This is a genomic window from Bacillus sp. FSL M7-0307 (genome assembly GCF_038627835.1).
Classification (GTDB): Bacteria; Bacillota; Bacilli; order Bacillales; family Bacillaceae; genus Bacillus; species Bacillus altitudinis.
Map to the genome: position 1 here is coordinate 1,979,191 of NZ_CP152023.1, position 57,671 is coordinate 2,036,861.

At 40.7% G+C, this 57,671-nt stretch carries 61 protein-coding genes, 1 other RNA gene and 1 riboswitch (2 of these 63 only partly in view); of the genes, 12 read left to right on the forward strand and 50 right to left on the reverse strand.

The genetic code is table 11. The annotated features are described in order from the left end of the window. From MHI41_RS09980 to MHI41_RS10010, 7 genes are all read right to left on the reverse strand, one after another. Nucleotides 1-91, reverse strand: partial view of a class I SAM-dependent methyltransferase gene (locus MHI41_RS09980; RefSeq protein WP_282833904.1) — the 5' end (the start) only. The gene continues 707 nt to the left of window position 1, outside the view; 91 of the gene's 798 nt are visible here — the first part of the coding sequence; it begins with the start codon at nt 89-91; its stop codon lies beyond the left edge, outside the window. 65 nt (nt 92-156) lie between these two features. Further along, a complete protein-coding gene (locus MHI41_RS09985; RefSeq protein ID WP_008346384.1) occupies nt 157-591 on the reverse strand; it encodes a BrxA/BrxB family bacilliredoxin in 435 nt (144 codons plus the stop codon). An 81-nt stretch (nt 592-672) separates the two neighbouring features. After that, nucleotides 673-2,349 (reverse strand): dihydroxy-acid dehydratase, encoded by a 1,677-nt coding sequence (ilvD, locus tag MHI41_RS09990; RefSeq protein WP_007500822.1) that lies wholly within the window; start codon nt 2,347-2,349, stop codon nt 673-675. 310 nt (nt 2,350-2,659) lie between these two features. Then, on the reverse strand, nt 2,660-3,799 hold the full coding sequence (locus MHI41_RS09995) for a conserved virulence factor C family protein (protein WP_282833903.1): 1,140 nt from the start codon (nt 3,797-3,799) through the stop codon (nt 2,660-2,662). Between the two features lie 30 nt (nt 3,800-3,829). Continuing rightward, nucleotides 3,830-4,453, reverse strand: coding sequence for an HD domain-containing protein (locus MHI41_RS10000; protein WP_039165605.1), 624 nt, complete (start codon nt 4,451-4,453; stop codon nt 3,830-3,832). Between the two features lie 2 nt (nt 4,454-4,455). Continuing rightward, nucleotides 4,456-4,938, reverse strand: a complete 483-nt coding sequence (locus MHI41_RS10005) for a glutathione peroxidase (RefSeq protein ID WP_007500827.1) — start codon at nt 4,936-4,938, stop codon at nt 4,456-4,458. A 74-nt stretch (nt 4,939-5,012) separates the two neighbouring features. Beyond that, nucleotides 5,013-6,695, reverse strand: a complete 1,683-nt coding sequence (locus MHI41_RS10010) for a formate--tetrahydrofolate ligase (RefSeq protein WP_017359707.1) — start codon at nt 6,693-6,695, stop codon at nt 5,013-5,015. Between the two features lie 138 nt (nt 6,696-6,833). Here MHI41_RS10010 and metA point away from each other — a divergent pair, with 138 nt between their 5' ends. Together metA and MHI41_RS10020 are read left to right on the forward strand one after the other, a co-directional pair. After that, nucleotides 6,834-7,742 (forward strand): homoserine O-succinyltransferase, encoded by a 909-nt coding sequence (gene metA, locus MHI41_RS10015; RefSeq protein ID WP_008346374.1) that lies wholly within the window; start codon nt 6,834-6,836, stop codon nt 7,740-7,742. Nucleotides 7,743-7,970: 228 nt separating this feature from the next. Then, nucleotides 7,971-9,122, forward strand: coding sequence for a diglucosyl diacylglycerol synthase (locus tag MHI41_RS10020; RefSeq protein ID WP_007500831.1), 1,152 nt, complete (start codon nt 7,971-7,973; stop codon nt 9,120-9,122). A 35-nt stretch (nt 9,123-9,157) separates the two neighbouring features. Here the strand turns inward: MHI41_RS10020 and MHI41_RS10025 are convergent, their stop codons facing one another. Then, a complete protein-coding gene (locus tag MHI41_RS10025; RefSeq protein ID WP_017359709.1) occupies nt 9,158-9,859 on the reverse strand; it encodes an AIM24 family protein in 702 nt (233 codons plus the stop codon). A 267-nt stretch (nt 9,860-10,126) separates the two neighbouring features. Between MHI41_RS10025 and cspD the strand changes: the two genes are divergently transcribed. Next, nucleotides 10,127-10,327: a cold-shock protein CspD gene (gene cspD / locus MHI41_RS10030; protein ID WP_003215784.1), complete on the forward strand. Its 201-nt coding sequence runs from the start codon at nt 10,127-10,129 to the stop codon at nt 10,325-10,327. 51 nt (nt 10,328-10,378) lie between these two features. Here cspD and MHI41_RS10035 read toward each other — a convergent pair whose 3' ends face one another. The 3 genes from MHI41_RS10035 to MHI41_RS10045 form a co-directional block, all read right to left on the reverse strand. Then, on the reverse strand, nt 10,379-10,561 hold the full coding sequence (locus MHI41_RS10035; protein ID WP_008346368.1) for a hypothetical protein: 183 nt from the start codon (nt 10,559-10,561) through the stop codon (nt 10,379-10,381). A 171-nt stretch (nt 10,562-10,732) separates the two neighbouring features. Further along, a complete protein-coding gene (locus MHI41_RS10040; protein WP_008346366.1) occupies nt 10,733-10,915 on the reverse strand; it encodes a zinc-finger domain-containing protein in 183 nt (60 codons plus the stop codon). 1 nt (nt 10,916) lies between these two features. Continuing rightward, on the reverse strand, nt 10,917-11,588 hold the full coding sequence (locus MHI41_RS10045) for a ribonuclease H family protein (protein ID WP_017367474.1): 672 nt from the start codon (nt 11,586-11,588) through the stop codon (nt 10,917-10,919). 94 nt (nt 11,589-11,682) lie between these two features. Here MHI41_RS10045 and MHI41_RS10050 point away from each other — a divergent pair, with 94 nt between their 5' ends. Genes MHI41_RS10050 through MHI41_RS10060 form a run of 3 tightly spaced genes read left to right on the forward strand, consistent with a single transcriptional unit; the run spans nt 11,683 to nt 12,938 of the window. Continuing rightward, on the forward strand, nt 11,683-12,372 hold the full coding sequence (locus MHI41_RS10050) for a queuosine precursor transporter (protein ID WP_342494170.1): 690 nt from the start codon (nt 11,683-11,685) through the stop codon (nt 12,370-12,372). 1 nt (nt 12,373) lies between these two features. Then, nucleotides 12,374-12,769, forward strand: coding sequence for a reverse transcriptase-like protein (locus tag MHI41_RS10055; RefSeq protein ID WP_008346359.1), 396 nt, complete (start codon nt 12,374-12,376; stop codon nt 12,767-12,769). A 43-nt stretch (nt 12,770-12,812) separates the two neighbouring features. Continuing rightward, nucleotides 12,813-12,938: a hypothetical protein gene (locus MHI41_RS10060; protein ID WP_008346357.1), complete on the forward strand. Its 126-nt coding sequence runs from the start codon at nt 12,813-12,815 to the stop codon at nt 12,936-12,938. A gap of 40 nt (nt 12,939-12,978) precedes the next feature. Here the strand turns inward: MHI41_RS10060 and MHI41_RS10065 are convergent, their stop codons facing one another. The 7 genes from MHI41_RS10065 to MHI41_RS10095 form a co-directional block, all read right to left on the reverse strand. Further along, the gene (locus MHI41_RS10065; protein ID WP_317327517.1) at nt 12,979-13,866 is read right to left on the reverse strand and encodes a 5'-3' exonuclease; all 888 of its coding nucleotides are present in this window, start codon (nt 13,864-13,866) and stop codon (nt 12,979-12,981) included. 275 nt (nt 13,867-14,141) lie between these two features. Then, entirely contained in the window at nt 14,142-14,405 is a 264-nt protein-coding gene (locus MHI41_RS10070) for a YpbS family protein (protein WP_008346351.1), read from the reverse strand. Nucleotides 14,406-14,446: 41 nt separating this feature from the next. Next, the gene (locus MHI41_RS10075; RefSeq protein ID WP_342494171.1) at nt 14,447-18,040 is read right to left on the reverse strand and encodes a dynamin family protein; all 3,594 of its coding nucleotides are present in this window, start codon (nt 18,038-18,040) and stop codon (nt 14,447-14,449) included. Between the two features lie 132 nt (nt 18,041-18,172). After that, a complete protein-coding gene (fbpC, locus tag MHI41_RS10080) occupies nt 18,173-18,280 on the reverse strand; it encodes a Fur-regulated basic protein FbpC (RefSeq protein ID WP_306172627.1) in 108 nt (35 codons plus the stop codon). A 64-nt stretch (nt 18,281-18,344) separates the two neighbouring features. Continuing rightward, nucleotides 18,345-18,854, reverse strand: coding sequence for an isoprenylcysteine carboxylmethyltransferase family protein (locus MHI41_RS10085; protein WP_017367476.1), 510 nt, complete (start codon nt 18,852-18,854; stop codon nt 18,345-18,347). Then, nucleotides 18,854-19,951, reverse strand: coding sequence for a 3-oxoacyl-[acyl-carrier-protein] synthase III C-terminal domain-containing protein (locus MHI41_RS10090; protein ID WP_342494172.1), 1,098 nt, complete (start codon nt 19,949-19,951; stop codon nt 18,854-18,856). Before MHI41_RS10090 ends, MHI41_RS10085 begins: the two co-directional genes overlap by 1 nt. A gap of 319 nt (nt 19,952-20,270) precedes the next feature. Next, nucleotides 20,271-20,777: a GrpB family protein gene (locus tag MHI41_RS10095; RefSeq protein WP_272511649.1), complete on the reverse strand. Its 507-nt coding sequence runs from the start codon at nt 20,775-20,777 to the stop codon at nt 20,271-20,273. An 803-nt stretch (nt 20,778-21,580) separates the two neighbouring features. On the opposite strand from MHI41_RS10095, the gene MHI41_RS10100 reads away from it, so the two are divergent. Beyond that, the gene (locus tag MHI41_RS10100) at nt 21,581-22,435 is read left to right on the forward strand and encodes a polysaccharide deacetylase family protein (protein WP_342494173.1); all 855 of its coding nucleotides are present in this window, start codon (nt 21,581-21,583) and stop codon (nt 22,433-22,435) included. A 65-nt stretch (nt 22,436-22,500) separates the two neighbouring features. On the opposite strand, the gene pbuX is transcribed toward MHI41_RS10100, so the two are convergent. From pbuX to MHI41_RS10160, 12 genes are all read right to left on the reverse strand, one after another. Further along, the gene (gene pbuX / locus MHI41_RS10105) at nt 22,501-23,820 is read right to left on the reverse strand and encodes a xanthine permease PbuX (protein WP_007500846.1); all 1,320 of its coding nucleotides are present in this window, start codon (nt 23,818-23,820) and stop codon (nt 22,501-22,503) included. Continuing rightward, nucleotides 23,817-24,401, reverse strand: coding sequence for a xanthine phosphoribosyltransferase (gene xpt / locus MHI41_RS10110; RefSeq protein ID WP_008346333.1), 585 nt, complete (start codon nt 24,399-24,401; stop codon nt 23,817-23,819). The genes pbuX and xpt overlap by 4 nt, the downstream gene beginning before the upstream one ends. A 118-nt stretch (nt 24,402-24,519) precedes the next feature. Then, a riboswitch (purine riboswitch) is annotated at nt 24,520-24,619 on the reverse strand. Between the two features lie 340 nt (nt 24,620-24,959). After that, entirely contained in the window at nt 24,960-26,465 is a 1,506-nt protein-coding gene (locus MHI41_RS10115; RefSeq protein ID WP_065460604.1) for a carboxypeptidase M32, read from the reverse strand. A 127-nt stretch (nt 26,466-26,592) separates the two neighbouring features. Next, a complete protein-coding gene (locus MHI41_RS10120; RefSeq protein ID WP_272511651.1) occupies nt 26,593-28,530 on the reverse strand; it encodes an ATP-dependent DNA helicase in 1,938 nt (645 codons plus the stop codon). A 75-nt stretch (nt 28,531-28,605) separates the two neighbouring features. After that, nucleotides 28,606-28,803 carry a hypothetical protein gene (locus tag MHI41_RS10125; RefSeq protein WP_017359721.1) on the reverse strand — a complete coding sequence of 66 codons (198 nt, stop codon included), beginning with the start codon at nt 28,801-28,803 and terminating at the stop codon, nt 28,606-28,608. A gap of 105 nt (nt 28,804-28,908) precedes the next feature. Further along, the gene (locus tag MHI41_RS10130) at nt 28,909-30,063 is read right to left on the reverse strand and encodes a class I SAM-dependent RNA methyltransferase (protein WP_206115520.1); all 1,155 of its coding nucleotides are present in this window, start codon (nt 30,061-30,063) and stop codon (nt 28,909-28,911) included. Between the two features lie 109 nt (nt 30,064-30,172). After that, an RNA gene (rnpB, locus tag MHI41_RS10135) (RNase P RNA component class B) lies at nt 30,173-30,554 on the reverse strand. A 60-nt stretch (nt 30,555-30,614) separates the two neighbouring features. Continuing rightward, entirely contained in the window at nt 30,615-30,920 is a 306-nt protein-coding gene (gene gpsB, locus MHI41_RS10140) for a cell division regulator GpsB (protein WP_008344631.1), read from the reverse strand. Nucleotides 30,921-30,995: 75 nt separating this feature from the next. After that, a complete protein-coding gene (locus MHI41_RS10145; RefSeq protein ID WP_285850555.1) occupies nt 30,996-31,538 on the reverse strand; it encodes a DUF1273 domain-containing protein in 543 nt (180 codons plus the stop codon). A gap of 49 nt (nt 31,539-31,587) precedes the next feature. Beyond that, nucleotides 31,588-31,824: a spore coat protein CotD gene (gene cotD, locus MHI41_RS10150; RefSeq protein ID WP_072368252.1), complete on the reverse strand. Its 237-nt coding sequence runs from the start codon at nt 31,822-31,824 to the stop codon at nt 31,588-31,590. A gap of 314 nt (nt 31,825-32,138) precedes the next feature. Then, nucleotides 32,139-33,386 (reverse strand): ribonuclease H-like domain-containing protein, encoded by a 1,248-nt coding sequence (locus MHI41_RS10155; protein ID WP_342494174.1) that lies wholly within the window; start codon nt 33,384-33,386, stop codon nt 32,139-32,141. A 24-nt stretch (nt 33,387-33,410) separates the two neighbouring features. Further along, nucleotides 33,411-35,657 carry a DEAD/DEAH box helicase gene (locus MHI41_RS10160; protein ID WP_250026373.1) on the reverse strand — a complete coding sequence of 749 codons (2,247 nt, stop codon included), beginning with the start codon at nt 35,655-35,657 and terminating at the stop codon, nt 33,411-33,413. 160 nt (nt 35,658-35,817) lie between these two features. Here MHI41_RS10160 and MHI41_RS10165 point away from each other — a divergent pair, with 160 nt between their 5' ends. Beyond that, complete coding sequence (locus MHI41_RS10165; protein WP_231131592.1) at nt 35,818-36,936, forward strand: NADH-dependent flavin oxidoreductase; 1,119 nt, start codon at nt 35,818-35,820, stop codon at nt 36,934-36,936. Between the two features lie 49 nt (nt 36,937-36,985). On the opposite strand, the gene MHI41_RS10170 is transcribed toward MHI41_RS10165, so the two are convergent. Continuing rightward, complete coding sequence (locus MHI41_RS10170) at nt 36,986-37,492, reverse strand: PTS glucose transporter subunit IIA (protein WP_065460619.1); 507 nt, start codon at nt 37,490-37,492, stop codon at nt 36,986-36,988. Nucleotides 37,493-37,662: 170 nt separating this feature from the next. On the opposite strand from MHI41_RS10170, the gene MHI41_RS10175 reads away from it, so the two are divergent. Further along, nucleotides 37,663-38,082, forward strand: a complete 420-nt coding sequence (locus MHI41_RS10175; protein WP_073414769.1) for an Hsp20/alpha crystallin family protein — start codon at nt 37,663-37,665, stop codon at nt 38,080-38,082. A 21-nt stretch (nt 38,083-38,103) separates the two neighbouring features. Here MHI41_RS10175 and MHI41_RS10180 read toward each other — a convergent pair whose 3' ends face one another. The 3 genes from MHI41_RS10180 to MHI41_RS10190 all read right to left on the reverse strand — a co-directional run bounded on the left by MHI41_RS10180 (nt 38,104) and on the right by MHI41_RS10190 (nt 39,328). Next, nucleotides 38,104-38,556 (reverse strand): YppG family protein, encoded by a 453-nt coding sequence (locus MHI41_RS10180; protein WP_017359729.1) that lies wholly within the window; start codon nt 38,554-38,556, stop codon nt 38,104-38,106. Nucleotides 38,557-38,664: 108 nt separating this feature from the next. Further along, on the reverse strand, nt 38,665-39,036 hold the full coding sequence (locus MHI41_RS10185) for a YppE family protein (protein WP_017359730.1): 372 nt from the start codon (nt 39,034-39,036) through the stop codon (nt 38,665-38,667). 58 nt (nt 39,037-39,094) lie between these two features. Then, nucleotides 39,095-39,328, reverse strand: a complete 234-nt coding sequence (locus MHI41_RS10190; RefSeq protein ID WP_234717153.1) for a DUF5446 family protein — start codon at nt 39,326-39,328, stop codon at nt 39,095-39,097. A gap of 196 nt (nt 39,329-39,524) precedes the next feature. On the opposite strand from MHI41_RS10190, the gene sspM reads away from it, so the two are divergent. Continuing rightward, complete coding sequence (gene sspM, locus MHI41_RS10195) at nt 39,525-39,629, forward strand: acid-soluble spore protein SspM (protein ID WP_017359731.1); 105 nt, start codon at nt 39,525-39,527, stop codon at nt 39,627-39,629. 23 nt (nt 39,630-39,652) lie between these two features. On the opposite strand, the gene MHI41_RS10200 is transcribed toward sspM, so the two are convergent. Next, the gene (locus MHI41_RS10200; RefSeq protein ID WP_035391684.1) at nt 39,653-40,609 is read right to left on the reverse strand and encodes a DUF2515 domain-containing protein; all 957 of its coding nucleotides are present in this window, start codon (nt 40,607-40,609) and stop codon (nt 39,653-39,655) included. Between the two features lie 46 nt (nt 40,610-40,655). Between MHI41_RS10200 and recU the strand changes: the two genes are divergently transcribed. Further along, the gene (gene recU / locus MHI41_RS10205) at nt 40,656-41,291 is read left to right on the forward strand and encodes a Holliday junction resolvase RecU (RefSeq protein ID WP_035391682.1); all 636 of its coding nucleotides are present in this window, start codon (nt 40,656-40,658) and stop codon (nt 41,289-41,291) included. Between the two features lie 19 nt (nt 41,292-41,310). Next, entirely contained in the window at nt 41,311-44,001 is a 2,691-nt protein-coding gene (locus tag MHI41_RS10210) for a PBP1A family penicillin-binding protein (protein ID WP_342494175.1), read from the forward strand. A gap of 35 nt (nt 44,002-44,036) precedes the next feature. Here the strand turns inward: MHI41_RS10210 and MHI41_RS10215 are convergent, their stop codons facing one another. The 15 genes from MHI41_RS10215 to mgsA form a co-directional block, all read right to left on the reverse strand. Then, entirely contained in the window at nt 44,037-44,546 is a 510-nt protein-coding gene (locus tag MHI41_RS10215) for a YpoC family protein (RefSeq protein ID WP_342494176.1), read from the reverse strand. Next, entirely contained in the window at nt 44,543-45,205 is a 663-nt protein-coding gene (nth, locus tag MHI41_RS10220) for an endonuclease III (RefSeq protein WP_008344602.1), read from the reverse strand. Before nth ends, MHI41_RS10215 begins: the two co-directional genes overlap by 4 nt. A 17-nt stretch (nt 45,206-45,222) precedes the next feature. Next, nucleotides 45,223-45,927 (reverse strand): DnaD domain-containing protein, encoded by a 705-nt coding sequence (locus tag MHI41_RS10225; protein ID WP_017367489.1) that lies wholly within the window; start codon nt 45,925-45,927, stop codon nt 45,223-45,225. Between the two features lie 97 nt (nt 45,928-46,024). Beyond that, nucleotides 46,025-47,317 carry an asparagine--tRNA ligase gene (gene asnS / locus MHI41_RS10230; RefSeq protein ID WP_024718525.1) on the reverse strand — a complete coding sequence of 431 codons (1,293 nt, stop codon included), beginning with the start codon at nt 47,315-47,317 and terminating at the stop codon, nt 46,025-46,027. A 116-nt stretch (nt 47,318-47,433) separates the two neighbouring features. Then, nucleotides 47,434-47,919 (reverse strand): cell wall elongation/penicillin-binding protein regulator TseB, encoded by a 486-nt coding sequence (tseB, locus tag MHI41_RS10235; RefSeq protein ID WP_008344597.1) that lies wholly within the window; start codon nt 47,917-47,919, stop codon nt 47,434-47,436. A 12-nt stretch (nt 47,920-47,931) separates the two neighbouring features. Beyond that, nucleotides 47,932-48,102, reverse strand: a complete 171-nt coding sequence (locus tag MHI41_RS10240; protein ID WP_008344594.1) for a YpmA family protein — start codon at nt 48,100-48,102, stop codon at nt 47,932-47,934. 132 nt (nt 48,103-48,234) lie between these two features. After that, on the reverse strand, nt 48,235-51,027 hold the full coding sequence (gene dinG / locus MHI41_RS10245) for an ATP-dependent DNA helicase DinG (RefSeq protein WP_250026369.1): 2,793 nt from the start codon (nt 51,025-51,027) through the stop codon (nt 48,235-48,237). A 115-nt stretch (nt 51,028-51,142) separates the two neighbouring features. Next, complete coding sequence (panD, locus tag MHI41_RS10250; RefSeq protein ID WP_017359738.1) at nt 51,143-51,526, reverse strand: aspartate 1-decarboxylase; 384 nt, start codon at nt 51,524-51,526, stop codon at nt 51,143-51,145. Continuing rightward, nucleotides 51,519-52,385 (reverse strand): pantoate--beta-alanine ligase, encoded by an 867-nt coding sequence (gene panC / locus MHI41_RS10255; RefSeq protein ID WP_342494177.1) that lies wholly within the window; start codon nt 52,383-52,385, stop codon nt 51,519-51,521. Before panC ends, panD begins: the two co-directional genes overlap by 8 nt. Further along, a complete protein-coding gene (gene panB, locus MHI41_RS10260) occupies nt 52,382-53,221 on the reverse strand; it encodes a 3-methyl-2-oxobutanoate hydroxymethyltransferase (protein WP_254000623.1) in 840 nt (279 codons plus the stop codon). The genes panC and panB overlap by 4 nt, the downstream gene beginning before the upstream one ends. A 199-nt stretch (nt 53,222-53,420) precedes the next feature. Next, nucleotides 53,421-54,404, reverse strand: a complete 984-nt coding sequence (locus tag MHI41_RS10265; RefSeq protein WP_342494178.1) for a biotin--[acetyl-CoA-carboxylase] ligase — start codon at nt 54,402-54,404, stop codon at nt 53,421-53,423. After that, entirely contained in the window at nt 54,377-55,579 is a 1,203-nt protein-coding gene (locus MHI41_RS10270; RefSeq protein WP_146271202.1) for a CCA tRNA nucleotidyltransferase, read from the reverse strand. The genes MHI41_RS10265 and MHI41_RS10270 overlap by 28 nt, the downstream gene beginning before the upstream one ends. After that, a complete protein-coding gene (bshA, locus tag MHI41_RS10275) occupies nt 55,572-56,717 on the reverse strand; it encodes an N-acetyl-alpha-D-glucosaminyl L-malate synthase BshA (protein WP_146271200.1) in 1,146 nt (381 codons plus the stop codon). Before bshA ends, MHI41_RS10270 begins: the two co-directional genes overlap by 8 nt. A 2-nt stretch (nt 56,718-56,719) precedes the next feature. Further along, nucleotides 56,720-57,424, reverse strand: coding sequence for a bacillithiol biosynthesis deacetylase BshB1 (gene bshB1, locus MHI41_RS10280; RefSeq protein WP_025207539.1), 705 nt, complete (start codon nt 57,422-57,424; stop codon nt 56,720-56,722). After that, nucleotides 57,411-57,671: the 3' portion of a methylglyoxal synthase gene (gene mgsA, locus MHI41_RS10285; protein WP_048001888.1), read on the reverse strand. It continues 159 nt past the right edge of the window; the window shows 261 of its 420 coding nt (coding positions 160-420); its start codon lies off the right edge, out of view — the gene reads right to left on this strand; the stop codon is at nt 57,411-57,413. Before mgsA ends, bshB1 begins: the two co-directional genes overlap by 14 nt.

Consider the following 57,671-nt stretch of genomic DNA (forward strand, 5'->3'; position numbering starts at 1 on the left):
GCTCGATATACTCACCATGCAAGTCCTTTGCGAGGGCCTTTGCCGTTTCAATTGTTTGTTCATTTGCTCTAAAGCTTGTTGTAATGAGCATGACGTTCCTCCATCATAATCAAGAAAAAATGCCCTGATGGATCACAGGACATTTCAATATTTGTATTAGCAATGTTTTTCAAATGCAGATAAGACGTTCTTCATAATATCTTCCATTTCATGACCTTCAATTTCGTCACGCGGGATAAAGTGAACGAGTTCATTTCCTTTTAAAAGTGCCATAGATGGAGAAGATGGCTCCTCACCTGTGAAGTATTCTCTCATTTTAGCCGTTGCTTCCCGGTCCTGACCAGCAAAGACCGTCACCATTCGATCTGGTGCTTTTTCTGCTTTCATGACAGCTTGAGTAGCAGCAGGGCGTGCTAAACCAGCAGCACATCCGCATACGGAATTGACGACAACAAATGTTGTTCCTTCTGCTTCCTGCATCGTTTTTTCTACTTCTTCTTCAGTCGTCAACTCTTGAAACCCTGCACTAGTTAGTTCTTGGCGCATTGGTACGACGAGCTGACGCATATATTCTTCATATGCCATTGACATAAAAAAGCCCCCTCTATAATCCTTATGTTGTGAATAAAGGATACTATAGAGAGAGCCAATTTTCAAATGTTCAATTTCAGATTAAATTTTCATGATTCCGCCTGTATTGGCTGATGTCACAAGTTTTGAGTATCTGGCAAGGTAACCTGTTTTTACTTTTGGCTCAAAGCCTTTCCAGTTTGCTTTTCTTTTTTCCCATTCTTCTTCCGGGACATCTACGCTTAAAATGCGTTTTTCGATATCGACAACGACATGATCACCATTTTCAACAAAGGCAAGCGGGCCGCCTTCTGCTGCCTCTGGAGAGACGTGTCCAATAGACAATCCGCGAGAAGCACCGGAGAATCGTCCGTCTGTAATTAAAGCAACCTTTGGACCAAGTCCCATTCCAACAATTTGTGAAGTTGGTGCTAGCATTTCAGGCATACCTGGACCGCCTTTAGGTCCTTCATAACGAATAATGACAACATGTCCTGCTTCTACTTTTCGATTAATGATTCCTTCAAGTGCTTCCTCTTGGGATTCAAATACGATCGCAGGTCCTTCATGACGTGTGATGCCGTCTTGTACACCGCCTGTTTTAATGATTGCTCCATCTGGCGCAAGGTTTCCAAATAAAACGGCTAAGCCGCCCTTTTCAGTAAATGGCTTGTCAATTGGATAAATGACGTTATAATCTTTTACCTCATGACCTGCAATGTTCTCGCCTAACGTTTTCGCTGTGACGGTCATGGTATCTAAATGAAGAGCCCCCTCTTTTTTGGACAATTCATTTAGTGCAGCGGTCACTCCGCCTGCTTCATGTAAATCTTCAATATATACATCTGAAGCTGGAGCGAGTTTGGATAAATGCGGCACTCGTTCTGCTACTTCATTAATACGCTCAAGTGAATATTCAACGCCCGCTTCGTTTGCAATCGCCAATGTATGAAGAACTGTATTGGTTGAACCACCAAGTGCCATATCTAAAGCAAATGCGTTATCGATCGCTTTTTCCGTGACAATATCACGTGGTTTAATGTCTTTTTTGATTAGCTCCATCAATTGTTTTGCTGACTTCTTCGCAAATTCTCTTCGTTCTGGTGAAGTCGCCAAAATGGTTCCATTTCCAGGAAGAGCAATCCCTAGCGCCTCTGCTAAACAGTTCATTGAGTTTGCTGTAAACATACCAGAGCAAGATCCGCATGTAGGACAGCCAAATTGCTCTAATTCGTTTAATTCCTCTTCATTAATTTTCCCTGATTGGTATGCGCCTACGCCTTCAAAGACAGAAGAAAGCGAAATTTTTCTGCCATCACTTGTTCTCCCAGCTTCCATCGGTCCACCACTGACAAATACAGTTGGGATATTCACACGCATGGCAGCCATCATCATACCTGGCGTGATTTTATCACAGTTAGGAATACACACCATGCCATCAAACCAGTGTGCAGACACTACGGTCTCTACTGAATCAGCAATGATTTCACGGCTTGGCAATGAATATCTCATCCCAATATGCCCCATCGCAATACCATCATCTACCCCGATTGTATTAAATTCAAATGGAACACCGCCAGCTTCACGAATGGCTTCTTTCACAATTTTTCCGAATTCCTGAAGATGGACATGCCCTGGGACAATATCAATATAGGAATTACATACGGCAATAAACGGCTTGCCAAAATCCTCATCTTTTACCCCAGCTGCTCTTAGTAAGCTTCGGTGAGGTGCTCTGTCAATTCCTTGTTTAATCATATTACTGCGAAGTTCTGCCATCTGTTTAAAAAGCCTCCTATACTACTAGTCTTGTTGACTGTATGATTTTGAGTTCATTTTATTTTACAAATTTTCTGTTTATTTAGCCACCTATAATAGATAGTGACTGATTTCTCTGCTGAAGCAAGTGCTCAGCAAGGATTGTGTCATAAAATCTGACCTCCAATATTCTATATTGCTACTACTATATAGAGTTTTTTCTCATATTTCAACAATATTCAAAATAATTTTTCTAAAAAAATTTTTCTGCCAATAAAAAAGCCATTTTCAGAAAACAAGCTGCCTTTTATTGGCAGCCCGCTCGTCTTTCTTATGATTCTGATACATTTTTTCTACTTTCTGTCATTTGCTTCCACACAGAGCCTTTTGCTTCTTCTCCGTGCTCAATTCGTTCGATGGCCATTTTCACTTGAAGACTGACTTCAAATTCAGGGTCCTGCTCCGCTTCTTTTAAAGCTTCTAGTGCTGTTTCGTCACCTTCTTCATAAAGGAACATGGCCGCACGCCAGCGGACAAGCTTACTTGGGTCCTTTAAGGCTTGAATCATCGCTTCAATCGCACTAGAATCACCAAGATCCGAAATACAATCTCCAGCAGTTCTTCTAACTGTCACTGTTTTATCTTCAAGCCCTTTATACAAAATAGGCAAAATGTCTGGATCTTCAATCATGCCAGCATTCACAACAGCTTGTCTGCGAATCGATGTTTTTGGATCCTCCATCGCTTTCATTAAAACAGGTATATCTTTTTTCTCTGGCTGCATTTGCTCTAAATGAGCAAAACGTTTCTTCCAATCTTCATCACGCAGCATCTCTTCTGTCACATCATATGCTTTTCGGTTCACTTGTTTATCTACAGCCTCTTGACCTTCCTTCACTGCCTCTGTTAAACGGGATAAACGCTCGTCGTCATATGCAGCTTGCAGCTCTTCTGTGACTTCTTGACCGATATCAGCAAATTCTCCAAAACGTACGCCATGTTCTTTCCACACACGTTCAAATACAACATTATCTGAACTGCTTCTTAGCTTTAAAATCGCTGCCTGGAAACGTTCAGGCATTCCAAATCGTTCTTCTCTTTCACCGTCTGTCAGCTTCACCTGCATCGGAATCCCATTAAACATTTGAACATGCACTTTGACTTCTCCAAATGTGTCATCACCTGACTGCGATTCTCCCTGAAGACCTTCAGTTTCTTGTCCAAAGGCTTCTCTGACTTGCTGTAAAATACCTTGCCAATCAAATTTCGCATTACGCTCAACCGCTAAGAAATCGGCTACATGGTAAACACCTTTTACACCTTCAATGGTTAAAATGCGCTTGATCATCTCTGGCGCTTCGTCTTTTTGATCTTTTTTGTAGTTATTGCTTTTACCGCCTGCAAGCGCTTCTGTCAAAATGACTTTCATTGTATTCGGGCTTGGCGTTGGTTCTATGGCAGTTATTTTCATCTATACATCCTCCTTACACACATAAAGACCCTACTCATCAGTAAGGCCGCATTCTTCTTTCCATGTCTTGATAAATAGACACATAAACTCATGCCGCTCATGAGCCAGCTGCTTTCCAGCACGTGTGTTCATCAAGTCTTTTAATTGAAGCAGCTTTTCTTGCATATGCAAAAGTACTGTGCCTTGGTGAGCACCCTCTGTATAGTGAGGCTCCCCTTTTGCACCTGCATATGTAAACACCCTTGCAATCCCAGTTGCACCTATCGCATCTAGCCGATCTGCATCTTGAACAATGGCCCCTTCTAATGTCACTGGCTTATGCTGCATATGCCGGTGACGAAAAGACATCGTTGTAATAATATCCATGATATAGCGAATATCTCGCGTGTCCACTTCCCACAAAAGGAGCTGCTGCTTGAGATCATGCGGTGAAAGCTTCCATTCACTAGACAGCTTGTCATCAATGACATCATGGACAATCGCTGCCATTTCAATGACAAAAAGCGACCCGCCCTCCTGTTGTGCAATATGGACGGCAAGCTGGCGCACACGATTGATATGAGCTTCATCGTGTCCAGTCGGTTCATTCTTTAGCTGTTTTGAAACAAAGGAGGCAGCTGCCTCCAATTGTTCTTGCTGCTTACTCGAATACATGCTTATTTCTCCAAAAGAGCGATAATGGAGCTTTCTAATTCTTTTGGTGGTGTTTTAGGAGAAAATCGTTCAGTCACTTCTCCGTTTTGGTCAACGATAAATTTTGTGAAATTCCATTTCACCGTTTTTGTGCCAAGCACACCTTTGGCATGACTCGTTAAGTATTTGAAAAGCGGATGCGCATTGTCACCATTGACATCTACTTTTGCAAACATCGGGAAGGTCACACCATAGTTCAACGAACAGAATTCTTGAATTGCTTCTTCCCCTTCTGGCTCTTGATTCATAAATTGATTGCACGGAAATCCTAAAATTTCAAGGCCCTTTTCATGATATTGATCGTATAACTCTTGTAATTGTTTAAATTGAGGGGTCAGTCCACATTTGCTCGCTGTGTTCACGATGATCAGTACTTTCCCTTTGTAATCTGCCATTGATTTTTCCTGACCGTTAATGGTCTTGACCTGAATATCATAAATTGACATCTCATAGCCTCCTAGGATTCACTTTTTCCTATCGTAACATGCTTCTTTTAGAAAATCGCTTTTTATGCTTCCTGCTAAAAGAGTCCAGTCACACTGCCGTCTTCTAATAAATCCATCTCAAGTGCCGCAGGTTTTTTAGGGAGACCTGGCATGGTCAGAATGCTTCCCGTTAGTGCAACGATAAAACCTGCCCCTACAGATGGTTTTAACTCTCGAATCGTAACGGTAAAGCCTTTTGGTCTGCCGATTAAAGCTGGATCATCCGATAGTGAATATTGCGTTTTTGCCATACAAACCGGCAAATGGGCCCAGCCATTTTTCTCAATTGCAGCTAGCTGCTTTCTTGCTTTTGATGTAAGGTTGACGCCGTCTGCACCATAAACCACTTTGGCGACTTTTGACAACTTTTCTTCAATGGAATCTTGCTCCTCATATAAATAAGAAAAGCTGTTTTCATTCTTTTCAATGAGTGTCGTGAGCTCTTCGGCAAGTGCTACCCCGCCAGCTCCCCCTTCTTCCCATACATTGACGGCTTTGACTGGATGTCCATTCGTTTCGCACCAGTTTTCTATTGCTTGAATTTCTTCTTTTGTATCGGTAATAAAACGGTTCACTGCTACGATGTATGGTAGACCGAAGGCTTGCACTGTTTCAATATGCTTCTCTAAATTATGTATACCTTCTAATACAGCCTGTGCATTTGCTTCCTTGAGCTCTGTTTTCTGCATTCCGCCATGCATTTTTAGCGCCCTGACAGTTGCTACAATGACAACAGCGCCTGGTTTAAAATCACCGGCTCTTGTTTTGATGTGAAGAAATTTTTCCGCGCCGAGGTCTGCACCAAATCCCGCTTCTGTTACGACGTAATCTGCTAGTTTTGCCGCCATTTTTGTGGCAATTAAACTATTGCATCCATGTGCAATATTGGCAAAAGGACCACCATGAACAAGGGCTGGAGTTCCTTCAATCGTTTGAACAAGGTTTGGTTTCAGCGCATCTTTTAATAGCAAGGTTAATACGCCTTCATATCCTAGATTTCCAACTGTGACCGGTTCACCTTCTTGATTGTAGGCAACAACAATAGAAGAAAGACGTTTTTTTAGATCGTTTAAGTCGTCTGCTAAACAGAGGATGGCCATCATTTCGGATGCAACCGTAATATCAAATCCATCTTCTCTAGGGTACCCATTTAATTGACCGCCAAGTCCTACGACCACTTGTCTTAGAGCACGATCGTTTAAATCTAACACTCGTTTCCATACAATTCGGCGTGCGTCGATCCCAAGCTCATTTCCGTGATGGATATGATTATCAATAAAAGCAGATAAAGCGTTATGTGCAGATGTAATCGCATGAAAATCCCCTGTGAAATGAAGATTGATTTCTTCCATAGGTAACACCTGTGAATATCCGCCGCCAGCTGCACCGCCTTTAATACCCATTGTGGGACCTAGTGAAGGTTCACGCATGGCAATAATCGCTTTTTTCCCAATTTTCTCGAAGGCTTGACCGAGGCCAACTGTTACAGTGGACTTCCCCTCACCTGCTGGCGTTGGGTTGATCGAAGTCACAAGAATCACATTTCCTTCTTTTTGTTCCTTTAAACGGTCAAAAATAGTCAAAGATATTTTCGCTTTTGTGAAACCATAGCATTCTAATTCTTCGTCATGTATTTGTAATTTTGCTGCGATGTCTTGAATCGGTCTCAGCTTTGCCTTTTGGGCAATGTCAATATCTGATAAATGCTTTGTAATCATGATTAATGGCCTCCTTTTTTGACAGAAACAGCTTTCTTTTTTGCTCTATTTTTCATTGTAACATAATTGAAACATTGAAATATCGCCAGAAAGTTCCTATAATGAAGTGAAATTAGCTTTGGTTCAGGGGGTGGCGAGTTGCCTATTAACATACCAGTTCATCTGCCGGCAAAACAAATACTAGAGAGCGAAAACATTTTCGTCATGGATGAGACAAGGGCATTCAAACAAGATATCCGTCCTTTGAATATCGTGATCTTAAATTTAATGCCAAAAAAAATACAAACTGAAACGCAGCTGCTGAGAATGCTCGGAAATTCTCCTTTGCAAGTGTATTTTACATTTTTGATTCCAAGTACACATACACCGAAGAATACATCGAGAGAGCATCTAGATGAATTTTATACGACCTTTGACTCGATTCGCCATAAAAAATTTGATGGCATGATCATTACAGGTGCACCAATTGAGCATTTAGCTTTCGAAGAAGTTTCCTATTGGAAAGAACTGCAGGACATTTTGGACTGGAGTAAAACGAATGTGACGTCTACTCTCCATATATGCTGGGGGGCACAGGCAGGTCTATATCATCATTATGGCATTGAAAAAATCAAGCTTCCAGAGAAAAAATTCGGTGTCTTTGAGCATCTTGTCAAAGAGAAAAAAGAAAGATTAGTAAGAGGTTTCGATGAAGTATACTATGTCCCACATTCTAGGCATACAGATATTAATACAGAACAATTAAAAAACACGCCGAATCTAAAAGTATTGAGCACGTCTGAGGAAGCTGGTGTTTGTTTAATTGTCTCAGATGATGATAAACAAGTATTTTTAACTGGACATCCTGAATACGATACAGATACATTGAAGCAGGAATATGAAAGAGATTTGTTGAAACATGATACAGTCAAAAAACCCGTCCACTATTTCATAGAAGATGGAGACACATTAGTCCCAGTGAACCGCTGGAAAGCCCATGCTACTTTGCTGTTTATGAATTGGCTTAATTACTATGTTTATCAAGAAACACCATATGTGTGGGAATAAAATAGACTGTAGTCTGATGATAAATGCTTAAAATGTGTTAAAATACAAATGGCTCTGTCTTCCATTATCAATTTAGTCTGTTTGTTTTTTAAAATTAGTTTAATTCTTTCGTAACGAATGATATGCTCTCGCTGTTTATATGTTATCTTTATGTATATGTAGACCTATGAGATTTATAGTTTTCGTACGAAGTTTTGTTGTTGTTGATTACATTTGAGGTGAATATTCTTGAATACCAATAAAAAAATATTAATCTTGACCGCAAATTATGGAAATGGACATATGCAGGTTGCAAAAACACTGTATGATGAATGCAAATCCCAAGGGTTTGAACATGTGATAGTTTCTAATTTGTATCAAGAATCAAATCCCATTGTGTCCGAAGTGACTCAATATTTATATTTAAAGAGCTTCTCCATTGGGAAACAATTTTATCGCTTGTTTTATTACGGTGTAGATAAAATTTACAATAAACGCAAATTTAACATTTATTTAAAGATGGGAAATAAGCGTCTTGATGAATTAATTCAATTACACAATCCGGATATCATCATCATTACATTCCCGATGATTGTTGTACCTGAATACCGAAACAAAACAGGTAAAGTCATTCCAACATTTAATGTGATGACAGACTTTTGTCTTCATAAAATTTGGGTACATGAAAACATTGACCGATACTATGTTGCAACCGATTATGTGAAACAAAAGCTAGTAGAAATCGGCACACATCCAAGCGATGTCAAGGTAACAGGCATTCCGATTAGACCACAATTTGAAGTAGACGTGCCTAAATCGATCATCTATAAAAAATATGGATTATCATCAGACAAAAAAGTCCTTCTCATTATGGCGGGTGCCCACGGTGTACTAAAAAATGTGAAGGAACTGTGTGAAGCACTACTTCTTGACAGTGAAGTACAAATTGTTGTTGTGTGCGGTAAGAATGCAGCGCTGAAGCAATCGCTTAGCGAACTTGAACAAGCACACCCAAATCAATTGAAGGCGCTTGGATATGTGGAACAAATTGATGAATTGTTCAGAGTAACGGACTGTATGATTACAAAACCGGGCGGGATTACATTAACAGAAGCAACAGCAATTGGTGTCCCAGTTATTCTTTACAAACCTGTTCCAGGACAAGAAAAAGAAAATGCTCTTTTCTTTGAAGATTACGGCGCTGCCATTGTCATCAACAGACACGAAGACATTTTAGAATCTGTCACCAACTTGTTGCAAGACGAAGAAAAGTTAGAATCCATGAAACAAAACATCAAAAAATTACACTTAAAACAATCTTCTCAAACCATTTTAGAAGATATCGTCGAACAATCAGATCTAATCATGAGCAACAAATCGTATGCTCAAGCATTATCATAAAAAGGTGTCCGTCAATGACGGACACCTTTTTTCTTTTAACCTTGATTCCCATTCGTTGTATACACTTCTTCAAACGGCTGCACGACAACAAAGCCACTTCCGCTAAACTTCATTTGAATGGACTCTCCGCTTCCCCTGCCAATAAACGTTTTGAACGATACATCTGTCACAAATTCAGTCTGCAAATCTCCTGACCATGCGACCGTCGCATTCGGATCTGTATAAACAGAATCACCTGGCTGAACAATCAGCGTCAGCGGTTCGTAATGACTTGTGATTGCCACAAGACCTGGTCCTTCAAGTTTGACATTAAATAATCCACCTGCAAGCATGCCAGATACCTTTTTCATTAATTTAATATCCCACCGAACTGACGGTTCAAATGCGAGCAGGTCGTTTCCATTAACGAAAATAGACTCCCCTTGAGCCAATCGAAGAATCGAGATTTTTTTCCCTTGGTCTGCTACATATAATTTCCCATCACCTGTGGCCTTCATCAAAGAGGTTCCTTCTCCTGATAACATTTTTTTGAACATCTTTGACACACCGTGTTCAAACACACCTTCACGTTCAAACTTTATTTTCCCGCGATATGAAACCATGGAGCCTGTCTTTGCCCAAATGGTATCCGTTAAATTAATTTCTAACAATCTTGATGTTTCAAGTTCGAAGACCCCTTCCCCTTTGTCTTCTTGCTGCGTATTCTGAACAAACTCCTCAATTGTGTAACGATTCATGACGCACCTCTTTCTGTATTTTTACTATATACGGACAAGTTATACATTAGGTTTCATGAGATTAGGACGTTTTATAGATAAATGTCATTCACTAAAAAAACAAAAAAATCAAACATTCTGCTCAAAATTTGGCTTGCCTGCTTGACGCTTTACTTTTGATGGTGTATAGTGGAACCATCATTTAACAACTGCTTAAGTCGTTAGGTGATGAAAAATTTTTTTTAGTATGCCAAAAGGTGTGCTACAGTACTAGGAGGAAAAAGCAATATGCAAAACGGTAAAGTAAAATGGTTCAATAATGAAAAAGGTTTCGGCTTCATTGAAGTTGAAGGCGGAGACGACGTATTCGTTCACTTCACAGCTATCGAAGGTGACGGTTACAAATCTCTAGAAGAAGGACAAGAAGTTTCTTTTGAAATCGTTGAAGGTAATCGTGGACCTCAAGCTGCAAACGTAACAAAAATCTAATCAACTCAATCAATGATGAAACGACAAAATAAAGAGAGGCTTATGCCTCTCTTATTTGATTTTCAGCTGAATTTCAATCGCTAAAATATTTTGCTTTAATCTTTGTTCAATTTCAGAGATATCTTTTTCGAGAAAAGGTCTTCCCTTCTTTGCTACATCTACCAGTTGCTCTAGATCACTGTACACCTCTTGAAATGTCCGATGTAATACCGTTTCAAAATCCTTATTATCCATGCCGGCCTTCCCCTTTTCCTCTATTATCCGTCACTTAGTCAAAAAGTAACTCAACCAAAACTTTCTATAGTTATATCGGCTCATTTTTCAGAATATGTTCTTTTTTTACACATTCTATTCGTTTTTTTTCGTGAGCGTATGATACATCTAGGGGAAAACCGGAGTGTACGCTTATTTTTTGAGTAATTCATTCCCGTATTGTTTGATCTTCTCTCCTACCGTGCATTGCTGTATACAAAAGGAGTGCGCGTATTTTTTGCCAAATTCTTTGCGAAAGTGCTTCTTAATCAAGCAATCTGAACAATACGTGTCTTGAAGATCTGTTAATTCTTTTACTGCTGTTTTTTTATCCACTTTATTCAGCTCCGTCTGCTTCTAATTTCAACTTACTTTCGATGGGGACGTCTGCAAGTATCTGTCTGGCAAGCTGATCTGCTTCTGCATTTTGTTTACGATCGATGACTTCATATGTTGGCGTGAGCTTCAGCTCTTTGATCGCAGCCTCAATTCGGTCGAGCCATTTGTTATGTATATCATCATAACAAGGCCATTCCCCTTTGAGCTGATTCATCACAACAAGAGAATCTCCTCTAATCGTAACAGAGTTTCTGCTGGCTCCCAGTTCTTTTAAAGCTTTTACCGCTTCAAATAAAGCCGCATACTCTGCCTCATTGTTCGTGGTGCTCTGAAAAGGCTGATTCTTCCTTAACCGGTATGCATCCTGTCCGAGCTGATAATACACGACAATTCCAAGCCCAGCATCACCTGTTTCTTTGCGAAAACTCGCATCAAAATAGACCTGAAGCTGATCGGGTTCAAGCCTAAGTTCTTCGTTTAGCTTTTCAAGTTCTTTCATCGACCACATCGCACCCTTTTCATCTTCAAATGATAGAAGTGACTGCGGTTCTTTTTTGTCTATATGTTTTGCTAAAAGCAAGGCTTCTTTGAGCTCCATCCAATCTTCTTGGAAAAAAGCAATGGACCCAATCGATTTCACTTTCATTGTATAGTGTGCTCTTAGTTTCATTGATCACATCGCCTTCCCGTACTTTTAAGGTAAACGTTCGTTATGCTATAATCAAAAAGTTACATTTTACATTTAGAAAGGAAGTTCATGTCACTTGTTTAAAGAAGGTATTTGGATCTTATTTGCGATCATTAATTTTATCATTGTTCTTCTATTTTATAAAGGATTTGGCAAGATGGGGCTTTTCGTCTGGATTGGTTTTGCAACAGTTGCTGCCAATTTACAAGTGGTCAAAACCGTTGAATTATTTGGCTTAACGGCAACACTTGGCAACATTTTATACGGCAGTGTGTTCTTTGCAACGGACGTCCTCAATGAAAAATATGGACAAACCGAAGCGAAAAAAGCTGTCTGGATTGGCTTTGCCACCCTTTTAACATTAACTGTTGTCATGCAGGAGGCTTTGCTTTTCCATCCCGCTCCATCTGACATTTCCCAATCATCATTAGAAACGATATTTGGCTTTATGCCAAGGGTCGCTCTTGGTAGTCTTGCTGCTTATATCATCAGTCAAATGTTAGATGTTTATGTATATTCGTTTATTCGCCGGATATTTCCTTCAGACGGTGCGCTCTGGCTGCGAAATGCGGGGAGTACAATGATTAGCCAGCTGCTTGATACACTCGTTTTCACAACCATTGCCTTTCTTGGGACCTACCCATTCCATATATGGATCGAAATTTTCATCACGACTTATGTGATTAAATTTATCGTCGCTGCCATTGGCACACCTTATGCCTATGCGGCGAAAAAAATGGTTCCAATTGATGAAAGGGGGAAATAAATTGCCAGCTGAAATATATATTGACGGTGCTAGTGCCGGAAACCCAGGTCCATCTGGCATCGGCATTTTCTTGAAATATGACGGAAAAGCTGAGTCTTTCTCCATTCCTCTTGGCATCATGAGCAATCATGAAGCAGAGTTTTCTGCGCTCATTGAAGGCATGAAAATATGCGTAGAAAAAGGATTACGGACCGTTTCATTCCGCACAGATTCACAAGTAGTGGATCGTGCAGCCAATGCAGGATTTGCTAAAAATCCATCTTTTCGTCATTTTATCGATGAAATGCTGCAGCTTCAAAGCGAATTTGATTTATTTTTCATTAAGTGGATTCCGAGCAAGGAAAATCAAGTGGCTGATCAGCTCGCTAGAAAAGCGATTCACCTTTCAAAAGGATGAATCGCTTTTCTTTTGGTTATGCTAATGTGTGAGGTGATACGAATTGGATAAAGAGAACAGAGGCCGTGTCACAAACGGAACGACTCCTCAAGGTGATGCGCAGACAAAAGATAAACAGCCAATATCGCAATTAGAAAATAAGGCGAAAAAAAGCAACACAAAGGGCTAATACATGTAGCCCTTTGTTTCTTTTCTGCGTAAGAACAACCTTAACTGATTCCTAATTGACTTAAGCGGTTAACCATTGGTTCGATCCCTTTAATTTGATGCAAGCGCAGCATCGCGGCTACCCGCTCTGGATTGATGTTCATTTTTGTTTGATCAATCGGACAGCTGAGTGGTACATCACATTTAATTTCTGCCAGTATACGAGAAAGCTTCAGATCTTCTAAACCTGCTTGCATTTTCTTTTGCTGAGCTGCCGTTAATGCATGAACATTTTCTAACAGTCGATCAATCGTTTCATACGTTTGAATAAATTTCAATGCTGTTTTTTCGCCGATTCCTTTTACACCAGGGTAATTATCGCTAGTATCACCCATCAGCGCTTTCATATCAATCAGCGCCTTTGGAGAAATGCCCATTTCCTCTTCAAAAAGGGCTTTTGTATAATGCTTATAATTCCCGATGCCTTTTTGCATCAAAGCCACGGTCACTTGTTCATTCAAGATCTGCAGCAAATCTTTATCTCCTGTTAAGACGGTCACACGTGCTTCGTTTTGATAGATAGATGCAAGCGTTCCAATACAATCATCTGCTTCAAAACCTGTCACACCAATATTCATGATCCCAAGTTCTTCTGTCGCCTCTTTTGCTAAATCAAACTGCGGGATAAGCTCAACAGGCGCCTCGCCTCGATTGGCTTTATAATCTTGAAACAATTCGTTCCGGTATGTCTGGCTTCCCATATCCCAGCAGCAAACGATATGAGTCGGCTCAAATGTTTGGACAGCTGTTAACAAATGCTTCAAATAACCATTCACTCCATTTGTCGGCACACCACGATCATTTATCATAAAATTGCGATGGACAGCCGTCGCATAAAACGACCTAAAAAGAAGGGCCATTCCATCTACAAGTAATACGTGTTTATTCATTCATCTAAACTCCCTTTTTATAAACAATACTCCTATTCTATCATAGAACATCGAAACGAACATAAAAAAGGCGCCTTCTTCTTTTTGATAAAGAAGAGGCAGCCCGATTACTTTTTACCATATTGCATTTTTTTCGTTTCCGCTTCTGCGTAGGATGGCATGTCTTTTTCCTTCGGCATGCGCTCCTCCTGCTGCTTTACGTTTTGCTTTTTTGCCATGATCATTCCCCTTTCTGGTTCATTTGTTAAGATGACCAAAAATGAGAAAGTTACTCTTTACTTCTGTTTACGCTGGGTGTATTCCTCCACCATCTCAATCGTGACATGTTTACGAAGCGGAACAATTCCGCCTCGGGCAAGCTCATTCATTTTAGACGTAATGGCATTGATCTCATCTGTTGAAAATGGTTCATTGTGTTCACATTTTTTCACAGCCGATTCAATCGCCTGCTCTCTTTTTTGTTCAAGTGCAAGAAAAGATTGGATATGGGCATGTTGTTTCTGTGAATGTGCAGAAATTTCTTCGTGTACGCTCGTCATCGTCTATCAGCTGCTTTCTTTTTTATATAGTCTATCATGAATCATATCGTTTTCAACTGGTTCTTCCATTCATTTGTTTGTTCATAAACTTGTTCAATGATCGCCTGTTTTTCAGCATCTGTTGTAAGGCTCGTCATAAATGTCTGTTTTTGCTCATTGAGCTGTTGGAGAGCATCTTGTTCGTACCTTTCCGTATAGGTCTTCACTAGCTTTTCATATCTGCTCAGCAACTCTTCTTTTTCGTTATCTGCCCAACGTGTTGTCATTTGATGTAGAACATCTCGAATGGCTTCAATAAACGTAGCCTTTTCATTTTGTTCAAAAAAGGCTTTCGCTGATTTTTGTTTCTTTAAAAGCGGCTCAAATGGTGCAATCTCTGCTTCGACTTCAATTTGTTTTAGCTCAGCGTTTTTCTCCTCAGGGGCTGATAGGCTGAGAGAAAAGTAAGGATCTTCCGCACATACAGCCTGCATCCCTTTTTCCCACTCCTCCTGGAAATAATGGTGGATAAACGATTCCATTCGGATATCAAGTGCCTTGAGCTCCTGCACAAATTCAAATTCATACTCCTTTAACGCTTTCTCAAGTGCCTTTTTTAACTGCTGACCAAAATTCCCTTGAGATATGCCAGGATAAAAAGCCGACTTTAATAGATCATTCGCAAATAATGAAAGCCGCTGTACAATATGATAGAGCTGTTCATGCACGTCTTTTTTTACGCTTTCGGTCACAAGCTTAGACCGTTTCACATCTTGCATTTTTTCGAGAATGGCTTCATAGGATGTCTTGATGTTTTTCTTTTCAGCTTCTTTCTCATCTTCTGATTGATGCAAGGTCGCACGTAGTCTATCGACCGTTGTACATAATGTATTAGCTTCAAAATGCAAAAGTTCAATGGCATCTTTCGTTAATTCTTCCTCAATAAAATAGTCGAGCTGTTTTCTCAGTGTTGCATATTGATTATAAGATGTCGGCTCTTTCCCCTCGATCTCTTCCTTACTAGACACATGATGCAGGTTTGGATTGCGGATGCCTTCTTTTGTGAGCTCGCTTCGTACATAGTCAAATACGGTTTCAAGCTCTGCTTGATCCTTAGCCAAATCAGCTGCATTGATGATAAAGAACATTTTATCCATGCTAAAGGAATCTTTTACGAGTCCAAGCTTCCGTAAAAATGAGCGATCAGCTTTTGAAAAAGAATGCTGATAATACGTTAAATAAAGAAGGGCGTCTGCATCCTTCATATACTGGAAGGCGATTTCTGTATGACGCTTATTCATACTGCTTGCACCTGGTGTATCGACAATCGTCAGCCCTTTATCTGTCAGAGGTGTACTTAAATACACCGTCACTTCCTTCACCACACAAGAAACAGATTCTTCCGCTACATAAGGCTTTAATTCTTGAAGTGTGACATGTAAATTGGTTTGGTTGTCAATGTCATCATGAAACTTGGCATAGGCTTGTAGAAAATGTTCTACAATGATTCGGTGATCCTGTTCGAGCTGCCGTTTTTTCAGCACTCTTTCCAGCTTTGCCTTAAACGAATCTCCTTTTTCTGTTGTGATCGAAAATCCAAGAATCTGATCGAGTTCCTCTAGAATGTCCTGCTTGGTTTTAAACACCACTTTGACACTTTCATGAGGATGATCTTCCGTAGGTCGTGTCAGTTTGTTAATTGTTGCAGTTGTTGGCGTAGGAGATGATGGTAACACCTTCCGTCCAACAAGCGCATTGGCAAAAGAAGATTTTCCAGAACTAAAAGCGCCAAATAATGCGAGTGTAAATTCTTTTGCTTGCAGCCGTTCTGTTCGTTTTTCAAAGGAATCTCTTTGAGACTTTAGAATATCTAAAGGCGATAAAATGCGGGAAAGCTCTTTAAATTGTGCAATCGATTGTGCTGTCGTTAAATGCTGCGATTGACGGTATTGATTGCGCTGTGTGCGTTCAGCAGCTAGATCGCTCTCTTCAGCATGAATTGATGCGTGATTCTTCTCCAGCTGGTCGTGCTGCATCCATTGCTTTTTCGCATAAAACCAGTCACCCGGGATATGTTCATCCGTTCCGTTTTGCCAAATATCCCATATATGCTGAATATCTAGTCTTATTTTTTCATTTTTTTCGTTGTACCCCTCAAGGCTCTGAAGCTCTTGTTTCGCTTGTTTCCATTTTTCCTCTTGCTTCTCTTGTTCATTCCGGAGCTGGTCTTTCAAGGTCTCAATCATCTGTTCAATCAATTGAAGCGCTTGCTGTTTTGCCTGTCTTTTCAATGCTTCACCAGCATCTTTCGCATATTGAAGAACGTATTCGTTAGAAAAAGTTGCCCCTTGGTGAATGACCTTTTCAAGCACGGATTCTTCAATAGGTGTCTCAAATGCCATGGCTTTGTCTAATAACGCTTCGCCAAGCTGATGCTGTTTTATTTCTTTTTTAAGGAGCTCGGCAATGTGCCAGTCAACTTCCGCTTTCATTCTCTTTTTTACATCTGCTAAGAAATCATTTGCCCGCTTTTCCTTTTCCTGCTCGGTTTTATTTTTTGCAAAAAGTAAACCCACTTTAAAGCCAGGTGCTTTCGATTCGATATAGTCACTTGCAAGCTCTCGCATCTTAAATGGCGTGAGGTTTGCATTTTTTAAGATGTTCTCTACTTCAGAAGACACTTCATCTTCTACCTGCTTTGCACCATTTTCAATAAATCGGCGTTTCTCTTCTAGTTCTTTCACTTCATTCCTTTTTTCTTGAAGCTGCGCGTCAAGGTCCTCTTCATGCAGTTCTTCTTTTAACGAGTCCATATGTTCTTTTAAAACATGTTCAATTTTCTGCTCTGTATAGGCTCGAAGCGATGCTTTAGGCATGGTTTGTAATTCTTGTAGTTTCTTCACTAAACGGATCATTTCGTTTTTTGGGTGTGCCTCATCCGTCACAGAAGTAAAATATAGATGTTCTTCTTCAATGCCTTCTTTTAAAAGCATCTCAACGATTTGTTTTTTGTAGTCTTCAAAAGTTGTCTCTTGTTCATCATGCCGATCCACTTGATTGACGATGAAATAAAGATTAGGCACTTTCTCTTTAATCGAGCGAATGAAGCGAATGTTTTCTTCAGAATGGACATGGTTATAATGAACGACATAAAAAAGAGCATCCGCTTGATGAAGAATAGAAGCGGCGGATAAAAAGTGCGCATGATCCGTTGAATCAATTCCCGGTGTATCGATGAGTGCCACTTTTTCTTCAAGTCCACTATAATCACCGCTAATTTCCACCATCTCAATTTGTTCCCCATCTTTACAAAAACGCTGCACCGCTTCTTTATCATAAGAACCGCTCATTTTTGCAAAACGTCCATCAGACGTATGGAGCTGAACTTCACTGACCCCTTTCCTGACAACAACCAAGTTTGCACTCGTTGGAATTGGGCTTGTGGGTAGGATGTGATCATGAAGAAGATGATTCACTAGTGATGACTTACCAGCAGAATAGTGGCCGGTAAATGCGATATACACTTCTTCTTCAGCTTCCTTTTTCATAATAGATGCAAGTTTGGCTGCGCGCTCGTGATCATCCCTTTTCAGAAGGCTTTGATATAAAGCACCTGTAGTTTGAACGAGCGAATCTCGAATAGACAAGTCTTTCATGACGATAAACCCCTTTGTTTTTAGAAAAGTCAGTTATGTATGTGTACCATTTTACACAAAATAAAGAGATTTTTCTTCTGATCTGAGGAAATAAAAAAAATCTGCTGCCCGATCAGTCACAATGGACTGCAATCAGGAAGCAGATTTTTTTGAAACACCTTTTAATACGAAGCCAATCAATAAGCTGTATACACAGACCGTACCGAGTAAGAAAATCATTGTCATGTGATCACCGTCCATCCTTCATGATTGAGAATGTTTATCATTAATGAAAGTGTAGCACAATTGATAATGATTTTCAATATTAATTTAGTAAATATTGATTCAGTGCTTTTTCTTCTGTTTGTATTCTGACCATCATCATCCATCCATTTAAACAAGTAAACAAAATGGCAGTAATAAATGCGTTAAATAGCAGCGGAATGAACATCAGTTCAATCGCCACCACCACATAGTTAGGATGCTTTAACCAGCGATACGGCCCCTTTTTCACAATCATCGCATTTGGAACGACTAAGATTTTTGTATTCCAATACGTCCCAAGTGAACATAGTGCCCAGTACCGAATCACCTGGGTAGCAAGCAGGAACACAAGCAGCAATAGGAAAAAACGAGACGGTTGACGATGCAGCAGCCATGTCTCTCCAATAAGCGAGAGGAAAAATGCTGCATGCATAGCGACCATATAAGGATAATGGCTTGCACCAAATTCGATCGCTCCGATCGCCTTCACCTTCTTTTCATTTCTTTTCGCCACAAGCATTTCAATGAGGCGCTGACAAATGAAAATGCCAATCACTATCCAGAAAATCATCACGAGAGCCCCTCCCATTTCATGAGCAATAATTCTGACGAAAAGCCTGGACCAAGTGCTCCGCAAAGCCCCACCTGTCCTGCATCTAGTGACTGATGTTCAAGAAAATGCTTTATCACATATAAAACGGTGGCAGAGGACATGTTTCCATGCTGTTTCAGAACCTCTTTTGAAGAAAATAGCTGATGATCTTGTAAAGATAGGCTTTCAAGATAGGCATCAATCACTTTTTTTCCTCCAGGGTGAGCAAGAAAAACGGATACATCCTCTGTTGAAAACCCTAGCTGATGTAAAAATTGATCCACTTGCTCTTTTAACCACCCAGAAATGATGGACGGAATATCACGTGAGAAGATGACCCGAAATCCGTCGGCGGTAAAATCCCATCCCATCACATCCTCAGAATCTTTCATGGTCACTGACTGCGTGCCAAGCACTTTAGGTACTGTTTTTAACCGCGTATACTTAGAGGCGGACTTTTCTCCAGTTAAAAGAACGGCCGCAGTCCCGTCACCGAACAGTGAGGTTCCAATTAAATTGCTTTTTGATTGATCTTGCGGCTGAAAAGTGAGGCTGCAAAGCTCGCAGGCAACAACTAGCACTTTCGCTTCTGGATACGCCCTGATGTATTCATAAGCTCGGGATAAGCCTGCCGCCCCGCCCCCGCAGCCTAACCCCCAAATTGGCACTCGTTTCGTATAAGGAGAAAATGGAAGAACATTCATCAGCTTTGCATCAAGACTTGGCGTTGATAACCCTGTACTGGAGATGAAAAACAAAGCATCAATCTCATCAAAAGGAACTGGCTTTGTAAGAAATGCTGTTTCATGCAGACAGTGAAAAACGGCTTCTTTCGCATGAGCCAATGCTTTTTCGACATAGAGATTATTTTTCTCTTCAAAAGTGTGATGTTCTTGATACCAATCAATAGGCTGGACAAACTGCCTGCTCTCTATTTCGCCATTATTAAAAGCTTTTAATAGTCGATCAATGTCTTTAAACGATCGTTTAAATTGAGATCTTGCAAATTGAGCAGCTGCTTGCTGATCCACATGATGTTTTGGCAGACTTGTTCCAACTGAAAGAATGTATGCCATCGGCTTCACCTCTTTTTTCGGTTAATATCCCCAATCAAAAAAAGGATATACATGCCAAAACGACACAATTCAGTCAAAATATTTTCCTCCGTCTAACTTTTTGTCTTGACGACAATTGATAAATATTGGATAATATAGGTGAAAACATGATGTAGTTTTCCTCCTTCACAGGTTCGTTCCAAGCCAAGCGAACCTGCTTTTTTTATGCAATTTAAGTTCAAAAATAATGTTGATTTAATGAAAAATAAAAGAACTCCGTTAATTGGGAGTTCCTCTGTGAATGACCTCTCTTAAGAACATCTAAAGAGCAAACCCTCACCTAAATCTTTTCAAGGATTGACTTAATAAAATCAGTTTTTTCATGTGCGTATTTGTGTTTGTCATTTACATGTAAACTTGATAATTTAAGTTTAAGCTGTTGGTACTCATTTCTAGCTTGCTCATTATTTCTCAAGTAATCTCTGAAATTTAACTGTTCAAGTAAATACTTATTATGTCTTTGGTACATATGGATTTGATGTGTTCGTGGTTCTCCTTTATTAAAGTAGTGTCTTTCAGGTAATACGTTTGTTCCTTTATATAAGTAACCGAGTCCTTCCAACGCTATTACACATTTTTCTCCATCAAAAAAATGTTCTATTTCAATTGCAATATCAATAATTGGCTTAGCGCTTAAACCTTTTACTGCCGTACTTCCAATATGATGTACATTCACTATGTATGGACCAATATCAGCTATTATCTGGCGCTTTTCTTTTTCATATTCGTTTTTCCACTCCATAGACCAAGGTACTAAAAAAACTTCCCCTCTTGGTAATCCTAACATTTACTTATCCCACCTTTTAACACCCATTTGGAGAATGTTAATAAACCAACTTTATCATAAGTACCATATGGAGAGAGCAGACAGATTTCAATAATCATCCTATTCGTTTAGATCTATTTCTTGGTTGATGTCATTCAATACGATTCTTAACAATTCACTCTCATCTTATTTTATATCTAAAGAACAAAAATGATTATTAATAGAGTTAGTTAACATAGCTTTATGCAAAAAAACACCTCTCAAATGAAAAGTGCTGACCGTAGACAAACCCCACCTTTACTTCAAGTAAAAGTGCTGTATGAAAGGAATAAGCAAATGACTTTTCACGTTCACCTTTTACATAGTAGCCAATCTCTGATTCAGTTGTACTGACTTTGCTTTCTTTTGTTTCTTCTTTATTTTGTACGGTAAGAGCTTTTCTCTATGTATTTCGCGATTGATAGCCTCTATCTCCAATATCCACATGAGCATCCTTTTTTTCAATGAAATCGGCATTTTACAACACTTTCATACGGAATCTCCTTTCACTTCGCATTAATGGTTAAATCTGTTGCTATCTTAGCGTATAAATATCAACGTTTCGATCATATTCAGAATTATTTCATTTAAACATGGATGGATCACCTTTTTTTCTGATCAACACAAATAAATAACCATAAAATGCTAATTTATTTGATAATTATATATGAAAAGGTGTTTTTTTCCTGTATACTTAATCAATATGAACACCATGAAAAACAGTGAAAAAAGACAGAATCTACTACATGATTCGGCACAAAATTTAATTGACTGGAGTGATTGTCATGAAAAAGGTGTCCAAAAAACAAACACCCTACAACACGATATTTCTCTCGAAGATAATTGGTTTAGTGCTTCTTACACTGTTTCTCTTTTTTATCTGGGATATGTCTAAACCCCATTTGCAGGCGACAAATGGGCAAGCAACAATTGTTACTAGCAGTGACTTCCGAGACACAAGTATCAGTCTGAAAGCAAAAGATCATTCTACAAGAACATTGGATCAACAATTTAAGACCAATCCAAACCAACAGACAACGAATAAAACGGTCTTTTTAACATTTGATGATGGCCCTTCTGCTACATCAAATCAGCTGTTAAATGTCTTAAAAGCACATCAAGTGAAGGCGACATTCTTCATGCTTGGACCGCAAATCCAAGCTCACCAAGCAGCTGTGAAAAGACTTTATCAAGAAGGACATCAATTAGGGCTTCATGGCATGACGCATGATATAAACCGCTTTTATCAAAACAGTGAGTCTCCCGCAAATGAAATGAGAGAAGCTCAGCGCATTCTTGCTTCTGTTACAGGCGTTTACACCCGTCTTGTGAGAATACCTTATGGCAGTGTTCCAAATTTAACATATGATCAAAAAGTACGCTTAAACCAATATGGCTTTATTTACTGGGATTGGACGATTGATAGCCTTGACTGGAGATATAAAAACTCACAATATGTTCAAGAGGTATTGAATCAACTGCAAATGTTTGAGAAAAATAAACCATGGGAACCAAAAGTTATTTTAATGCATGATCAACCCTCTACCACGAACTATTTAGATAGCCTGATTACACAACTAAAAGCAAGGGGCTATACATTTGCAGTCATTAACGAAACAATGCCGCCGGTACAACATTAATAGCGCTAATCACAATAAGCCCGTATCCAAAGGATGCGGGCTTTCAGCTCTCCAAAGAGAAGTGATTACATAACAGATTGCTTAGGTTCTTCCATTAGCTCCTGCTCTGTTTCTTTTTTAAAAGGAATCATGTGATAAATAATATGAAGCAAAATAGCGGTAAAGCTTCCGGCGACAATTCCGTTACTTGTTAACAATTTAATCGATTCTGGCAAATGCTCAAACATTTGCGGTACAACCGTTACTCCTAGCCCGATGCCAACTGAGCATGCGACAATGAGCAAGTTTTCTTGTTTTGCAAAATCGACGCGCGAGAGCATTTTAATCCCGTACGCAATGACCATCCCAAACATGGCGACCATTGCACCGCCTAGAACGGACTTTGGAATAATCGTTGTAAATGCCGCGATTTTAGGAAAAAGGCCAAATACCATTAATAATACCCCTGTCACCACAATGACCTGATTTTTCTTCACACCTGTTAACTGGATCAATCCAACGTTTTGGGAGTAGGCTGTGTATGGAAAAGCGTTGAAGATACCGCCTAATAAGACGGCAATTCCCTCTGCACGATATCCCTTTGCTAAATCCTTCTCTTTTAATGAACGATTCGTTAAATCTCCGAGCGCAAAGTATACACCCGTTGATTCGACTAATGACACAATGGCAACTAATGTCATTGTCATGATTGGTGCAAATTCAAAAGTAGGCAACCCAAAGTAAAAAGGCTCAATGATGCGGAAAACTTGTGCATTCGCCACTTCTGCCGTCTCCACCTTCCCTAAGAAAGCAGCAACTGCTGTTCCGAGTAGAATGCCGATTAAGATGGCAATGGCTTTCATGAATCCCTTTGTAAATCGATAGAGAAGGACAATGATAAACAATACAAGAAAAGCAAGTCCAAGATTCTCAAAAGAACCATAGTCTGCACTTCCTTCACCACCTGCCATATTGTTCATGGCGACCGGAATTAAGGTAATTCCAATGATCGTGACAACGGAACCTGTGACAACGGGCGGGAAGAATTTCACAAGCTTCCCAAAGAAAAATGAAAGAGCAATGACAATACACCCTGCGGCGATAATACTTCCATATATAGACGAAATTCCATATTTAGAGCCAATCGCAATCATAGGAGATACCGCAGTAAATGTACAGCCTAGTACAACAGGCAAACCGATGCCAAAAAAGCGGTTTTTCCATACTTGAAGCAGTGTGGCGGCACCGCACATGAAAATATCCGCCGAAATTAAGTACGTCAGCTGGGCTGGCGTGAGCCCAAGCGCATCTCCAACAATGAGCGGGACAAGAACCGCACCTGCATACATCGCCAGTACATGCTGTATCCCTAGCGAAAGGGTTTTAGCTTTTTTAGCGGCACTCATGATTGTACCTCGCGTACAAACGTGACTTTTCCTTCCTCGAGCGATTCGATACGTGCGAGTGACTCGACTCTATAGCCCATTTGCACAAGCTCTTTTCTTCCAGGCTGGAATGATTTCTCGATGACAATTCCAAAACCAGCTACTTTTGCTTTCGCTTGCTTTGCGATTGCGGCTAGTCCCTTAGCTGCTTCTCCATTTGCTAAAAAGTCATCGATAATTAACACACAATCATCCTCACTAAGGTGAGTGTTAGAGACAGCGATCGTACTTTCTACTTTTTTGGTAAAAGAATACACACTTGCTGTCAAAAGGTTATCCGTTAAAGTCAGTGATTGCCGCTTTCGGGCAAAAACAACTGGCACATGAAGGGCAAGTCCAGCCATGACAGCAGGTGCAATACCAGAAGATTCGATCGTGATAATTTTAGTAATCCCATCATGCTTAAATAATCTAGCAAACTCTTGACCGATCTCATGCATCAACACAGGATCAATTTGATGATTTAAAAAAGCATCTACCTTTAGCACTTGATTTGACAGAACGATTCCTTCGTTCTCGATCTTTTGACGTAACAATTCCATCATTCTTCCTCCCAGCATATTAGCAACTTTCATTTTTTTGCATAAAAAAAGCATTGCTGTCCATTAAGGAGCAAGCAATGCGAAAACGATCCACGGGATCTTCAGCTCATACAAAAGCTGTTTCATTTTGCTCACTCATAGTCGGACGGTATCGGTGTCCGGTAGAAACTTGCGTGCCTTCATCACGCGATTATATGAGTGTTTCATAGTGTTCAAATTATAACAAGATTTCAGACACTTGGAAAGCACTTTTCTAGAAAAATACCGAACTTAAATAATCATTAAGCTTTAAACGTTCGTTTTTAGAATATTCAACCAGCAAAAAAGCACCCTTCTGATTAAAGGGTGCCTCAGATTGTTGACAAAGGGCTAAAATGAACTTTATTTTAGCCCTTTGTCTTCTTTTCAGCGTGATAGAAAACCTTTGCAGTCTAGGAAGGGCGAGCACCGGAGCAGAGCGAATTTAACATTCGTGAGCACCAGCACGCAGGACTGACAACGAATGCGAGGGTTTGTCTACACACTGAAGCACCCTTCTGATCAAAGGGTGCCTTTCATTTATGATAAATATAGTTTCGTGTACTTATCTGTTAAATAATCAATTAAGTATTGAACATTTAATTCTTCACCAGTTGCGTCTTGAATGATTTCAGATGGCTTTTTCCGTTTTCCATGCTGATGGACATGTTCAGTTAGCCATTCTTTTATCGGTGCAAAAGACCCATTTTGAATCAGTTCATCAAAATTCGGTAAATCTTTGATCATTTGCTGCTTTAATTGCGCCGCATACATATAACCAAGTGCATATGAAGGGAAATAACCAAAACTACCATCTGACCAGTGAACATCCTGCAAAATACCAAGCGCATCGTTAGGCGGCGTAATGCCAAGATATGCTTTATATTTTTCATTCCATAACGCTGGCAAGTCTTCAACGGCTACTTCTTCATTGAAAATGGCCTTTTCAATTTCATAGCGAATAATAATGTGAAGCGGATACGTGAGTTCATCTGCTTCAATTCGAATGTAAGTCGGCTTCGATTCATTCACCGCATGCACAAATTCTTCTAAAGTGACATCTTTAAATTGTTCAGGAGATGCCTCTTGCAGTTTTTGATAATACGTTTTCCAGAAATCTTCATGTCTGCCGATAAAGTTCTCAAAGAAAAGAGACTGTGATTCATGAATACCCATTGATGTCCCGTCGCATAAAAGCGTTCCGCTCAGTGCCTCATCAATATTTTGTTCATAAATGGCGTGGCCGCATTCGTGAATGGTGCCAAAGATCGCCATGCGAAAATCGTGCTCATCATAACGCGTCGTCACACGTACATCCCCTCTGCTTAATGTCACAGCAAATGGATGAACCGTTGTATCAAGTCGTCCTGCGTCAAAGTCATACCCTAACTCTTTTAAGAAAAAGAGACTCAGCTCTTTTTGTTTGTCGATCGGGAAGCTTTTCGATAAAAATGATGTATCTGGTTTATTTGGCGAAGCTTCAATTTTTTTCACGAGAGGAACGATGGCGTCTCGAAGTGCGCCAAATTTTTGATCGAGTTGTTCAACCGTCATATCCGGCTCATAATTATTGAGCAGCACATCATATGGCGTTTTTTTCACGCCCCAGTATTGAATGAAACGCTTGTTAAAATCAATCAGCTGTTTTAAATAGGGCGCAAATAGTGAAAAATCTGATTTCTCCCTTGCTTCTACCCAAACATGTTCTGCTTTTGATTGTAGAATGGAGTATTCTTTAAATTCTTCTTTTGGAATTTTACTGTTTTCATCATATTCTTTTTGCGATAATTCGAGTGCCTTCTGTGTGTCTTTTGACAGCTCTTTTTTTTCTTTATTTAAAGCATCAAGAAGATCTTTCATTTCATCAGAAGTCTTCATATTAAAGATATCGCTGGATAATTGACCGATGGTTTCTGCTCTGAAATCAGCGCTTTTTTTAGGCGCTTGTGTTCGAGAGTCCCAATAAAGTAAATGAAGCGCCTCTGTATAATGGGCGATTTTTCCTAGTAATTGATAAAACGCTTTCTCTTTTGATTCAAGACTCATGCGTTCGTTCCCCCAATCAATAAAATATGTATGTACGTTTCAAGGCTACTTCAATAAATGTTCTTTTGTCAATGAAAAAGGAGGATACGCTGCTCGTATCCTCCTTTTGTTGAATCATTTTCTATTATTAAGAGATAACTGGCCTCACTGGAAGAACGGATTCAATTTTACTTTGTAGCTCAATATCTTTCTGACTGCCAAAGTAAATATGAATGCTGCCAGCATCTTGGCTTGTCCGAATCAGTCTCCCAATACCTTGCCTTAGACGAAGCAGCATGTATGGAAGGTCCACTTCAGTAAATGCATCTTTCGCTTCATTCCGTTTTGCTTCAAATACTGGGTCATGCGGTGGATATGGAAGTCCCCAAATGACCACATTTGTTAGAGAATGTCCTGGAATATCCAGCCCTTCCCACAGGTGAACGGAACATAACACAGATGTTTCATCTGCTTGGAACTTTTGAACAATGGTACTGATCTCCTCGTCTCCTTCAAAATACACATGGAAAGGCAGTGATTCATTTGATGCATCGAGCTGCTTTCTAAATACATGCAGTTCATCAAATGAAGGGAATAAAATAAGAGATCGACCGCCATTTTCTTTCACCTGAGCCAGCACGTGCTGACCTTTCACATCTGACTCTGTCATTGAGTGCTGAATTCCGTGGAAATACATTTGCATTTGCTCCTCATAATCATACGGCGAAGCCACACTCATGGATAAGTAATCTTTGATCCCAAGGCTTTCAGCTAAATAATCAAATGATTGGTTTTCAGACAATGTTGCAGACGAGAAAATATAAGGGATTTTTTGCGAAAATACCTTTTCACCTAGCACTTCTGCTACCGTTTTTGGCATGACGACAAAGGTTGTATCTAATTCCTGCTTCTCCAGCCAGCTAATGGCATTTTTCTGATAAAGCGACAGAGAATACGCCATCTGTTCAATGTACTCTTCCACAACAGACAATTCATATTGATCAATTGTGTACATCTCTGATTCAAATACGAGCGCTTCTCCAATCTTCTCAAGCAAATCACATAATTCACTTGCTGAACGCTTCACCTCATCTACACGACCAATTTCAAGACGGTGTGATCCTTTGATTTCTTTGGCATTCGTTTTTAAGAGGTAAAAGAATTGATCGTTTGTTGCAAGTGCATCTTCAACAAGTTCTGCAAACTCTTCACGAATATCATTTTGCAAAAGACGCTCCAAAAACGTCTCTAGTGTTGATTGCTTCACTCGGTATGTTAGCGCTTTTTGTGCTGCAAACTCAAGAAGATGTCCTTCATCAAATACAACAGAGCTATGCTCAGGAAGGAGCGGCAGCTGTCCTTCACGTTTACGTGACTCCTTTGTCCATACATGCTCCATGTAAAAGTCATGAGAACAAATGATGAGGTCTGTGGCTTTTCGGTAATGGTCTCTTGATAAATTCAAGCCACAGCGGTGCCGCATGTCGCACGTTAAGCAGTCCTGAAAAGAGTCATAGCCAATTCTTGACCACTCATCATTTGTTAATTCTGGATACTCTTTTCGATCGCCATACGGATAAAATGTCTGCATCCCATGAGATTCATGAACAAATGAAGGAAGCGATTCATAAATGTCGAGCCACTTCTCATCATCTTCACGTTGCATCGTTTTCTCTAGTTTCTTTAAGCATAAATATTGATCATGCGATTTACTTAATCTCGCATCTATTTGAATATCAAGGTGATTGGCAATTTTATAGATATCACCTTCTTGTTTGACCAGCTGTTCAATTAACGTTTCGTCTGCACATGCAATGATCGCAGGTTTCCCTGTATATCTTGCATATGTGACCGCAAATAAAAGGTAAACGATTGTTTTGCCTGTGCCTACCCCAGCTTCGGCAAACATCACACTTTTTTCTTTAAAGGCTCTTTCTAACTGAAAAGCCATGAATATTTGTTCATCTCGAAGATCAAAGCCCTTTTCTGGCAAGATGTCATAAAACACATCACCAATCCAGTTGCCCAGTTCTTCGTAAAAATTATGTTCTTTTGTTAATGAAAAAGGCAAACGAGATGCTGTCACCTGCTCCAACCCCCAACTTTTGAATCATTCAGACATTCAATAGTAACATTTATGCTGGGGTATGACAATCTTTTTTTAAGAGCGCAGGCGATGCTGGTAGCTTTCCTTCATTAAAAATGCGTGCTCTGAATGGTCTATGTAGTTTTGAGCCATTGCTAAGTTCTCGATGGCTGCCGTAAGTTTAGCAGATTGTCCTGTTTCAATCCCCTCTATTTCTCGGGCTGTTGAAGCGAGTGCTTTTTGAATTAACTGAAATTGATCATAATGAATCATGAAGACACCTCTTTTTTTAAAATCAAGTTCAGTTTATTCCGTCCCATCAAGACTTATACCTGTTTAGCATAAAAAATCCACACCTTCTCGTGGTGTGGACATTTGTTACGATTCAGTTGTTTGCTTTCTAGGCCGGCGTTTTCCCCAGTATTGATAATAGTCTGTTTTAATAAATCCATTAAACAGTTTTCTCTTTTTCGTCGCTTTTCTTCCGAAACACTCTTCGAATTTTTCATGTGACGTTAAAATGTAAATGGACCACGTATCTAGGTTCTTCAATGCTTCGCCCATGCCTTGATACATTTTTTCCACAGCTGGCTTATCGCTGAGACGTTCACCGTAAGGCGGATTTCCGACAATCACACCATACTCATCTTTTGTTTGAAAGTCTTTCACTTGCATTTGCTTAAATTGAATCAGTTCACTAAGTCCAGCTTCTTCTGCGTTCAGTTTCGCAATCTCTACCATACGATGATCAATATCGCTCGCGATAATGCGAAGCGGCTGATCATAGTTCGCCTTTTCTTCTACTTCAAGGCGTGCTTTGTTCCAAACGTCCTCACCGATCCATTCCCATGATTCAGATGCAAATTCCCGGTTAAATCCAGGGGCAATGTTTTGTCCAATCATCGCTGCTTCGATGGCAATTGTTCCTGATCCGCAAAAAGGATCGACAAACGGACGGTCAGGTGTCCAGTTCGTTAATAAGACAAGCGCCGCTGCAAGGGTTTCTTTAATCGGCGCCCCGCCTTGATCTGCACGGTATCCACGTTTATGAAGACCCACACCAGACGTATCGAGCGTCAGCAATACTTTATCTTTTAAAAGTGCTACCTCGATTTTGTATTCAGGGCCCGTCTCTTCTAGCCATTCAGACTGTATGTTGTAAGATGATCTAAGTTTTTGCGCGATAGCCTTTTTGACGATACGCTGACAATCCGGCACACTGGCAAGCTGAGATTTAACAGATTTACCAATGACAGGGAATGTACTATTTTTCGGTAAAAAAGCGGCCCAGTCAATGGCTTTTGTCTGCTCAAAAAGCTCGTCAAATGTCCTGGCCGAAAATTCAGCAACTTGGACTTTGATTCGGTCTGCTGTACGCAGCCATAGATTCGCACGGCAAATGGCAAGTGCATCTCCTTGAAAAATGACTTTTCCGTTATCTACGGTGCACTCATACCCGAGGTCTCTTACTTCTTTTGCAACAATCGCTTCAATTCCCATTGGCGCTGTTGCGATGAGTGTATAGGTTTTCATTTGTTTATCACCTGTTTTCTCGTTCTATTCTGTAATCAAGATAAAAGCTCTCCATATGTAGAAATAGGAGAGCTTTGATTTCATCATGTTTATGATAACGGATATAACGTTCTGTAAGCCATGTTTTGTTCCATCGTACTGCAAACGGCAAAAGCCTCGTACTCAGGTGGTAATCATCTATCTACAGAATTCTCTGTCCTTCTCTCCGTTTGGTTCCTTTGAGAAAGTTCCCCTACCAAGTTTGGGTTTCTCGCTCGAGGGGTTTACCGCGTTCCACTCTCACCATTTCTAGTGAGACTTCGTCACTGTGGCACTTTCAAGGATACTTTGCCATATCCTAAAAGGACGTAGGCATTTTTCCTGCCGTCAGCCTTTCCCAGGCTGCCCTGGCTTATTTTTTCGCCAGGCACGAACACTACGGGCATCTCAGCACCGTGCGAGCATGGACTTTCCTCTGCAATGTCAAAGCATTACAGCGATTACCCGAACGTTAATCAACATGCGTTATTATAAACGACAATGTCATCTGACACAAGCTTTTTTGGTATTACTCAATCATAAAGTTTGCTGCCGAAAACGTGTTTCTCAAGATTAGATAGTCTTTTTAAAATATCAAAGTTTGTTGTATTGGACTGTGCAGGCTGTCTTTTCCCTTGCTCAACCGCTTCTTCAAGCTGTTTTGACAAGTGAAGATTTTCTTGTTGGAGTTTTTCAATTTCTTGATGGAATGTCTCATAGTCTTTAATGACCATATCTAGAAATTTATCGACTTCTTCTTGTTTATACCCTCTGACACCTGTTTTAAATTCTTTTTCTAAAATTTCTTTCGCAGAAAGCTTTACTTTATCAGCAAGCATCTTTTTCACCTCATATCGTGAATTCATAGTATATTTTTTCAGAAATACGTGACGTTGTCAAATTTTCTCTTGCTTTTAGTCAAAAAACGGATCTTCCGCCTCAACCTGTGCTCTTAAATCATCCATTGTGATATACATAATTGGGTAGTCGGTATAGGTTTCAGCTTCTTTGATCATATATTTTGGCGAGCCTTCATGCTCGGGATCATATAAGACGAGAAGACCGTCCGTTTTTTCAATAAAAAAGCGGTTCTTTTGTTTAAATTGTGCCGGACTTTCATACGGTCTATGCGTGACACTTTCTACAAAATCAGCTTGTGCAAGAACGCCTTCATACAGCTCTTTATTTTGTTCATTCCAGCGCTCTTCCTGTTCATAAAATGGTGTAATGACAGCAAGTTTTAAATCTGGGTACTCCTCTTGAAGCTCAAAGACCACTTCAGCTGTCCATATTTCTGCCCCTAACTGACCTGAAATGAGCACCCATTCCAGCCCGTCTTCAATGAGTGCCGCCAGCCTTTTCCGAAGTTCCGCTTTTATGTATTGAAGTGCAGGCTCGTCTTGTTTGAAGATCCCAAGCTCAAATGGCTTGTACCCTGTGACAGCGATAATTTTCATTTTTTCACCTGCTTTTAAAAAAAGGGACTTATAAAAGTCCCATTTCACTTTATCTGTTACAGCAAGGTCCACCGCAGTTAAAGTGTTGATGTGTTGCCGGGTCCACCTGAGAAAACGTATGCGGGAAGTAGTGAACATGTTGGAAATTTTGGTGATGAACATTTGTTACATGCTGCGGGTGGATGTGCGGCACAATTGTAGTTGACTCACTATGCGTACAGCAGTGATTCGTTGGATGTACAATTGGCTGTGTAACATTTGGATTGCAATGATGATGATGGTACATGTAGCATTCCCCTCTCCTTGATTTTCTTACATTAACAATGTATGAATCAAGAGGTGTACATGTACTAATGCATTAACCTATTTTAAAAGTTTGCAAGAAAAACATCTTTATAGTTTGAAAAAACAAAAGCGACCAATATGACAACAAGAAAAAACAAGTAGAAAAGACCCTTATACATGCTCTACGCTCCTCATTCAATATCTAACGTTATTTTACAGGATTCGTGACTTTTCTACAATAAAAGTGCTAAACAATTTTTATTTTCGGCCGAGAGCCGAACGTTGTCATTTTTTGCGCTTTCCCAGGCAATAATTTCATTGCCTAGCTTTTCTTAAGAGCCGCTTTTCTCGCTTGTCAAGTTCCACAATGTCTCGTTCACTTAAAGACGATTGTGATAACAATGTTTGGGTAATGGAAAGGGCTGCTTTTGGATCTTTTTGACGGTGTTCTTCATACTTTGCAAGCTCTACACCCGCTTTTAATCTTACATGAACATCACTTGATTCAAATAGACGTCTCCATATGCATGCCGCTTCATCCCATTGTTTTAATCGCTTGTACTGTAACGATAGATCATAAGCTGCTTGATCCGCATGCTCAAACGCTGCTCCCGTTAATTCTTGCAGGTGCTTTGTTGCTTCCTGCACATCACGGTGAGCAAGATGCCACTTAGCTAATGCATATTTCTCATCGTCTTCCTTCACCGCATCTTTAGATAAGATTTTTTTAGACAAATGAATGTAGAGACTGATTAACGATAAGACATCAAGTTCATTGTGAGTCAAAATTCCTTCAATCAGTTTCGGGTTTTGTTCCTTTAAAAAGTGAAAATAGATCATTGGTGCGAGGAACCCCGGTGTATCTCCCTCTCGATTGACGTGCAGTTCCTCTTTTTCTACAACCGAAAGAGCCATACGCTCATATTTATGTTTCCACAATCTCCTTGACCCATGCAGAAGGTCAAAATGACCAAATTCAGGTAGAGCAGGTATTTGATCGCGTAATAATGTATGCCTCGTTTTGACTTGAGGCCAGTCAAATGATTTTCCATTATATGTCACAAGTGATTCGACATCCACCTCACTAAGAAAGCTTTTGTAAAGTGCCGCTTCATTTCCTGGATTCGTGAGCAGATGTTGTTTTACCACCACTTTATCTGAATAAACTCTCGCATGCCCAAGCAAAAAAATCATATTTCCCGTTCCGCCAGATAGTCCTGTTGTTTCTGTATCGAAGAAAAATAGCTCGTGAGGCTTGTAGCCTTTTGCAGAAAGAGAATGCTGAATCTCACTTTTGTTCCATGCACTCACCATCTCCGGCAGTTCTGCAAATGAATATCGCCCATGCTGATGGTCAAGTGGATAGGTCACTTCCCGAATGAGGCAGAAAGAGTCTTCAAAGTAGTAGGGAGCTGCACCTAATTCCCCCCACTCTTTTAGAAATGGAATGGTTTCAGCCGTTACAGTGTGCGTTTGTCCCTTTTTTACTGCCCCACGCTTTTCATCTGACTGATTGTGCGACAGGTGTTTTTTCATTCTGTTTAATTTTCCTTTTAATGACATGAGTAGGTCTATTCCTCCTTTCCCTTAAAATCCTGCCATCAATTGAATGATACTGCTTTTTCCATTGATCTCTTTCATTTCCATGCCAATACAAGATGGGCAGCCGTTCTCGCAGCTGCATCGCTCAATCAGCTGAGTGGCTGCACAGGCAATTTCATCAAAGCGAGCCTGGACCTCTTTACTTAAACCGATTCCACCTGGGTAATGATCATATAAAAATACGGTCGGTTTCCCGGTATGGGCTGCCTTTATTTGAGAAATGACATGAATGTCTGAACGGTCACACATGACAAACGCCGGAACAATATGCTGAAGAACATTGGCAATACCGAGCAAGAGCTGTTCAAGTGTTTTTTCTTCAAATGTCCGTTCTGCTTCATGTAATTCAAACCAAGCAGCACTCGTATGAATCTCTTCTTCAGGTAAGTGAATCGGGCCGGAACCGATATTTTCCCCAGTTGATAATCGAATTTTTTTGAAAATGGTCGGCATTGCATTGACGGTCACATCACCGTAGTGAACAGATACCGCCTCTTTCTCTGTTGTTTGATCAATTTCAAGCACCTTGAGCTGAACTGCTAAATTCGCATCTGTATAATATTCTACATCGACTTGTTTCACATAAGCCTTAAGATGCTCATAATCTAGCTTTTCCACTTGATACTGAACCCCTTCATGTAAATAAATCGCTTCATCATGAAGTAAGGTCATCGCACTGAATCGATCCATCTCCCCAATAATTCGAACGTTCGCTACATCGGATTGATCGACAATGACGACATTTTCCTGACTTGCAGATCTCAGACTGATGCCATGAGCCGGGAACGATTGATCTGACCAATAATAACGGTTCCCGCTGAAATGAAGAACCCCTTCTTCATGTAAGTATTGCAAGATTTCTTCTACTTCCATACTGCCAAACTGTTCATCTTCTCGAAACGGTAGCTCGTAGGACGCACATTTTAGATGATCGACTAAGATGATAAGGTTCTCAGGATTGATTCTTGCCGATTCAGGTGGTCTGTTAAAGAAGTATTCAGGGTGTCTGACAATATATTGGTCAAGTGGCGATGAGCTTGCGACCATGATAATGAGTGCTTCCTCATGACGCCTTCCAGCTCGTCCTGCCTGCTGCCACGTACTCGCTACACTGCCAGGATATCCGGTCATAATACAGACTTTTAGCTGTCCAATATCTACTCCTAATTCTAGTGCGTTTGTGCTGACAACACCGAGAATGTCTCCTTCCCTTAAACCTTTTTCAATCATGCGCCGCTCTTTCGGCAAATAGCCCCCGCGATAACCACGGATCGATTTAGGACCAATTTCTTTTTTCACTAGTTCTTGAATATGACTTAGGATGACTTCAACTCTTACCCTACTTCTAGCAAAAACAATCGTTTGAATTTTTTCTTTTAAAAATGTTTTAGCGAGCTGATTCACAACAGTGGCCGCACTTTGTCTAATATTTAATGGCTTATTGACGACTGGCGGGTTGTAAAAGACAAAATTCTTTTTACCGCTAGGCGCTCCGTTTCGTTCAATGAGATGCACCTTGCTTCCGGTCAGCTGCTCTGCAAGCTCTTTCGGATTCGCAATGGTCGCTGAAGTACAAATAAAGGTCGGGTCACTTCCATAAAATGCACAAATTCGCTTTAGTCTACGAATGACATTGGCGACATGACTGCCAAACACGCCTCGATATGTATGAAGCTCATCAATGACAATATACTTTAAGTTCTCAAATAAACTGACCCATTTCGTATGGTGAGGCAAAATCGCTGAGTGCAGCATATCTGGATTTGTAATGACAATATGTCCTGCCTGTCTGACGCGCTGGCGAATCGCTGGGGAGGTGTCCCCGTCATAGGTTTCACTGTGAATTGGAACATCCATCTCATGAATGATTTCGTTTAATTCACTTTTTTGATCTTGCGCGAGTGCTTTTGTTGGAAATAAATAGAGGGAGCGGCTTGTCTGATCTTCTGCGATCGACTGAAGAACTGGCAGATTGTAGCAAAGCGTTTTACCTGAAGCTGTAGGTGTCACAGTCACCACATTCTCACCATCCATCACACGTTCAAAGGCTTCCTTTTGATGAATGTATAGTTCGCTCACACCTCTTTTTTCAAGCGCCACTTTGAGCCTGTCATTTACTCTTTCAGGAATTGGAGAAGTCAGTGCAGGCTTCGCTTCAATTTCATGCCAATGCTCGACCTGTTCGTCTTTTTTTAAATCTTCTATGAGTTCGTTCATTGTTTTCTTCTTCATCTGGTATCCACCTCTCATTCTAGTGTACCGAATATTTGTTTGCATGACTAGGCGGCAATTTTTTGATGCGCCGCTTGTGAGCAAATATTTTGATGTGTTGTAACAGGATCTATTACACTTCTATAGTGAAATGATTTTATTAAGGAAGAAGATGATGAGATTGAAAAACGAATTTAAGCCTTTATTTGAACCTTTTACATTCCCGGGGGGTGCCTCTATTGATGGCCGTTTAGTCGTTGCACCAATGACACACTTCGGTTCTCATGAGGATGGCACGATCTCAAAGGAAGAAATTGATTTTATTACCGCTAGATCAAGTGAAATGGGCATGGTCATCACCGCATGCGCAAACGTGACGCCAGATGGTAAGGCGTTTGAAGGACAGCCTTCTATTGCAAGGGATGAAGATATACCTGGCCTTCAAAAGCTTGCTTCTGCGATTCAAGCGAAAGGAACAAAAGCCATTATGCAAATTCATCATGGCGGCTCTCAGGCTCTCCCTCATTTAGTCCCAAACGGTGATGTCGTTGCGCCAAGTGATGTATTCAAAGATGGAAAACAAATTGCGAGAGCTTTGACAGAAGAAGAAATTCCTCACATCATCGACTCGTTTAAAGAAGCAGCAAGGCGCGCGATCCAAGCAGGATTTGATGGGATCGAAATCCATGGAGCGAACGGATATTTATTACAGCAATTCTACTCCCCGCATAGTAATCAGCGTACAGATCAATGGGGCGGAAGCGAAGAAAAGCGTCTCGCATTTCCAATTGCAGTAGTAGATGCAGTGAAAGAAGCAATCAAAGAGCATGTAACAAAACCATTTATCTTTGGATACCGATTATCACCTGAAGAACCAGAAACACCTGGTTTAACCATGACAGAAACATTTACTTTAGTAGACGTACTTAAGACGAAAAACCTTGATTACTTGCATATTTCTTTAATGGAGATTGACGCTAAAGCAAGACGTGGTGCTGATACAAGTAAGACGCGGATGGAGCTATTAAAAGAGCGCTGTGGTGACACGCTTCCACTCATCGGTGTCGGCAGCGTCATTACAGCTGCGGATGCACTGAATGCATACAATCAAGGGATTCCACTCATCGCTGTTGCAAGAGAAGTCATTGTTGATCCCGATTGGGCAGTAAAGATTAAAGAAGGCAGAGAAAACGAGATTGAAACCGTCATTAAACGCAGTCAAAAAGACAAGTACTTGATTCCAGAAGGTTTATGGACTGTCATGGAAGCAAGTAAAGGCTGGGTTCCAATGGAGGATTAATCTCCTCAATAAAAAAACTACCCTATCAACTCAGGGTAGTTTTTTTGGATTATTTCATTTTCACTGTAAAAAGTTTGGACGTCTGCTTTTCTACAGAGCCCTTAGGTTCTTTGGTAAGATGTTCTACTAAATCACCATTCATGATGACAATTGGTGTCACTGTGCTTGCCGCTTTTTCTTCGATCAGCGCTAAATCACACGTAATGAGAGGATCACCTGCTTTCACTTTATCCCCTTCTTTTATGTGTGCTTCAAAGCCTTCACCATTTAATCCAACCGTTTCAAGTCCGATATGAATCAGAAGCTCAAGCCCCGAGAGTGTTCGAATCCCAATTGCATGTTTTGTATGGAAGAGTTGAATAATTTCACCATCTACTGGTGACACAATGGTGCCGTTTTTTGGTTTTACAGCTACGCCGTCTCCCATCATCTTTTGAGAAAAAACGGGATCTGGTACATCGGTCATATCCATTAACTCTCCATCAACTGGAGAATAAATGACTTCTTCCTTTACATCATCTTGGTTTTTTCCGAAACCGAATAATTTTTTCAGCAATGTTCATTTGCTCCCTTCAAGCTTTGCTTCTAGATCTATTTAGCGTATAAACACCTTCACGCCCATACACCTTGCTTCATTCAACACTATTTAATCATAATTTTTTCCTCTCATCAATTGATAACCGCCTGAGCCCCTTTTGCATAGGCTATAGATGAGAGGTGATTCAAATGAAACATGAAAGTGAAAAGAAACACGAGTTGTTAGCAAATGAAGACATTCTATATGAAGCGATTGAACAATTTTTTGCATCATCGCCGTTTCACGACATTTTAAATAGTGCGGAGGCGCTGATGACCACAAGCCATTCACTTGCGTCCATTACAACCGATGTGGCAGAAGATGATCAATATGTATATATTGAGATTCGATTTCCAGACCATTTTGTCGAAGGTGATATCGCACTAGAAGTGAAAGCGCAATATTTACACTTATCGGTACAGGAAAAAATCAAAACAGACATGACTTCCTCCTATTCGAGCTTTACCAAAACCATTTTAATGCCTGCAAAAATAGATGAAACCAATATGAAGAGCGTTTGGAAAGATCAATCTCTTCGTGTGACTGCGCCAAAACAAACAACCCAATAGATGTATATCTATTGGGTTTTGCTATGCTTTAAAAATGCTTGTAAATCCTTTCGCCAATGAGCCCACTTGATTCATTGTACTCATCATTTGTCCAGCAGTATCAAACATTTTATTAAAATCGTATTGCCCATTCGTTTTTTTAAATTGTGACAGCACACTTTTAAATTGAGATGATTGCTGTTTTTGTGGCCTTGGCAAAGGATAAGGATTCATAGGTTGCTGCATAGGCATCATGCCCGGCGGCTGCATTTGCGGCTGATTCATTGCTTCAGGCTGCGGCTGATAAGGCTGGAAGTTTTCCTGATATCCAAAAGGCGGCTGATAGCCTGCAGACGGCGGCTGGTTCATTTCACCTTGATATGGGGGCATGAAATATTCTGGAGGCTGCGGAGGCTGCTGCATATCTGGATACGGAAAAGGCCGTTGCTGAAATTGATTCATTTCATAAGATGGCTGGTTTGAATAAGGGAACATGTATCTCGCTCCTCTCGCTCTGAAAACATATTGAAGTCAATGATATATTATGTTCAGGAAGCAGAAGATGTGCCTACAGCAGCCATAAGAAAAACGCAGACTGTTTCATCAGCTGCGTTTGTTGATTTCTTCTATTAAAAGGTTCAGTGTATAAATCACTGACTCAACTAAATTTTTCACACGAGGTGCATGCTGTTTGCCAAAATAAGATTGCAGCACAACCTCTTTTCCATTTTCTTGGACGGCTTCAAGCTGTTCTTGATGTAAGTATCTAGGTTTGGCCTGATGAATAAATGAGGTAGCAGCAGTAAGCCACTCTTCCATTTGCTGATCAAATTTGACAACGGCCGGCTGAATATCGTTGTAAAAATCATAAACTGGGTATTCCTCTTCTGCCTTTCCCTTAAGGTACTGCTCGTATGCTTCTTCGATCCACGTGATCAACTCTTGTGTATGTTTCAGTAATGTTTGATTATCCAAAGTGTTCACCTCTATGAACCATCCTATCAAACGTTTACTTATTGCTCAAATAGAAAAGCTATCCGGCGTGATATGCGGGTCTTGCCGCCAGCTTATACTCTGCTGCATGAATTTTCAATTCACATTCCTTCACTTCAGATTCAAGACGGTCAATGATTTGTTCTTGCTCCTCTACGGCAGCGTTTTTTGTTTTTTTGACAGCTAAAGACAGTTCTTCTTCCACCTCATCAATCTTTCGCTCAATTTCCTCTAACAACTGCATAATGGATTCTTTTGATACAAATTCGCTCATCATCAGATTCCTCCTTTATCATCTCTCGTTACATTCTCTTTTCTTTTACTCCCTCCTTCATACATGACAAAACTAGAACTAAATCGCCAATCTAAGTGAAGATAAGCGCAATTTCTTCCATTTCGACACGTGCTTGTCCTTCTTTGTATGATCGCGTCCGATTGTGTAAATTCTAAGGACAAAGGAGGTAGATGTCATGAAAAAGCAGCAAGCACCAAAAGAGCAAAAAACAAAAGGGAAAGAAAACAGTACAGATCAGCTTGATAAAAAGCTCGGCGGCCCTAACCGTCCATCCACGTAAAAAAAGCAGGTACCCCCTGCTTTTTATTTATGCAAAAAATAGTGTTCTAATGAGAAAAGAAAACGAAGCTGCCTTTTTTTATGAAAATACCAGTCGGTCAGCTCAATTTGTTTTGGTAAACGCTCTGCTTCAAACAAGGATGGACTCAATTTCTTTTGAAACCAATCTTCCCTTTGATCGTCTAATGAATGTGTCATGACTGGATACACCGTTCTGAGGAAAGGGCTTGACCTTCGCGCAATCCCTAAAAACGATTCAAAATCAAATCGAGATCCCGTATGCGGCACGGTATGCAAAAAATGATAAAAATCCGAAAACAAATCGGCTCGAAACAATAGTTTTGCTAGTTTTTTCCCTAACGTAATGCGCTCTTTTACTTGGGAAAACTTTCGTATGGTTAACCCGTACAAATGCCCGTCTACTGTCGGAAAAACGACAGTTTGAAAATGTGCCCACTCGCTGAAAAGATATTGAATCGAGTGAAAAACATTCTTTTTCAGTAGAGGATTTTGTATAATAGGAGATTGTATAGTATATTGTTCATTTATGATGAGTGCATGCAGCAATCGCTCTCTGTCACGCTTTTGCCAAAATCGTTCCCATTCAGCGCTCATAAAACGAGACACACCGAAATGGGGCAGCAGATGAAATAAAGGTTTGCGGCACCTTTTTGACCATTCATACAAGAGAAGCTGCGGGTAAGCATCTGAAAAGATCAGCCAATTCGCTCTTTCATATGCTGTAAAGAACAGATGCCCTTGCTGATCCGTTAAACCCGGATGGAAGAGCTCGCCTTTTAAATCTGTCATCGACCATCCAGCATTTCTCGAGACAAAAGAAGCAAGCAGAGACCATTTCATCTCTGGATGACGGTCATAAAAGCGCTTGTACGCATTTGTCCTTGTCAGGTTGTCCTTATTTTTCGCTTTCGTTTCATGTAAAATATGCTGGGTAATCATGTGCTCTTGTTGTGACAACATGGTGATCTCTCCAATACAAAATGCATTAAAAGGAGGCTGAAACTTGATGATTCGGTATCCTAACGGAAAATCGTATCAGCCCATTCAACAAATTGGGACAAAAAAAAGAATCAGCGGCGAATCATCTTATAGTAACCGCGGGATGACGCTTGAAGCTGACTTAAATGAAACGAACCAGTACTATTTGGTCAACGGGATCGCAGTCATTCATAAAAAGCCTACCCCTGTTCAAATTGTCAATGTGGATTATCCAAAAAGAAGCGCTGCTGTCATTAAAGAAGCCTATTTTAAACAATCCTCCACAACAGACTACAACGGGGTATACAAAGGGCGCTATATCGATTTTGAAGCAAAGGAAACCAAAAGCACCACCTCGTTTCCGCTCAAAAATTTCCACGACCATCAAATTGAGCATATGAAACAGGTTGAAAAGCAAGGCGGTATTTGTTTTGTTATTATATCCGCATTTGGTTCCGTTTATTATTTGTCCGCTTCTGACCTCTTCTTCTTTTGGGAGCGGCAGCAGCAAAACGGCCGTAAATCCATTAGCAAAGATGAATTAATGGAAGCAGGCCACCTCATGACACTTGGATATTCGCCAAGAATTGATTATATTAAAGTAGTGGAGACACTTCATTTTTCGGATGAAAGCAAGCATCATTTACGTTCGAAAAAGGTTTAACACGAAAGGTTGAGATGTGATGTCTGATCAATTTACAAGTCGTGAACAGCGACGTAAAGCAAGTCAAGAAAACAATAAGAAGCAAAAGAACAAAAAAGGCAAAAAGAAAGCAGGTCTATTTAAAAAAATATTTTTATCTTTACTCGTGATCGGTCTTCTTTGTTTAGTAGCCGGAATCACAACTTTTGCCGTTTTTGCATCAAGCGCTCCTTCTATTGATGATAGCAAGCTAAAAACGCCGTATTCTTCAAAACTTTATGATAAAGACAAAAAAGTCTTTGCAGAAGTCGGGGCGGAGAAAAGAACGTATGTCTCGATTAAAGATATACCCGACGTGGTAAAAGATGCGTTTATTGCAACTGAAGATGCACGTTTTTATAAACACCATGGGATTGATCCTATCCGTATTGGCGGTGCTCTGGTCGCAAACGTCGAGGACGGTTTTGGAGCAGAAGGTGGAAGTACGATTACACAGCAGGTTGTGAAGAACTCCCTGCTTAACAATCAAAAGACGTTAAAACGTAAAGTTCAGGAAGTGTGGCTCTCGATTCAGCTTGAGCAAAAATACTCTAAAGATGAAATTTTAGAAATGTATTTAAACCGTATTTTCTTCTCTCCTTATGCTTATGGTGTTGGGAAAGCGGCTGAACAATTTTTCGGAGTGACAGATTTAAATAAACTAACTGTAGCACAGGCTGCTACACTTGCGGGTATGCCGCAAAGTCCTTCTGCGTATAACCCTGTGAAACATCCAGAGGCAGCGGAAAAACGCCGTAATATCGTTTTAGGTCTAATGAAAAAACAAGGCTATATTTCAGAAAAAGATTATGAGGAAGCAAAAGCAACACCTGTCAGCAAAACCGTTGTTTCAGCTGATAAATATAAGAGTCAAAACTCAAGTAAGTACTCTGCTTATATTGAAGAAGTCATGGAAGAAGTACAGAAAAAAGCCAAAGTAGATGTATCAACAGATGGATTAAAAATCTATACTTCTCTTGATCGAAACGCACAGGATCATCTGGATGACATCATCAATGGGGATTCAGCCGGATTTACGAAAGGTATGCAAGCTGGAGTCACCCTGCTAGATACAAAAAATGGTGAAATTCGTGCCATTGGCGGTGGACGTGATGTACCAGCCGGCGGCTTTAACTATGCGACTGATGCAAAACGCCAGCCTGGATCTACAATCAAACCAATTTTAGATTACGGCCCTGTAATCGAAAACAAAAAATGGTCAACATATCAGCAAATTGATGATGCGCCTTATACGTACTCTAACGGTACACCAATTAACAACTTTGACAGAAGACACTTAGGGAAGATGTCGATGAGAAGTGCTTTGGCACAATCACGAAACATCCCTGCTTTAAAAGCTTTCCAAGAAGCTGGTACAGATAATGCTGTTCAATTCGCCAATAACTTAGGTCTGGACTTACCTTCTGACATTCCTGAGTCTTACTCAATCGGCGGATTTGACGAAGGTGTCTCTTCACTTAAAATGGCTGGTGCATTTAGTGCATTTGGTAACAACGGATACTATAATGAACCGCATGCCGTAACGTCTGTTGAATTTAATGACGGAACGAAGCTTGACTTAACGCCAGACTCTAAAGCAGCCATGAGTGATTACACTGCATTTATGATCACAGATATGCTGAAAACTGCTGTACAATCTGGAACAGGTACACTCGCACAAGTACCGAATGTTCAAGTAGCTGGTAAAACAGGTACAACCAACTTTACACAAGATGATATTAATAAATACAACATCCCTTCTGGCGGTGCGAAAGATTCATGGTTTGTCGGTTACACACCGCAATACACAGCAGCTGTGTGGACCGGAATCGGCAACTCAAAAGATGCAGACGGCAAAATGTGGCTCACGGATTATGAGCAGCGTGTTGCCAAAGTTGTCTTCCAGAAATTAATTTCTCAAATTGATGATGGAAGCGGCTCATTTGAAAAGCCAGACAGTGTCGTTGAAGCAACGGTTGAAAAAGGATCAGATCCAGCGAAGTTAGCTGGACCAAACACACCAAGTGATAAGAAGACAACGGAATACTTCGTCAAAGGAACTGTCCCAACAAAAGTTTCTGACACATATGAAAAGAAAGAAGCTGACAAACCATCTGACTTAAAAGCGGTGTATGATGAAGAGAAAAAATCGATTACACTCACTTGGGGTTATGATGACGATGCAGATGCAACATTTAATGTGAAACAAGCGGTCGATGATGGCGGCTATAAAGACATTCAAAACAGCTCTTCTAAAGAAGCCGTCATCTCTGATGTAAAGCCAGGATCCACCTATAAATTCCAAGTAACAGCGACTGTAGACGATGTCACAAGTAAAGCTGCTTCTACCTTCCTCACCATTAAAGATGACGAAGAAGAGGAAGAAAAAGCAGATGATGAGAACAAAGAAGAAGAAGAGCCACAGCAACCTGATGATGAACAGACAGATCAAACAGATGATAATCAAAACCAAGGCACTGATGAGCAGAAGCCTGATGATAAAAAAGATCAAGATCAAGGCGGAAATACCGAAAACGGCAATGGCGGTTCAAGTGATGGCTCAGACAGTTCAAATGGGAACAGCAACTCACAGAGTGATGCCAATAAAGATAAAAAGAAAGACGACGAGAAAGCCAATTCTCAAAGCTCAAATACTCAGTCAAATTCTACTTCTCGCAAAGAAGACGAGTAACAAAAAAGCACTTGCCCTATGTGGCAAGTGCTTTTTTAACGATTTTGTTTTAACTTTCTGAGTGCTTCGTATTTTCCATACTGCTTTTTGAGCTCTGTGTATAACTCGTCCAATTGAATAAAGCAATGATATTGGGTAGGTTTAAGCAAAATAAACTCTAATCGTTCTGTCCAGTTAATGGGGGCTACTGGAAACGTCTGTTGTTTAATTTCCTCCCAATCAATGGTTTGAAGCTTCTCTCCTTTGATCCAGTAAAACATTGCAATCATACTGACAATGCCTTGCAGCATATCATCCTCTTCACACCGAGATTTTCTCGTTTGAAAGCGAGGAAGCATGTTGTCTTTTAATTCATTCCACAGATCAAACATTAAAGGAACAAATTCTTCCGTTTTCTGCCACGGTTGCTCATCTAGTAAAGGTTCTGAAGATAGATCAAATGCGAGTGGATTGGTTCTTAATATATCCTTTTTTTCGCCGCTGATCTCTATCTTTTTCTCTTTTAGCTTTTCGACATATGAGGTGAAAACAGATGCTCCGCTCATGCCAGTTTCACCAGCCCTTTTTTCAGCCTCTTCTGCCCTTCTCTGCACATATCAAGAAGTGGACAAGATTCACACTGCGGCCGCTGCGCCTTACAGTGATATCTGCCGAAAAAGATGAGACGATGATGGGTCACGGACCAATCCTCTTTTGGCACCTTCTTCATTAAGGTTTGCTCTACCTCAAGAACAGAATCCTTCCAGCGGCAAATCCCAAGTCGTTTGCTGACACGCTCGACATGTGTATCTACTGCAATGGCGGGAATTCCAAAAGCGACAGACACAACGACATTTGCTGTTTTCCGTCCAACCCCTGGGAGCTTAATTAGCTCATCTCGATCTCTTGGCACTTCACCGCCATAATCTTCAATCAGCATTTGGCTTAATTTTTGAATGTTTTTTGCCTTATTACGATAAAGACCGATCGAACGAATATCCTGCTGCAACTCTTCAAGCGGCACACTTAAATAGTCTTCTGGTGTTTTATATTTTTGAAATAGATGTTTGGTCACTTTGTTCACTAGAACATCTGTACATTGCGCTGAGAGTGCGACAGCAATCACTAGTTCAAATGGATTGGAATGAACAAGCTCACACTCAGCCTCTGGAAACATATCTCCTATAATATCTAAACATTCATTGATTTGTTTTTTTGATAACATGCCTTCTCCTTTATTGGTTATTGTTCCAGCCAATTATAAAAAGGAACTTGTCGTTTATAAGAAGATGTTTCTTCTTTTGAAGGTGGGGCTTTTTGCTGCGAACGGAAATGCTGGCTATGCTCTTTCGCTTCTTCCGCTGTTTTCAGCCCTTTCTTTTTCCACTCAAATAAAATTCGATCGATATAGCGGAAATTTAATTTTCCTGATAAAACGGCTTCTCTTAGAGCAAGACGAATCATTTCAGCATCATGATGGTCTTGGTCCATCCAGATCGAGAGTGTTTCCCCTTCAAGAGGAGAAAGTGGTCTGCCAAACTCATCTTCAAATAGCGCATATAAAGACTTTTCAGCCTGGACATGATTTTTTTGTACGTCTTTCGCCTGTTTTGCTTCTAAAAAGTCATACAGCACACCCCATAAGGGCTCTACCGAGTACCGGTCATGCTGAATACCAGACCTGTCTTCAAACGGCTGGATCGAAATAAACCCTTTTTGAATCAAATACTGCACCATATAAGCACATTCTTCAGCCGAAATGGTCATACCATGTGAAAGCTCTTCAAATGTCTGAAAAAAGACGCCTTGTTCTTCATTCATTTTAATCTTTAACATGACCATCATTTGTGATTCATTCAGTCCTAACTGCTCATAATGAGCAATCAGCAAATTAGGCAAACTGGTCGAACCCATTTTCTGCATTTCTATAAATTGCTGCCTTTTCATCGGATACACCTCTTCACTTTCAGTATATCACGTTTTCTCATACGTGCTGCCCTTAAGACGTTTGAAAAAGCCTCCATATGTTGGAGGCTTTCACGTCTTAAGGATATAAACGGTTTAATAATCTTGGGAATGGAATTGTTTCACGCACATGCGGCGCTCCGCTAATCCAAGCAACTGTTCGTTCAAGTCCAAGACCAAAACCTGAATGTGGTACAGAACCATACTGTCTTAATTCTGTGTACCATTTGTACGTTTCTTGATCTAACCCATGTTCTTTTAACCTTGCTTCAAGCAGATCTAAATCGTGAACACGTTCAGAACCGCCGATAATCTCTCCATAGCCTTCTGGTGCAATTAAATCTGCACAAAGGACGACATCATCACGGTCTGGTGCAGGCTGCATATAAAATGGTTTTAATGAGGTTGGGTAATGAGTGATAAAGACTGGTTTATCATAGCTTTCGGCGATCGCTGTTTCGTGCGGCGCACCGAAGTCATCTCCCCATTCAATGTCATCAAATCCTTTATCCTGCAAGAATTTAATCGCTTCATCATATGTGATGCGCGGGAATGGTGCTTTGATGTTTTCTAATTTTGCTGTATCACGGCCAAGTGTGTGCAGTTCTACTTTACAATTTTCAAGTACACTTTGAACAACGTGAGACACATAATTTTCTTGGTACTCAAGGTTCTCATTAAATTCAACAAATGCCATCTCAGGCTCGATCATCCAGAACTCGATTAAATGACGTTTCGTTTTCGATTTTTCAGCTCTAAATGTTGGACCGAATGAGAATACTTTTCCGAGTGCCATCGCAGCAGCTTCCATGTAAAGCTGTCCACTTTGAGAAAGGTATGCATCTTCATCAAAATATTTAGTAGCAAACAGCTCTGTTGTTCCTTCAGGAGCACTTCCTGTTAAGATTGGCGGATCCACTTTCACGAAGCCTTCTTGATGGAAAAACTCATATGTAGCACGAATAATTTCATTACGGATTTTCATAATGGCATGCTGTTTTTTAGAACGCAGCCATAAATGACGGTGATCCATTAAGAATTCTGTTCCATGTTCTTTTGGTGTAATTGGGTAATCTGTTGCTTCGTGAATCACTTCAATGGATTTCACTTGTAATTCAAAACCAAGTGGTGAACGTTCGTCTTTTGTTACTTGTCCTGTAACATAGACCGATGTCTCTTGTGTCACTGATTTCGCAAGCTTAAAGACTTCCTCTTCCACCTCTGCTTTTACAACGACTCCTTGAATAAAGCCTGTCCCGTCGCGAAGCTGCAAGAATGCAATTTTCCCGCTTGAACGTTTATTGGCAATCCATGCGCCGATGGTTACTTCTTCATCGACGTGTTTGAACACTTGATTAATAGTTGTTTTCAACATATTTCCCTCCAAAGCCAGAAAGAAACTCACCTTGTTAGATAGGTGTGATTCTTTTTTCATACATTTTATTATAACCGTTCTAAATCAGCATGGTCAACGCAAGACAGAAGAAACTATGGTGTTAAATTTTTTTCCACTCGTCCTGTCGTAAAATCAACATAGCTGAAACTATATTGGTTGTTCTCATTTAAGTACGTTACTTCCCAAAGGAGGACGTCACCTTCTCGTGCTAATTGAACATTTTTTAGCTTAGAAATGGTGTTCTCCTTTTGAACGGCTTGTACTGCTTGGTTTGAAGTAATGCCTTCTTTTGCTTTTTTAGCAATGACTTTTTCTTTTTTGCTGGCAGGTACCCACACATAGATCGCTTCGTTTTGTTTGTTTTTACCTTCCACAATAAATTGCTTTTCTTTCCCAACAAAGGTATCCACTTGCTCTACTTGTGCTAATGATGCTTGCTTTTTTGCTCGTTCAATCGCTGACTCATGACCTTCTTCTTTTTGTCCCATGGCCATTTGATAAATCCACGAAAAGCTAATGATGCCAATGAGTAAAACGAGCGCAGCAACGGATGAAATAATCCAAACTATTTTTTTCATGTCAAGCTTCCCCTATGTGCGATATATGGTAAATATCGCTTGATTTTGATCTTCTTGATCTAATGCTAATCCAAACATAAGATCTTCCCTTTTAAGCGTTCTGTTCAGCAAATCGACGATTTTGTATAGGTCTTCTGAATGCTTAATTTGAACAGTTGAAAGTACCTCTATTTTACTTTCCACTTCTAATTCCTCCTCGGTACGTAAATATTGTTAGTCATACTTTTCAATGTGAGAACCGATACTATTTTTACAACGGAACATAAAAAGCCGTTACGATAAATTAACTCCAAACCCACACCAGTGAAAGGCCGCTTATGACAGCGGCTTTTCGTTGTTAAGCTTTTCTATATACGCCTCAAGCGACTCTTTGGACATCTCGTGAACTGGCGCATGATGAAGTGATTCTAAAAATAGTTTTCCATACGAAGCGGTTTTCACTCGGCGGTCTAAAATCAGCAATGTTCCGATGTCTTTTTCCGAGCGAAGCAAGCGGCCTGCTCCTTGCTTAAAAGTTAACACAGCTTCCGGGAGAGCGACGGCTTTAAAGGGATTCTTCCCCTGTTTTTTTGCCGCTTCACATTTTGCTTCAATGAGCGGTGAATCGGGCGGGCGGAAAGGCAGCCTTGCCATAATGACGGTCGTTAGCTCTGAGCCAGGAAAATCCACACCTTCCCAGAAACTCCCTGTTCCTAGCAAGATGGCTTGCTTCGCCAATTTGAACATTTTCGTCAATTTTACAGGGCTCCCACCTGTCAAACCTTGAGCAAACAATGCCGATTGCATACCTTCTGATTTCAGCTCTTCATACACTGCTTTTAACATCTCATGTGAATTAAATAACACCAATATTTTCGCTTGATACTGCTTTTCCATGATCTTAATATATTTTGCAGCTTGCTTCACATAATCACGTTCATCACGGTTTGTGATCGGCGGCATGTCAGCCGGTACAACGACCTTAAGCTGTTTTTCAAGTTCAAAAGGTGAATCAATTTGGACAAGGTGTGGATAAAAATCTTGCAGGCCAAATCGTTCCAAGCAATAATCAAAGCGTCGATTGATGGTGAGCGTCCCTGATGTGAGGACGACGCTTTTCTTGTTCATAAAGAACCGATCAGCTAGCAGCTCCCCTGTATCCAGCGGCTGTGCGTGCATAAAGACAGCATTCTTGGCACCCTTTGCATCAATCTCAATCCAAACGGTTTCATCATTGTTTGGTTCAAAGATAAACCGGTACAGCGTACTGCAGAATGTCTGCATAAACGACATCACTTGATCGTATTCTTCTGCTTCAAATGCAAAGTGTTCTATGAACTGATCACTTTTGTGAAGCAGCTCATTTTTTTGCTGCTCATACAGTTTCTCACAAGCGATTAATAATGAACAAAGCTTACTCGCTGATTCTTTAATTCGGACCCACTGAGCATGTTTTGAATGATGACGGACTCTATGAATGAGACGATTGATGTCCGCTTTTGGTTTTGTCCTTTTGACAAAAGAATGAACGGTACTAAAAAATGCGTCACTTTCCATCTGAAGCTGCTGAAGATACTCGTCCATTTCAATAAAGGTGTCAGTTGATAAACCTGCCCCATGAAATCTCTTTTTCAATTTCTTAAGCAGCCCGCCATGCAAAGAGCCAAGCTGCGTTAATTTCGCATGAAGCTGGATATAAGACGCACTGTCACCTAGCGTTTCATTGGCTGTTTTTTCAAATTGATGGGCCTCATCAATCACATAGACGTCTGCATGCTGAAAGATAGAAGCTCCTTCCGTTTGGGATAAAAGCAGACGGTGATTCGTCAAAATTAAATCAGCGGTTTGGGCCTTTCGTTTAGCCCGTTCATAAAAACAATGTTCTTTAAAACGACGTTTTTTCGATGTAAATGGCATGTGCACACAAGAGATACGGTCTTTTATATTTGCAGCTCCTGATGGTAAATTCAGTTCAGACAAATCACCTGTTTCAGTGACAAGAAGCCACATTAAAATTTGCGCTTTTGTTAAGACAACATCATAGTTATCATCTTCCTCATGCAGGACATGCTCAAACTTATCTAAACAAATATAATGTGCCCGCCCTTTAAACACACAGGCGGCTGGCTCAAATGGGAGCAACTGCTTGAGTAGCGGAACATCGCGCTGAAGCATTTGCTGCTGCAGTAAAATAGAATATGTACTGATAATGACAGGTTTTCCTGATTTCTTTGCTTCTAAAGCAGCTGGTATAAGATAAGCGAGTGTTTTCCCGATTCCCGGCGCCGCTTCAATTAACGCATAAGCTCTTTCATGGAACGCATCTCTTACTTTGTTCATCATCGTGAGCTGGCCTTCTCTTACTTCATAGCCTTCTAATGTTTGAGGAAGCTTCTCTTTTATCTCCTCAAACAGCTGCTCGTCGTCAGCGCCTACTGCATATGTCGATTCAGTGATAGGATTGGTCACATCTTTCACAGCAAAAGATCCTACTTCTACAAGCGAATCATCCTGACTCGTGTGATTGGTTTCAAGCTGCTTAATTAAAAGTCCTATATCACTTAGAAGATAAGAGGATAACCTGCGAAGCTGTTTTAACACATTTGGCGGTGTATTCCTTAATTGATGTAATAAGGTTAAAAATAACATGGCAGTAACTTCCGCATCACTATCCGCCCTGTGCGGGTGGTCATGTGGAAGCATGAGCTCTTCGCTTAATTCAGTTAGCTTATAACCTTCAAGCTCAGGATAAAGAATTCTAGAAATTTCAACCGTATCAATCGCTAGCACATCCAGCTCATTTTTCCCGCATGCTTTTAGTTCATCGTTTAAAAAGTTCAAATCAAAATGAACATTGTGCGCAACAAAATAAGCGCCCTGTATGAGATCATACACCTCTTGGGCAATGTCCTCAAAAAACACCGCGTCATCAACCATGTGCTGTTTTATACCTGTCAGCTGTTCAATAAATCCAGGAATCGTTTTCCCTGGGTTCACATATTTTGAATACCGTTCGACAATTTGTCCATTTTCAATGACCACCGCAGCAATTTGAATGATTTTATCACCTTTTTTTGGTGAATTCCCGGTGGTTTCAATATCAACGACAACAAACCTTTGATCGGTCATAAAATGGACACCTCAATTCCTCGTTCCACTCATAGTGAAACACACTCTGGGCAATATAGCTGAAACAGAACAGCTTCCTTTTGATGAAACTGTTCTGTTTACATGTGAGCGTGCGTTATAAAATCGTTCTCGCAGGCTCTTGCCCAATCATTTGTTCAATTTGATTTTGTTTATTTAACACGACCACTTTAGGTGTGTGCGATTTCGCTTCTTCCTCTGACAACATCCCATAAGCGATAATAATGACTTCATCTCCTGGCTGAACCAATCTTGCTGCCGCACCATTTAAACAAATGACACCGCTCTTTCTTTCTCCAGGGATGATATATGTTTCAAGTCTAGCACCATTGTGATTATTGACAATTTGCACTTTCTCATTTGCCATCATGCCTGCCGCATCAAGCAAATCTTCGTCGATAGTAATACTACCTACATAGTGTAAGTTTGCTTCAGTCACTGTCGCTTTATGAAGTTTCGAGGTCATAAAAGTTCTATACATGTTTTTCACCGCTTTCAGGAACATGGAAAATCACATTATCAATCAGTCTTGCCCGGGAGAACTTCACAGCAATGGCAATGATCACTTGCCCCGTTAAGTGCTGAAGGGGTTCAAGCTCTGGATAGGAGTAAATGTCAATATAATCGATTTCTCCACTTGTTTGAAGAATCTCCTCTTCCACTAATTGATAAATACGATTTACATCATGTTCACCCTTTTCTACAGCTGTCTGTCCTTTTTTTAATGCCCGGTATAAAGCAGGTGCTTCTTGCCTTTCTGTTTCAGACAAATACACGTTTCTTGAACTTTTCGCTAAACCGTCTTCTTCTCGAACAGTAGGAACAGACACAAGGTGAAGATCAAAAAAGAAATCCTTGATCATCGCATCGATAACAGCGACTTGCTGTGCATCCTTTAGACCAAAGTATACATTGGTTGGTGCGACAAGGTGAAACAGCTTTGTCAGCACCGTGACAACGCCGTCGAAGTGTCCTGGGCGTTTCTTCCCGCATAAGACGTCTGTACGCTTTTGAACAGTCATCGTAATCGATGGCTCATTTTTGTACATTTCCTTCACATCAGGTGTAAATAATATATCTACTCCAGCTTCTTCAGCAAGACGCTGGTCTCTTTTCATATCTCTTGGATAGGATTCAAAGTCTTCATTCGGTCCAAATTGCAATGGATTGACAAAGATGCTCATCACCACAATGTTATTTTGATCTCTTGCTTCTTTTGCAAGCGTAAGATGTCCTTCATGAAGGAAACCCATTGTAGGGACAAATCCAATGGAATGCTGCTTCTTTTGATGCTGCTTGATCATTTCTTTTAATTCATGAATATGGGAGACAACCTTCATTCCTTAGTCCCCCCATATAAACCATCAAGGACTTCTTCTTTCATATGAAAGATATGAGCATCCTCTGGGAATGTGCGTGCTTTTACTTCTTTTGTATATTGTATGAGCGCTTCTTCTAATACAGCATCGATTTGCGCGTATTGTTTCACAAATTTAGGTGTTCTAGACACGCCGTACCCTACCACATCATGGTAAACGAGAACTTGTCCATCTGCTTCAGCCCCTGCCCCAATTCCGATCACAGGAATCTTTAGCATGTCAGTAATCCGTTTTGTCAGTTCACCAGGTACACACTCTAACACAAGGGCGATGGCACCTGCTTCCTCACATTTCAGACTATCTTCAATCAATTTCTGTGCACTCTCTTTGTCTTTTCCTTGCACTTTATAGCCGCCAAGGACACCGACTGATTGAGGGGTGAGCCCTAAATGGCTTACAACAGGAATGCCGCCTCTTGTAAGTGCTTGAATGGATTCAAATACTCCGTCTCCACCTTCAAGCTTTAAGGCATCAGCACCGCTTTCTTGCATAATGCGTGCTGCATTTTTCATCGTTTCTTCTAATGAATAATGATAAGACATAAATGGCATATCCGTCACAACAAATGTGTCTTTTGCGCCTCTTTTGACTGCTTTTGTGTGATGAATCATATCATCCATCGTCACTTGCACTGTGGAATCAAGTCCAAGGACAACCATCCCAAGTGAGTCACCAACTAAGATCATGTCGACTTCCGCTTTTTCCGCTTGCTTTGCAGCTGGATAGTCGTATGCTGTCAGCATCACGATAGGTTCGTTTTGTTCTTTCATTTTGAAAAAATCTAACTTTGTCTTCATTTGTTCCTCCTCATTCTGGAGAGGAGATGGCTTGTCTGATCTCACACGCTTTTATCTCTCATGTGCAGACGAATCATCCCTCTGTCCAAGTCCCTTAGGATCAAGGCAGAAATTTATCGAATTTTTCTTCTTAACAGGTACAGTTCTTTTACAGATACTGCCCACACGAAGTATATCAAAAATGTGCCGGGTGTTCCACTTAAGTTGACTTGATCTCAATGTCAGCGGAGTAGATGTTTTGGATTCCGCCCTCCGTTTCGAGTAAGAGGACCCCTTCATCATTAATCCCAAGCGCCGTTCCAGCATATTGTCCATTGACGGTGCGTGCGATGATACGCTTTCCAATGGTCATCGCATACGATTCCCATAATTGTTTGATCGGAGCAAAACCATAAGTCATATATTCATCATACCTTTTTTCAAAGGTGGACATGATGGTTTGAATCATTGCCGCTCTGTCTACCTTTTCACCCAGCTCTATTTGCAAACTCGTCGCAACATCCTTTAATTCTTCAGGAAAATCATTTGCCGTCTGATTCACGTTAATGCCTGGGCCAATAATGACTGCGTGAACTTGGTCAGCCTCTGCTTTTAATTCAGTCAAAATACCAACGACCTTTTTTCCGTTTAGCAAAATATCGTTTGGCCATTTGATCGATGGACTGAGACCCGTTTGCTGCGCTATGGCTTCAGCGATCGCGACAGATGCTAAAAGCGTCATTTGCGGCGCTTTGTACAGCGGTATTTCTGGCCGGAGAATCAAACTCATCCATATGCCTGTCCCATTTGGTGAATGCCACGTTCTTTGAAGGCGTCCTTTTCCGTTTGTCTGATGATCACTGACAACAAGCGAGCCGTGCGGGGCTCCTTTATTGACGAGGTCATGGGCAATGAGCTGAGTTGAGGCGACTTCTTCTTGAAAATAAATATGCCTGCCAAACAGCTCTGTTTCCAAACCAAACAGAATTTCGTCTTCACTAATTTTGTCCGGTTTACGAAGCAGCCGGTATCCTTTTCTTCTGACCGCTTCGACCTCATATCCCTCTTTTCGCAAATCCTCTATATGCTTCCATACTGCCGTTCGGGAGCAGCCAAGCTCATCACATATTTGCTGGCTTGAGACAAAATCTTGCTCAGATGCTGTAAATAGTTCAATTAATCGTTTTCTAATCGCTGATCGCACGCTATGAGCCACTCCTCTATGGCTTCTTTTCGGTTTTCAAGCTGGTTTTGCAAAACGGCTTTTTTCACAGAAGCAAGCTCTTCTGCAATCCATTTACCAGCTGGCTTTTGCCGAAAGGCCATCAAATCTTTTCCTGACACTGCAAGGTCTTGAAGCTGTTTAATCGGCAGCGCATCATATGAACGTTTCGCCGCCTCCAGCTCATCAAAGAAAATGCGACGCTCATGTTTGAGCTGCGTGATTTTCATACTAGAAAGCAGGACATGTTCACCAGCTTCAAACATTTTTTCCGCATCCCAGTCACAATCAACATATTTGCTAATGGCAACGGCTTCTTTTAAAAGTTTCGTTGATAACTTCCATTCTTTTAAAAAGGACACCGCCTCCGCCTCATCTAGACCAAGTAAATGGATAAAGGCTCCCCACACCTCATCTAACCCATCCAATAAATAATACGGGAAAGCTTGGAACGTTTCATTCAGCTGATCCTTTTTGAGGCCGGGCAATTCTTCATACAATTTGGTGGAGATGAGCACCTTGATGGCTTGCTCACAGTAGCGGCCTTTTAAAAGTTTTTCCATTTCGATTTTTTTGCGTTCAACAGAGATGTTGGCAAGCAGATGTTTATCTTTTTTCATTGCTTCTTCCGTCTCTTTAGAAAGCTCAAACCCGAGCTGGCTTAAAAACCGCACCGCTCTCATCATCCGAAGCGCGTCTTCTTGAAAGCGGCACGCAGGATCTCCAACCGTTTGAATTCGTCTCCGCTTAATATCCCGCTTGCCGCCTACATGGTCAATGATGTCACCATGAATATCCATGGCTACTGCATTGATCGTTAAATCTCTTCTTAAAAGATCTTCTTTTAGTGATGAAATAAACGCCACTTCTTTAGGCCGGCGAAAGTCTTCATATTCTGATTCAGTCCGAAACGTAGTGACCTCATAGCTGACCCCGTCAAGTAACACAATAACAGTGCCATGCTCTTTGCCGACATCTACTGTTTTATCAAATAAAGACTCCACCACATCAGGTGTGGCATCTGTCGCAATATCGATATCCCCAACTTCCCTGCCTAAAAGGACATCTCTCACCGCACCGCCGACAAAATAAGCTTGATACCCATGTTCGTGCAGCGTATGTAAAATAGGGATCGCATGTGTGAATTGTTCATTCATCTTCAACATCACCTTCGATCAATTCTAAGTAAAGCTCTTCATACTCTCTCACAATTTTGTCAGAAGAGAAATTGGCTTCCACACTAGACTTGGCTGCCATCGATATTTGCTGATGGAGCGCATTGTCTTTCAGAATAGTGATGGCATGTTTTGCTGCTTTATCTACATCACCAAGCGGAACAAGGAATCCTGTCTCTCCATGTGCAATCACCTCTGGAATTCCTCCAACGTCTGTTCCTATACAAGGTACTCCGCATGCCATTGCTTCAAGTAGTACAAGACCAAAACTCTCTTTCTCAGAAAGCAGCAGCTTCAAATCACTAATCGAATAGAGCTCCTCCACCTTCTCTTGCTTGCCTAAAAATAGCACGCGGTCCGTTAATCCAAGCTTTTTCACAAGCTCGCAAACAACCGATTTTTCAGGGCCGTCCCCAATCAGTAGCAGTTTTGCATTCACCTGTTCAGAAATCTGTTTAAACACATGGATCACGTCATGCACCCGCTTCACTTTACGGAAATTTGATACATGAATGACGACCTTCTCATCCTGCAGAAGACCATAATGCGTCTTCAGCACTTCGTGATCTTCACGCAAATATACGCGCTCATCGACGAAATTATGGATCGTATCAATTTTTTTATTCGGTTTAATCAGATCGTATGTCTGCGCAGCTAATGAATGTGATACAGCCGTTACGCGGTCAGATGATTCGATCGCAAACCGGATGACTTCCTTTAAAGATGGGTCATAGCCTAAAACCGTAATATCCGTGCCGTGAAGCGTGGTGACGACTTTGACAGACTGTCCAGTCATTTGCTTAGCTAAGAACGCACAGACGGCGTGAGGGACCGCATAATGTGCATGAATAATATCAAGCTTCTCTCGTTTTGCCACTTCTGCGAGTTTACTTGCCAGTGCAAGGTCATAAGGCGGATATTGAAACACAGCATATTGATTGACATCCACCTCGTGAAAATAAATATTCGGATACACTTTATTGAGTCTAAACGGAATACTCGAGGTAATGAAATGAACATCGTGCCCTTTTTCAGCTAAACGTTTTCCAAGCTCTGTGGCAATAATGCCCGATCCGCCAACACTTGGATAACAAGTGATTCCGATCTTCAATTTTTTCATAATTACCCCCCAAGTAAGTCATCGTCCATCAAAAGTGGCTTCTTTGTCAGAAACCCTTCTGCAAAAGGTTTATTGACTTCCCTTCCATACATCGACTCTCTCATTTTGACAAAATCAATATAACCATTTACAAGCGGTGTCTCCACTGAACTCTCTGTTTTGACAAATTGGCTTTTATACGCATGTAAGCTATCAATTTTTTGGTTCATCTCGTCTGAGATATCGATCACAAAATCTGGACGATGGTGGCCGTTAATCATGTAATAATACATCTGGCTTATTTTATGCGCTGGCTGCTTGTATGAATCTTCAAATTTATGTATACCTGCAGAAAAAGCGGCCTCTTCTACAAGTGAACCCGCATGACCATGATCAGGATGTCGATCTTGGTGGTGCGGGGCAAAAATAAGTCTCGGTTTGTATGTTCGGATGACACCTGCAATTTCTTTCATCGCTTCGTCATTGAGATAAAGTCCTCTATCTGGCAGCGTGAGCTGGATTCGAGTCGTGACGCCTAAAATGGCAGCGGCTGCTCTGGCCTCTTCTTTTCGGCTTTCAACCGTTCCATTTGAAGATAATTCAGCCTGAGTCAAGTCACAAATCCCAACACGCGCCCCTTTTTTTACGTATTTTGCAATCGTTCCACCCATACCGATCTCTACATCATCGCTATGGGCACCGAATGCAAGGATATCAAGTGGTTTCATGTGTTCCTCCGTTTTTTGCTACATCTCGAAAATCAAACGTACCTTTATTTAAATTCCTGACTAAAATTTCGGCAGTCCCCATATTGGTCGCTAATGGAATGGCATACACATCGCAAAGCCGGATGAGTGCAGATACATCCGGTTCATGCGGTTGTGCAGTGAGAGGGTCTCTAAAAAAGAGCACAAGATCCATTGCATTATCAGCAATCATGGCACCAATCTGCTGATCCCCTCCAAGTGGTCCTGA

Coding starts and splice junctions, on each gene's coding strand:
- MHI41_RS09985 (WP_008346384.1), bottom strand. CDS start 591: ATGTCAATGGCATATGAAGAATATATGCGTCAGCTCGTCGTACCAATG.
- ilvD (WP_007500822.1), bottom strand. CDS start 2,349: ATGGCAGAACTTCGCAGTAATATGATTAAACAAGGAATTGACAGAGCA.
- MHI41_RS09995 (WP_282833903.1), bottom strand. CDS start 3,799: ATGAAAATAACTGCCATAGAACCAACGCCAAGCCCGAATACAATGAAA.
- MHI41_RS10000 (WP_039165605.1), bottom strand. CDS start 4,453: ATGTATTCGAGTAAGCAGCAAGAACAATTGGAGGCAGCTGCCTCCTTT.
- MHI41_RS10005 (WP_007500827.1), bottom strand. CDS start 4,938: ATGTCAATTTATGATATTCAGGTCAAGACCATTAACGGTCAGGAAAAA.
- MHI41_RS10010 (WP_017359707.1), bottom strand. CDS start 6,695: ATGATTACAAAGCATTTATCAGATATTGACATTGCCCAAAAGGCAAAG.
- MHI41_RS10025 (WP_017359709.1), bottom strand. CDS start 9,859: ATGAATCGTTACACAATTGAGGAGTTTGTTCAGAATACGCAGCAAGAA.
- cspD (WP_003215784.1), top strand. CDS start 10,127: ATGCAAAACGGTAAAGTAAAATGGTTCAATAATGAAAAAGGTTTCGGC.
- MHI41_RS10035 (WP_008346368.1), bottom strand. CDS start 10,561: ATGGATAATAAGGATTTTGAAACGGTATTACATCGGACATTTCAAGAG.
- MHI41_RS10045 (WP_017367474.1), bottom strand. CDS start 11,588: ATGAAACTAAGAGCACACTATACAATGAAAGTGAAATCGATTGGGTCC.
- MHI41_RS10065 (WP_317327517.1), bottom strand. CDS start 13,866: ATGAATAAACACGTATTACTTGTAGATGGAATGGCCCTTCTTTTTAGG.
- MHI41_RS10070 (WP_008346351.1), bottom strand. CDS start 14,405: ATGACGAGCGTACACGAAGAAATTTCTGCACATTCACAGAAACAACAT.
- MHI41_RS10075 (WP_342494171.1), bottom strand. CDS start 18,040: ATGAAAGACTTGTCTATTCGAGATTCGCTCGTTCAAACTACAGGTGCT.
- fbpC (WP_306172627.1), bottom strand. CDS start 18,280: ATGGACGGTGATCACATGACAATGATTTTCTTACTCGGTACGGTCTGT.
- MHI41_RS10085 (WP_017367476.1), bottom strand. CDS start 18,854: ATGATTTTCTGGATAGTGATTGGCATTTTCATTTGTCAGCGCCTCATT.
- MHI41_RS10090 (WP_342494172.1), bottom strand. CDS start 19,951: ATGGCATACATTCTTTCAGTTGGAACAAGTCTGCCAAAACATCATGTG.
- MHI41_RS10095 (WP_272511649.1), bottom strand. CDS start 20,777: ATGTTAGGATTACCAAGAGGGGAAGTTTTTTTAGTACCTTGGTCTATG.
- MHI41_RS10100 (WP_342494173.1), top strand. CDS start 21,581: ATGAAAAAGGTGTCCAAAAAACAAACACCCTACAACACGATATTTCTC.
- pbuX (WP_007500846.1), bottom strand. CDS start 23,820: ATGAGTGCCGCTAAAAAAGCTAAAACCCTTTCGCTAGGGATACAGCAT.
- xpt (WP_008346333.1), bottom strand. CDS start 24,401: ATGGAATTGTTACGTCAAAAGATCGAGAACGAAGGAATCGTTCTGTCA.
- MHI41_RS10115 (WP_065460604.1), bottom strand. CDS start 26,465: ATGAGTCTTGAATCAAAAGAGAAAGCGTTTTATCAATTACTAGGAAAA.
- MHI41_RS10125 (WP_017359721.1), bottom strand. CDS start 28,803: ATGATTCATTATGATCAATTTCAGTTAATTCAAAAAGCACTCGCTTCA.
- MHI41_RS10130 (WP_206115520.1), bottom strand. CDS start 30,063: ATGAAAACCTATACACTCATCGCAACAGCGCCAATGGGAATTGAAGCG.
- gpsB (WP_008344631.1), bottom strand. CDS start 30,920: ATGCTTGCTGATAAAGTAAAGCTTTCTGCGAAAGAAATTTTAGAAAAA.
- MHI41_RS10145 (WP_285850555.1), bottom strand. CDS start 31,538: ATGAAAATTATCGCTGTCACAGGGTACAAGCCATTTGAGCTTGGGATC.
- cotD (WP_072368252.1), bottom strand. CDS start 31,824: ATGTACCATCATCATCATTGCAATCCAAATGTTACACAGCCAATTGTA.
- MHI41_RS10155 (WP_342494174.1), bottom strand. CDS start 33,386: ATGTCATTAAAAGGAAAATTAAACAGAATGAAAAAACACCTGTCGCAC.
- MHI41_RS10160 (WP_250026373.1), bottom strand. CDS start 35,657: ATGAAGAAGAAAACAATGAACGAACTCATAGAAGATTTAAAAAAAGAC.
- MHI41_RS10175 (WP_073414769.1), top strand. CDS start 37,663: ATGAAACATGAAAGTGAAAAGAAACACGAGTTGTTAGCAAATGAAGAC.
- MHI41_RS10180 (WP_017359729.1), bottom strand. CDS start 38,556: ATGTTCCCTTATTCAAACCAGCCATCTTATGAAATGAATCAATTTCAG.
- MHI41_RS10190 (WP_234717153.1), bottom strand. CDS start 39,328: ATGAGCGAATTTGTATCAAAAGAATCCATTATGCAGTTGTTAGAGGAA.
- sspM (WP_017359731.1), top strand. CDS start 39,525: ATGAAAAAGCAGCAAGCACCAAAAGAGCAAAAAACAAAAGGGAAAGAA.
- MHI41_RS10200 (WP_035391684.1), bottom strand. CDS start 40,609: ATGTTGTCACAACAAGAGCACATGATTACCCAGCATATTTTACATGAA.
- recU (WP_035391682.1), top strand. CDS start 40,656: ATGATTCGGTATCCTAACGGAAAATCGTATCAGCCCATTCAACAAATT.
- MHI41_RS10210 (WP_342494175.1), top strand. CDS start 41,311: ATGTCTGATCAATTTACAAGTCGTGAACAGCGACGTAAAGCAAGTCAA.
- MHI41_RS10215 (WP_342494176.1), bottom strand. CDS start 44,546: ATGAGCGGAGCATCTGTTTTCACCTCATATGTCGAAAAGCTAAAAGAG.
- nth (WP_008344602.1), bottom strand. CDS start 45,205: ATGTTATCAAAAAAACAAATCAATGAATGTTTAGATATTATAGGAGAT.
- MHI41_RS10225 (WP_017367489.1), bottom strand. CDS start 45,927: ATGAAAAGGCAGCAATTTATAGAAATGCAGAAAATGGGTTCGACCAGT.
- tseB (WP_008344597.1), bottom strand. CDS start 47,919: ATGAAAAAAATAGTTTGGATTATTTCATCCGTTGCTGCGCTCGTTTTA.
- dinG (WP_250026369.1), bottom strand. CDS start 51,027: ATGACCGATCAAAGGTTTGTTGTCGTTGATATTGAAACCACCGGGAAT.
- panD (WP_017359738.1), bottom strand. CDS start 51,526: ATGTATAGAACTTTTATGACCTCGAAACTTCATAAAGCGACAGTGACT.
- panC (WP_342494177.1), bottom strand. CDS start 52,385: ATGAAGGTTGTCTCCCATATTCATGAATTAAAAGAAATGATCAAGCAG.
- panB (WP_254000623.1), bottom strand. CDS start 53,221: ATGAAGACAAAGTTAGATTTTTTCAAAATGAAAGAACAAAACGAACCT.
- MHI41_RS10270 (WP_146271202.1), bottom strand. CDS start 55,579: ATGAATGAACAATTCACACATGCGATCCCTATTTTACATACGCTGCAC.
- bshA (WP_146271200.1), bottom strand. CDS start 56,717: ATGAAAAAATTGAAGATCGGAATCACTTGTTATCCAAGTGTTGGCGGA.
- bshB1 (WP_025207539.1), bottom strand. CDS start 57,424: ATGAAACCACTTGATATCCTTGCATTCGGTGCCCATAGCGATGATGTA.